At 73.5% G+C, this 57,671-nt stretch carries 47 protein-coding genes and 1 tRNA gene (1 of these 48 running past the window's edge); 24 read left to right on the top strand and 24 right to left on the bottom strand.

Features of this window, described 5'->3' with window-relative positions:
• The 4 genes in view from ABT160_RS11360 to ABT160_RS11345 are tightly spaced (at most 2 nt apart) and all read right to left on the bottom strand, a layout consistent with a single transcriptional unit that may run on beyond the window.
• A protein-coding gene (locus ABT160_RS11360) for an NAD(P)H-dependent flavin oxidoreductase (RefSeq protein ID WP_351646373.1) crosses the window boundary here: on the bottom strand, positions 1-243 show its 5' portion. Its footprint begins 807 nt before the window's first position; 243 of the gene's 1,050 nt are visible here — the first part of the coding sequence; its start codon is at positions 241-243; the stop codon falls past the left edge of the window.
• Positions 243-965, bottom strand: a complete 723-nt coding sequence (locus ABT160_RS11355) for a CoA-transferase subunit beta (RefSeq protein WP_351646371.1) — start codon at positions 963-965, stop codon at positions 243-245. The genes ABT160_RS11360 and ABT160_RS11355 overlap by 1 nt, the downstream gene beginning before the upstream one ends.
• Positions 962-1,804 (bottom strand): CoA transferase subunit A, encoded by an 843-nt coding sequence (locus ABT160_RS11350; RefSeq protein WP_351646369.1) that lies wholly within the window; start codon positions 1,802-1,804, stop codon positions 962-964. The genes ABT160_RS11355 and ABT160_RS11350 overlap by 4 nt, the downstream gene beginning before the upstream one ends.
• Before the next feature lie 2 nt (positions 1,805-1,806).
• Positions 1,807-2,550: an enoyl-CoA hydratase family protein gene (locus ABT160_RS11345; RefSeq protein ID WP_351646367.1), complete on the bottom strand. Its 744-nt coding sequence runs from the start codon at positions 2,548-2,550 to the stop codon at positions 1,807-1,809.
• 64 nt (positions 2,551-2,614) lie between these two features.
• On the opposite strand from ABT160_RS11345, the gene ABT160_RS11340 reads away from it, so the two are divergent.
• From ABT160_RS11340 to ABT160_RS11320, 5 genes are all read left to right on the top strand, one after another.
• The gene (locus tag ABT160_RS11340) at positions 2,615-3,391 is read left to right on the top strand and encodes an SDR family oxidoreductase (protein WP_351646365.1); all 777 of its coding nucleotides are present in this window, start codon (positions 2,615-2,617) and stop codon (positions 3,389-3,391) included.
• Positions 3,388-4,266 carry an SDR family oxidoreductase gene (locus ABT160_RS11335; protein ID WP_351646363.1) on the top strand — a complete coding sequence of 293 codons (879 nt, stop codon included), beginning with the start codon at positions 3,388-3,390 and terminating at the stop codon, positions 4,264-4,266. Before ABT160_RS11340 ends, ABT160_RS11335 begins: the two co-directional genes overlap by 4 nt.
• 72 nt (positions 4,267-4,338) lie before the next feature.
• On the top strand, positions 4,339-7,023 hold the full coding sequence (locus ABT160_RS11330) for an AAA family ATPase (protein ID WP_351646362.1): 2,685 nt from the start codon (positions 4,339-4,341) through the stop codon (positions 7,021-7,023).
• A gap of 101 nt (positions 7,024-7,124) precedes the next feature.
• Positions 7,125-8,117 carry a 2Fe-2S iron-sulfur cluster-binding protein gene (locus ABT160_RS11325; RefSeq protein ID WP_351646360.1) on the top strand — a complete coding sequence of 331 codons (993 nt, stop codon included), beginning with the start codon at positions 7,125-7,127 and terminating at the stop codon, positions 8,115-8,117.
• Positions 8,118-8,346: 229 nt separating this feature from the next.
• Positions 8,347-8,763, top strand: a complete 417-nt coding sequence (locus tag ABT160_RS11320) for a guanyl-specific ribonuclease (protein WP_351646358.1) — start codon at positions 8,347-8,349, stop codon at positions 8,761-8,763.
• 28 nt (positions 8,764-8,791) lie between these two features.
• Here the strand turns inward: ABT160_RS11320 and ABT160_RS11315 are convergent, their stop codons facing one another.
• Together ABT160_RS11315 and ABT160_RS11310 are read right to left on the bottom strand one after the other, a co-directional pair.
• Positions 8,792-10,330 (bottom strand): ankyrin repeat domain-containing protein, encoded by a 1,539-nt coding sequence (locus ABT160_RS11315; RefSeq protein WP_351646356.1) that lies wholly within the window; start codon positions 10,328-10,330, stop codon positions 8,792-8,794.
• Between the two features lie 78 nt (positions 10,331-10,408).
• Positions 10,409-11,302, bottom strand: a complete 894-nt coding sequence (locus tag ABT160_RS11310; protein ID WP_351646355.1) for a hypothetical protein — start codon at positions 11,300-11,302, stop codon at positions 10,409-10,411.
• 281 nt (positions 11,303-11,583) lie between these two features.
• Between ABT160_RS11310 and ABT160_RS11305 the strand changes: the two genes are divergently transcribed.
• Complete coding sequence (locus ABT160_RS11305; protein WP_351646353.1) at positions 11,584-12,366, top strand: S1 family peptidase; 783 nt, start codon at positions 11,584-11,586, stop codon at positions 12,364-12,366.
• A 188-nt stretch (positions 12,367-12,554) separates the two neighbouring features.
• Positions 12,555-15,605 (top strand): endo-alpha-N-acetylgalactosaminidase family protein, encoded by a 3,051-nt coding sequence (locus ABT160_RS11300; RefSeq protein WP_351646352.1) that lies wholly within the window; start codon positions 12,555-12,557, stop codon positions 15,603-15,605.
• A 69-nt stretch (positions 15,606-15,674) separates the two neighbouring features.
• On the opposite strand, the gene ABT160_RS11295 is transcribed toward ABT160_RS11300, so the two are convergent.
• Both ABT160_RS11295 and ABT160_RS11290 read right to left on the bottom strand, forming a co-directional pair.
• Positions 15,675-15,989 (bottom strand): chorismate mutase, encoded by a 315-nt coding sequence (locus ABT160_RS11295; RefSeq protein WP_351646350.1) that lies wholly within the window; start codon positions 15,987-15,989, stop codon positions 15,675-15,677.
• An 11-nt stretch (positions 15,990-16,000) separates the two neighbouring features.
• Positions 16,001-16,888, bottom strand: a complete 888-nt coding sequence (locus tag ABT160_RS11290; protein ID WP_351646348.1) for a helix-turn-helix domain-containing protein — start codon at positions 16,886-16,888, stop codon at positions 16,001-16,003.
• A gap of 138 nt (positions 16,889-17,026) precedes the next feature.
• On the opposite strand from ABT160_RS11290, the gene ABT160_RS11285 reads away from it, so the two are divergent.
• The 3 genes from ABT160_RS11285 (at position 17,027) to ABT160_RS11275 (ending at position 22,933) form a co-directional block, all read left to right on the top strand.
• Positions 17,027-18,742 carry a glycoside hydrolase family 35 protein gene (locus ABT160_RS11285; protein WP_351646347.1) on the top strand — a complete coding sequence of 572 codons (1,716 nt, stop codon included), beginning with the start codon at positions 17,027-17,029 and terminating at the stop codon, positions 18,740-18,742.
• 128 nt (positions 18,743-18,870) lie between these two features.
• On the top strand, positions 18,871-21,363 hold the full coding sequence (gene pepN / locus ABT160_RS11280) for an aminopeptidase N (protein ID WP_351646346.1): 2,493 nt from the start codon (positions 18,871-18,873) through the stop codon (positions 21,361-21,363).
• A gap of 157 nt (positions 21,364-21,520) precedes the next feature.
• A complete protein-coding gene (locus ABT160_RS11275) occupies positions 21,521-22,933 on the top strand; it encodes a lysine N(6)-hydroxylase/L-ornithine N(5)-oxygenase family protein (RefSeq protein ID WP_351646344.1) in 1,413 nt (470 codons plus the stop codon).
• A 55-nt stretch (positions 22,934-22,988) separates the two neighbouring features.
• On the opposite strand, the gene ABT160_RS11270 is transcribed toward ABT160_RS11275, so the two are convergent.
• Positions 22,989-24,794: a bifunctional metallophosphatase/5'-nucleotidase gene (locus ABT160_RS11270; RefSeq protein WP_351646342.1), complete on the bottom strand. Its 1,806-nt coding sequence runs from the start codon at positions 24,792-24,794 to the stop codon at positions 22,989-22,991.
• 206 nt (positions 24,795-25,000) lie between these two features.
• On the opposite strand from ABT160_RS11270, the gene ABT160_RS11265 reads away from it, so the two are divergent.
• On the top strand, positions 25,001-25,714 hold the full coding sequence (locus ABT160_RS11265; RefSeq protein ID WP_351646340.1) for an SIMPL domain-containing protein: 714 nt from the start codon (positions 25,001-25,003) through the stop codon (positions 25,712-25,714).
• 178 nt (positions 25,715-25,892) lie between these two features.
• The gene (gene pyk, locus ABT160_RS11260; protein ID WP_351646338.1) at positions 25,893-27,326 is read left to right on the top strand and encodes a pyruvate kinase; all 1,434 of its coding nucleotides are present in this window, start codon (positions 25,893-25,895) and stop codon (positions 27,324-27,326) included.
• On the opposite strand, the gene ABT160_RS11255 is transcribed toward pyk, so the two are convergent.
• Together ABT160_RS11255 and ABT160_RS11250 are read right to left on the bottom strand one after the other, a co-directional pair.
• Entirely contained in the window at positions 27,327-28,109 is a 783-nt protein-coding gene (locus ABT160_RS11255; RefSeq protein WP_351646336.1) for a transcriptional regulator, read from the bottom strand.
• A gap of 110 nt (positions 28,110-28,219) precedes the next feature.
• Positions 28,220-28,294 (bottom strand) — tRNA-Leu (locus ABT160_RS11250).
• Between the two features lie 97 nt (positions 28,295-28,391).
• On the opposite strand from ABT160_RS11250, the gene ABT160_RS11245 reads away from it, so the two are divergent.
• The gene (locus tag ABT160_RS11245) at positions 28,392-29,063 is read left to right on the top strand and encodes an ANTAR domain-containing response regulator (RefSeq protein ID WP_351646335.1); all 672 of its coding nucleotides are present in this window, start codon (positions 28,392-28,394) and stop codon (positions 29,061-29,063) included.
• Positions 29,064-29,184: 121 nt separating this feature from the next.
• On the opposite strand, the gene ABT160_RS11240 is transcribed toward ABT160_RS11245, so the two are convergent.
• From ABT160_RS11240 to ABT160_RS11200, 9 genes are all read right to left on the bottom strand, one after another.
• Positions 29,185-29,901 (bottom strand): ABC transporter ATP-binding protein, encoded by a 717-nt coding sequence (locus ABT160_RS11240; RefSeq protein ID WP_351646333.1) that lies wholly within the window; start codon positions 29,899-29,901, stop codon positions 29,185-29,187.
• Entirely contained in the window at positions 29,898-30,770 is an 873-nt protein-coding gene (locus tag ABT160_RS11235) for an ABC transporter ATP-binding protein (protein ID WP_351646511.1), read from the bottom strand. Before ABT160_RS11235 ends, ABT160_RS11240 begins: the two co-directional genes overlap by 4 nt.
• A 5-nt stretch (positions 30,771-30,775) precedes the next feature.
• Complete coding sequence (locus ABT160_RS11230; RefSeq protein ID WP_351646509.1) at positions 30,776-32,509, bottom strand: branched-chain amino acid ABC transporter permease; 1,734 nt, start codon at positions 32,507-32,509, stop codon at positions 30,776-30,778.
• 5 nt (positions 32,510-32,514) lie between these two features.
• The gene (locus ABT160_RS11225; RefSeq protein WP_351646331.1) at positions 32,515-33,447 is read right to left on the bottom strand and encodes a branched-chain amino acid ABC transporter permease; all 933 of its coding nucleotides are present in this window, start codon (positions 33,445-33,447) and stop codon (positions 32,515-32,517) included.
• 101 nt (positions 33,448-33,548) lie between these two features.
• The gene (locus ABT160_RS11220) at positions 33,549-34,784 is read right to left on the bottom strand and encodes a branched-chain amino acid ABC transporter substrate-binding protein (RefSeq protein WP_351646330.1); all 1,236 of its coding nucleotides are present in this window, start codon (positions 34,782-34,784) and stop codon (positions 33,549-33,551) included.
• 316 nt (positions 34,785-35,100) lie between these two features.
• The gene (locus ABT160_RS11215; RefSeq protein ID WP_351646328.1) at positions 35,101-35,682 is read right to left on the bottom strand and encodes a hypothetical protein; all 582 of its coding nucleotides are present in this window, start codon (positions 35,680-35,682) and stop codon (positions 35,101-35,103) included.
• Positions 35,679-36,236, bottom strand: a complete 558-nt coding sequence (locus ABT160_RS11210; protein WP_351646326.1) for a hypothetical protein — start codon at positions 36,234-36,236, stop codon at positions 35,679-35,681. The genes ABT160_RS11215 and ABT160_RS11210 overlap by 4 nt, the downstream gene beginning before the upstream one ends.
• Positions 36,237-36,375: 139 nt before the next feature.
• Positions 36,376-36,843, bottom strand: a complete 468-nt coding sequence (locus tag ABT160_RS11205; RefSeq protein ID WP_351646324.1) for a PaaI family thioesterase — start codon at positions 36,841-36,843, stop codon at positions 36,376-36,378.
• A gap of 105 nt (positions 36,844-36,948) precedes the next feature.
• A complete protein-coding gene (locus ABT160_RS11200; RefSeq protein WP_351646322.1) occupies positions 36,949-39,228 on the bottom strand; it encodes an FdhF/YdeP family oxidoreductase in 2,280 nt (759 codons plus the stop codon).
• A 157-nt stretch (positions 39,229-39,385) separates the two neighbouring features.
• Here ABT160_RS11200 and polA point away from each other — a divergent pair, with 157 nt between their 5' ends.
• The 5 genes from polA (at position 39,386) to pgfA (ending at position 46,766) form a co-directional block, all read left to right on the top strand.
• A complete protein-coding gene (polA, locus tag ABT160_RS11195) occupies positions 39,386-42,106 on the top strand; it encodes a DNA polymerase I (RefSeq protein ID WP_351646321.1) in 2,721 nt (906 codons plus the stop codon).
• Positions 42,107-42,346: 240 nt separating this feature from the next.
• Positions 42,347-43,417: a serine hydrolase gene (locus tag ABT160_RS11190; protein ID WP_351646319.1), complete on the top strand. Its 1,071-nt coding sequence runs from the start codon at positions 42,347-42,349 to the stop codon at positions 43,415-43,417.
• Positions 43,418-43,697: 280 nt separating this feature from the next.
• The gene (locus tag ABT160_RS11185; RefSeq protein ID WP_351646317.1) at positions 43,698-45,449 is read left to right on the top strand and encodes a lytic transglycosylase domain-containing protein; all 1,752 of its coding nucleotides are present in this window, start codon (positions 43,698-43,700) and stop codon (positions 45,447-45,449) included.
• Between the two features lie 143 nt (positions 45,450-45,592).
• Entirely contained in the window at positions 45,593-45,736 is a 144-nt protein-coding gene (locus ABT160_RS11180; RefSeq protein ID WP_351646315.1) for an SPW_0924 family protein, read from the top strand.
• A 34-nt stretch (positions 45,737-45,770) separates the two neighbouring features.
• Positions 45,771-46,766 carry a cell envelope lipid trafficking protein PgfA gene (gene pgfA / locus ABT160_RS11175; RefSeq protein ID WP_351646313.1) on the top strand — a complete coding sequence of 332 codons (996 nt, stop codon included), beginning with the start codon at positions 45,771-45,773 and terminating at the stop codon, positions 46,764-46,766.
• Positions 46,767-46,956: 190 nt separating this feature from the next.
• On the opposite strand, the gene hrpB is transcribed toward pgfA, so the two are convergent.
• A complete protein-coding gene (hrpB, locus tag ABT160_RS11170) occupies positions 46,957-49,455 on the bottom strand; it encodes an ATP-dependent helicase HrpB (protein ID WP_502984201.1) in 2,499 nt (832 codons plus the stop codon).
• Between the two features lie 49 nt (positions 49,456-49,504).
• On the bottom strand, positions 49,505-50,350 hold the full coding sequence (locus ABT160_RS11165) for a class I SAM-dependent methyltransferase (RefSeq protein ID WP_351646311.1): 846 nt from the start codon (positions 50,348-50,350) through the stop codon (positions 49,505-49,507).
• A gap of 353 nt (positions 50,351-50,703) precedes the next feature.
• Here ABT160_RS11165 and rpsA point away from each other — a divergent pair, with 353 nt between their 5' ends.
• The gene (rpsA, locus tag ABT160_RS11160; RefSeq protein WP_351646310.1) at positions 50,704-52,206 is read left to right on the top strand and encodes a 30S ribosomal protein S1; all 1,503 of its coding nucleotides are present in this window, start codon (positions 50,704-50,706) and stop codon (positions 52,204-52,206) included.
• A gap of 103 nt (positions 52,207-52,309) precedes the next feature.
• Here rpsA and ABT160_RS11155 read toward each other — a convergent pair whose 3' ends face one another.
• Positions 52,310-53,266, bottom strand: coding sequence for a right-handed parallel beta-helix repeat-containing protein (locus ABT160_RS11155; protein ID WP_351646505.1), 957 nt, complete (start codon positions 53,264-53,266; stop codon positions 52,310-52,312).
• Between the two features lie 368 nt (positions 53,267-53,634).
• Between ABT160_RS11155 and ABT160_RS11150 the strand changes: the two genes are divergently transcribed.
• From ABT160_RS11150 to ABT160_RS11140, 3 genes are all read left to right on the top strand, one after another.
• Positions 53,635-54,573, top strand: a complete 939-nt coding sequence (locus ABT160_RS11150; RefSeq protein WP_351646308.1) for a PAC2 family protein — start codon at positions 53,635-53,637, stop codon at positions 54,571-54,573.
• A gap of 45 nt (positions 54,574-54,618) precedes the next feature.
• Complete coding sequence (gene coaE / locus ABT160_RS11145; RefSeq protein WP_351646306.1) at positions 54,619-55,221, top strand: dephospho-CoA kinase; 603 nt, start codon at positions 54,619-54,621, stop codon at positions 55,219-55,221.
• Positions 55,222-55,421: 200 nt separating this feature from the next.
• Positions 55,422-55,790 (top strand): tetratricopeptide repeat protein, encoded by a 369-nt coding sequence (locus tag ABT160_RS11140; protein WP_351646304.1) that lies wholly within the window; start codon positions 55,422-55,424, stop codon positions 55,788-55,790.
• Here the strand turns inward: ABT160_RS11140 and ABT160_RS11135 are convergent.
• Positions 55,720-56,106 (bottom strand): DUF6343 family protein, encoded by a 387-nt coding sequence (locus tag ABT160_RS11135; RefSeq protein ID WP_502984200.1) that lies wholly within the window; start codon positions 56,104-56,106, stop codon positions 55,720-55,722. The two genes, ABT160_RS11140 and ABT160_RS11135, sit on opposite strands and share 71 nt — an antisense overlap.
• Positions 56,107-56,264: 158 nt before the next feature.
• On the opposite strand from ABT160_RS11135, the gene ABT160_RS11130 reads away from it, so the two are divergent.
• Both ABT160_RS11130 and ABT160_RS11125 read left to right on the top strand, forming a co-directional pair.
• Complete coding sequence (locus tag ABT160_RS11130; RefSeq protein ID WP_351646300.1) at positions 56,265-56,960, top strand: class I SAM-dependent methyltransferase; 696 nt, start codon at positions 56,265-56,267, stop codon at positions 56,958-56,960.
• A gap of 139 nt (positions 56,961-57,099) precedes the next feature.
• Entirely contained in the window at positions 57,100-57,534 is a 435-nt protein-coding gene (locus ABT160_RS11125) for a DoxX family protein (protein WP_351646298.1), read from the top strand.
• Positions 57,535-57,671 lie beyond the last annotated feature (137 nt).

Raw genomic sequence — 57,671 nt, 5'->3', positions numbered from 1 at the left:
CACCCGCTCGCGCGCGTCGGAGGCGTCCGCCCGCAGGTTCACCCCGAACGGCTCGGCCGTACGGGACCTCACCTCGCGCACCGCCGAGCGCAGCTGTTCCGCCGTCATCGTCGCCGAGGCCAGGATCCCCAGCGCGCCCGCGTTCGCCGCGGCCGACACCAGGCGGGGCCCGGCCACCCAGCCCATCCCGGTCTGCACGATCGGATGGCGGACGCCGACCAGCTTGGTCAGGGCCGTCTCCATCAGGCCGCCACCTCGCGCTCGCGCTGCCCGCGCGGGTCGATCTCCTCGCGGATCAGGCGCAGTTCCTCGGCCGTGGGCTCCCGGGTGTGCGGCACGTCGTCGCCGACGACCAGGTCGAACCCGGTCGCGGCGGCGACCCGCTCCACGCTCACGCCCGGGTGCAGCGACACCAGCCGCATCCGGTGGTCGGGGGTGTCGAAGTCGAAGACGCCGAGGTCGGAGACGACGCGCGGCAGCCGGTGGTAGCGGGCGCCGTCGGCCCGGTCGTACCCCACCCCGCACACCATGTCGACCTTCTCCACGAACACCCGGGGCGAGTGCTTCGGGACCCAGTAACTGACCGGGTTGTTCAGGGTGTTCACCGGGGCGCCGCGCACCCCCAGGAGCTGGCGCCGGGGCCGCTCCCAGTCGCCGACGCAGGAGATGTTCTGGTTGCCGTAGCGGTCGATCTGGCTGGCGCCCATCATCACGTGCCGCTTCCCGCTCGTGACCAGCGTCAGGTGGCGCCGGTAGGGCAGCCAGCCCTCCACGCCCCCGTCGGGGGCCAGCAGCAGCGCCTCGCCGTCGGTGAGCAGCAGGTCGGGGGAGAAGGTGCGCCGGGCCAGCCGGGCCCCGATGGACGGGATCAGGCCCATCGGGCTGGCCAGCACCTCGCCGTCGCCGCGCCACGCCTCCGCGCACGCGATCACGCAGTACTCGGCCCTCGTCGCCGTGGTGGTCACTGACTCTCCTCGTGCCAGGCCTGGACGGCCGCCTGGTAGTCGTGCTCGCTCTTGCCGGACAGGAAGCGCGCGGCGAAGTCCTCCCAGGGGGTGCTCGCGTACAGCTTCTGGAAGGGCTCGTCGCGCGCGTAGTCGGGCACGCACGAGGTGAAGTGCGCGCCGTTGGGTGTCTCCACCACACCGGTGACGCTGTGCCTGCTGACCAGCAGGGTGTGGTGCGCCTCGGTGCCGAAGCCGTCGACCAGCTGCTCGCAGGAGACGTAGGCCTCGTCGGCCGCCTCGCAGAACAGGTCGTCGAAGTACGGGTCGGGGCCCAGGAACTGGCCGTTGCCCAGCCGGTCGGCCCGGTTGAGGTGCACCAGCGCCGCGTCCATCCGCAGCGCGGGCACCGCCACGAACGTCTCCCCGTCCGGGTAGGGCGAGGTGACCGTGCGCAGCTCCGGGTTGACCCGCATCACGTCCGAGCCCAGGCCGGCCCGCACCGGCAGGAACGGCAGCCGGTTGGCCGCCGCGTGCAGGCCCCACATGAACATGGCCTCGTCGTACTCGGTCAGCTCCAGGGTGCCGTTCTCCCGCGCGGCCCGGAAGTGCGGCTCCAGCGGGATGGAGTCCAGGGTGGCGAACGGGGCGACGAGCCGGCGGATCCGGCCCGCCGCGGCCAGCAGGCCCACGTCGGGCCCGCCGTAGGAGATCACCGTCAGGTCCCGTACGTCGGACCGCAGCACCGCTCTGACCAGGGCCATCGGCTTGCGCCGCGACCCCCAGCCGCCGATGCCCAGGGTCATCCCGCTGCGCAGCCGGGAGGCGACCTCCTCGGGGGTCATCGTCTTGTCGGCCATGCTCAGCCCTCCTTGCCGAAGGTGTCGCGGACCCGGTCGGCCACCCCGCTGAGGTTCGCCTCGAAGGTGAAGCCCTGCTCGAAGCGGTAGCTGCGGCGCACGTCGACCGGGTCGATGCCGTTGATCGCGGCCTTGGCCAGCCGGATCAGGTAGCCGTCCTTGCGCGCGATCTCCCGGGCCAGCTCCAGGGCGGCGTCCAGGAGCCCGTCGCGGGGCACCACCCGCCACACCGAGCCGTGCGCGTGCAGCTCGGCGGCGGTGGCGGTGCGCGAGGTGTAGTACAGGGCGCGCATCAGGTGCTGGGGGACCAGCCGGGCCAGGTGGGTGGCGGCGCCCAGCGCCCCCCGGTCCAGCTCCGGCAGGCCGAAGACGGCGTCCTCGGCGGCGACGATCACGTCCGCGTTGCCGACCAGTCCGATGCCGCCGCCCAGGCAGAAGCCGCCCACCGCGGCGACGACCGGCACCTCGCACTCGTACACCGCCGAGAAGGCCTCGTAGCAGCCCCGGTTGGCGCCCACCAGGGCGTCGTGGCCGGGGTCGCGCTGCATCTCCTTGATGTCGACGCCCGCGTTGAAGCCGCGTCCCTCGGCGGCGAGGACCACGCAGCGGTTCGCCGGGTCGCGCCCGGCCGCGCGCACCGCGTCGGCCAGCTCGTACCAACCGCGCACCGGAAGGGCGTTGACGGGCGGGAAGTCGACGGTGACGAGGGCGACGCCCTTGTCCGGTCCCGTGGTGGAGACACCCATGAGCGGATCAGCTACCTTTCCACCAAACATTTGTTAGGTGCTTGGTCGAGGAAGGTAGCAGCAGATGGAGCTGGACGGGAGGGTCGCCGTCGTCACCGGCGGCACGCGCGGCGTCGGCGCCGGCATCGCGCGGGCGTTCCTCGCGGCGGGGGCCGAGGTCGTCGTCTGCGCCCGCAGACCACCGGACGCACCGGTCGAACACCAGGGCCGCAAGGCCGAGTTCATGGCCGTCGACCTGCGCGAGAGCGGCGCCGTGCAGGAGTTCTTCCACAGCGTCGCCGCCGCCTACGGACGGCTGGACACCCTGGTCAACAACGCGGGCGGCAGCCCCTACCGCCCCCTCGACGAGGGCGGCCCCGAACGCCACGCCCGGGTCGTCGAGCTCAACCTCCTCGCCCCGCTCACCGCCAGCCTCGCCGCCCGCCCCCGGCTGCGCGCCGCCCACGGCTCGATCGTCATGATCGGCAGCGTCAGCGCCACCCGCCCCTCCCCGGGCACCGCCGCCTACGGCGCCGCCAAGGCCGGCCTGGAGGGCCTGGCCCGCTCCATGGCCGTCGAATGGGCCCCCGAAGTCCGCGTCAACACCCTCCAGCTGGGCATGGTCCGCACCGAACTCAGCCACCTCCACTACGGCGACGCCGACGGCCTCGCCGCCGTCGCCCGCACCGTCCCGCTCGGCCGCCTCGCCGAGCCCTCCGACGTCGGCGAGGCGGCCGTCTTCCTCGCCTCGCCGCGCGCCGCGTACGTCTCCGGGGCGACCCTGCTCGTCCACGGCGGCGGGGAACGCCCCGCCTTCCTCGACGCCGCCACCGCCAACCACCCCGAAGGGAACCGGACATGACCGGAATCTGCGAGGGCCGGGTCGCCGTCGTCACCGGCGCCGGACGCGGCCTCGGCCGGGCCCACGCCCTGGCGTTCGCCGCCGAGGGCGCCCGCGTCGTCGTCAACGACCTCGGCGTCGGCCTCGACGGCAGCCCGGGGACCGAGAGCCCCGCCGCCCGGGTGGTGGCCGAGATCAGGGCCGCCGGGGGAGAGGCCGTCGCGCACGGCGGCGACATCGCCACCACCGAGGGCGCCGCCTCCCTGGTCACCGCCGCGCTCGACGCCTTCGGCCGGCTCGACACCCTGGTCAACAACGCGGGCTTCCTGCGCGACCGGATGCTCGTCAACCTCGACGAGGACGACTGGGACGCCGTCGTACGCGTCCACCTCAAGGGCCACTTCCTGCCCCTGAAGCACGCCGCCGCGCACTGGCGCGCCGAGGCGAAGGCGGGCCGCGCCGTGGACGCCCGGATCGTCAACACCACCTCCGGGGCGGGCCTGCTGGGCAGCGTCGGCCAGGGCAACTACGCGGCGGCCAAGGCGGGCGCGATCGGCCTCACCCTCGTCGCCTCCGCCGAACTCGCCCGCTACGGCGTACGGGTCAACGCGATCGCCCCGGCCGCCCGCACCCGGATGACCGAGCAGGCGTTCGCCGCCCTGGAGGGCACCGCCGAGGACGTGTCGCCCCTGGTGGTGTGGCTCGGCTCGGCCCTCAGCGGCGCCGTCACCGGCCGGGTCTTCGAGGCCGAGGGCGGCCGCATCACCGTCATGGAGGGCTGGCGCCCCGGCCCGTCCGCCACCCGCCCCGGGCGCTGGACCCCCGGGGAGGCGGGCGAGACCGCCCTGAAGCTCCTGTCGCGCGCCGAGCCGCCGGGCGCGGTGTACGGGGCCTGAACCCGCCCCGCACCGGCCCGTGCCCGGCGCACGACGATTGCCACGCCACGCCCCCCGGGGCACCCTGGGTGCGTGGCGATCCCCTTCGTGGGCCGGGGCCACGCCCTGGCGGCCCTGGAGCACACCTGGGCCCGGACCCGGGAGCACGCGCCCCAGCGCGTCCTCGTCGAGGGCCCCGCGGGCATCGGCAAGTCCGCGCTCGTGCGCCGCTTCCTCACGGGCGTCCCGCACGTGCGCTACGCCGAGGGCGAGGAGGCGGAGGAGGGCGACGGCGCCGCGCCCCCCTACGGCGTGGTCCAGCAGTGGCTGGGCCGCACCGGGCGCTGGGCCGACCCCGCCGACGCGGGCGGCGCGCTCCTGGAGGCCCTGGAGGAGCCCGGGGTCCTCGTCCTCGACGACGCCCAGTGGGCCGACCGGCCGTCGCTCGCGGCCCTCGCCTTCGCCGTCCGCCGGCTCCGCGCCGACCGGGTGCTCGCCCTCGCCGTCGTGCGGGACGCCGACGACCCGCGACTGCCCGCCGGGCTGCGCAGGCTGTTCACCGCCGACACCGCCGTGCGCATCCGCCTCGACGGCCTCGCCGCGGACGAACTGCGCGAACTGGCCGCCACGGCCGGGCTGCCCCCGCTGACCGCCCGGGCCGCCACCCGGCTGCGCACCCACACCGGCGGCAGCCCGCTGCACGCCCTGGCCCTGCTGGAACAGGAGGGCCAGGCCCTGGTCCGGGCGCTGGAGCAGCCCGACGTGGCACCGCCCGCCCCCCGGTCGTTCACCGCCCTGGTGCTGGCCAGGCTCGCCCGCTGCACCGCCCCCGCCGAGGCCCTGGTCTGCGCCGCCGCCGTGCTCGGCGCCCACGCCCCGCTGGAGCGGGCCGCCGCGCTCGCCGGGCTCGCCGACCCGCTCGACGCCCTGGAGGAGGCCGTGTACGCGGGGCTGCTGACCGAACGCCCCGGCGAGCCGCACGTCCGCTTCCCGCACCCCCTCACCCACGCCGCCGTCTACCACCGCCTCGGCCCGTCCCGCCGCTCCGCCCTGCACCGCGCCGCCGCCGCGCTCGCCCCCGACACCGACACCGCGCTGCGCCACCGGGCGCTCGCCGCGACCGGGCCCGACCCCGGCCTCGCCGCGGAACTGGCCGCCTTGGCCCGCGAACTGGCCGCCGACGGCCGCTGGGAGGCCGCCGCCGCCCGGTTCGCCGCCGCAGCCCGGCTCAGCGGCACCCGCACCCTCGCCGAACGCCGGTGCCTGGAGGCCGTGGAGTGCCAGGTCCTCGCCGGGGACGTGCCCGACACCGCCGAGGCCGCCGCCCGGGTCGCCGGCTTCGCCGAGAGCGGCTGGCGCAGCTACCTCCTCGGCCGGCTCTGCCTCTTCGACGCGCCCCGCGCCGAGGCCCTGCTCACCGATGCCTGGCGGCGCTGCGACCCGGCGACCGAACCCGTCCTCGGGGCGCGCGTGGCCGGACAGTTCGCCGCGCTGTACGGGAGCACCGCGCGCGGCGGCGAGATGGCCGAATGGGCCGGGCGCGCCCTGGAACTCGCGCCCGCCGACACCGCCACCGACATGATCCACTACCTGGCGCTGGCCGGACGGGCCATGGAGGGCCGGGCCGCCGAGGCGCTCGCCGGGCTCGGACCGCTGCCCGACCCGGCCGTCGCCGCGCCCGACGACCTCGAACGCCTCCTCGGCCGCGGCTCGCTGCGCGAGTACACCGGCGACCTGGCAGGAGCCGTACGGGACCTGACCGGCGTCCACGCCCACTGCCGGGGCCGCGCCGCCTCCTTCCGGGTGCTCGCGGGCAACGCGCTGGCCTCCGCCGAGTACCGGGCCGGCCACTGGGACGACGCCGTCGTCCACGCCGAACAGGCCCTGTCGCTGGCCGCCGACACCGACCAGCCGCACATCGGCCTGTACTGCCGCGCCCTGGCCTGCCTCGCCCACAGCGCGCGCGGCGCCTTCGCCCGCGCCCAGGCCCACGCCCACGTGGTGCGGCAGTTCGCCGGCCGGGGGCACGTCCAGCCCGAGTACTGGGCCGCCCTCGCCGAGGGCCACCTGGCGCGCGCCCGGGGCCGCCCCGAGGAGGTCGTCCTCGCCCTGGAGCCGCTGCTCGCCCTGCGCCCCCGCGGCACCTTCGAGCGGCCCGGCGCGCTGCCCTGGGCCGACCTGCTCGCCGACGCCTGGTCGGCCCTGGAGGAACCGGTGCGGGCCGAGGAGGCCCTCGGGCCCTACGAGCGGGCCGCCCGCGAGGCCCGCCACCCCGGCGCCCGGCTCGCCGCGGGACGGGCCCGGGGCACCCTGGAGGCGGCCCTGGGCGAACCCGACCGCGCCGAGCGGGCGTTCCGGGACGCCCTGGGCCACGCCCCGCGGGTGGCCGCCCCGTTCGACCGGGCGCTGCTGCACCTCGCGTACGGGCGGTTCCTGCGCCGCGCGGGGCGCCGGGCCCGCGCGGGCGAGGAGCTGACGGCCGCCCGCGCCCTGCTCGTACGCCTCGGTGCCCGGCCCGACCTGGAGCGCTGCGAACGCGAACTGGCCGCCTGCGGACTGCACCCCGGGGCCGCCCACGAGCGCGGCACCGCCCGGCTCACCCCGCAGGAGCTCGCGGTGGCCCGGCTGGTCGGCGCGGGCCTGACCAACCGGCAGGCGGCGCGGGAGCTGGTGATCAGCGTCAAGACCGTCGAGTACCACCTGGGCCGGATCTTCACCAAGCTCGGCGTGGACAGCCGCACCCGCCTCGCCGCCCTCCTCGCGGACCCCGCGGCCTGACCTTCCCACCCGGGCGCTCCACCGGTCCTGGTGCCCCGCTCCAGCCGGGTGCGAGAGCCTCGGCGCGGTCCAGCAGCTGCGTACGAAACTGGAGGAGACCGGTGTCCGCTAGCAGCACGGTGCGCGTCGACGAGGTGGTGCGGGAGACCGCGGACGCCGTCTCCCTCGTCCTGTCCGCCGCCTTCCCCTACCAGCCCGGCCAGTTCCTGACCCTGCGGGTGCCCGGCGGGGCCGCCCGCTGCTACTCGCTGTCCAGCTCCCCGCACACCGGCGAGGCCCCGCGGATCACCGTCAAGAAGGTGCCGGGCGGGATCGGCTCCGGCTGGGTGTGCGAGGGCGTCGCCGCGGGCGACGAACTCGAAGTGCTGCCCCCCGCGGGCACCTTCGGGCCGCGCGACCTGGACCGGGACGTCCTGCTCGTCGCGGGCGGCAGCGGCATCACCCCGGTGCTCTCCATCGTCACCTCGGTGCTGGCCGCCGGCACCGGCCGGGTCGCCCTCTTCTACGCCAACCGCGACGAGAAGTCGGTCATCTTCCGGGACCGGCTCGCCGGCCTGGCCGAGGAGCACGGCGACCGGTTCACCCTGGTGCACTGGCTGGAGTCGCTGCGCGGCCTGCCGACCGCCGCCGCGATCGGCGACGCGCTCGCCCCCCACGCGTCGCGCGACGCCTACCTGTGCGGGCCGTCCGCGCTGATGGACGTGGCCGAGGAGGGCCTGCGGGCCGCCGGGGCCCGCACCGTCGTGCGCGAGCGCTACTTCTCCCTGGCCGACGACGTGTTCGCCGCCCCCGCGCCCGCCCCCGCCGCCCCCGTACCGGGCGGCTACACCGCCGAGGTCCACCTGGACGGCCGCGTCCACACGGTCACCGGCGCCGCCGGCACCCCGCTGCTCGACGCGATGCTGGCCGCCGGGGTGGACGCCCCGTACTCCTGCCGCGCCGGCCTGTGCGGGGCCTGCGCCTGCAGGGTCTCCGGCGGCGAGGTGAAGCTGCTGAAGAACGAGGTCCTGGACGACGCCGAACTCGCCGACGGCCACGCCCTCGCCTGCCAGGCGGCCGTCCTCGCCGAGCGGGTCGAGGTCACCTACGACTGACCCGCGCACCTCTGACCCGGGCATGACCGGCGGCCGTACGACCGGACACGTGTGATGGCGTGCGGAGACGTGTGACGGCGTGCGGAGACGTGCGCCCCGGGCCGGGACGTGTGCGGGCCGCACACGTCCCGCACACAACTGCGGACGGTACGCGGAGGAAGTTAACGTCCGCCGAATTGAAGCCAGTTGGCCTTGAGCCGCCTTTTCTACGCGCGTCATCATCGTGCCCATGCGAATCCCCCCACGCCTCGCCCTCGCAGGCGGCGCCGCCGCCCTGCTCTCCGCCCTGCTGACCGGCGCCCCGGCCACCGCCGCCGCGCCCGCCGCCCCCACCCCCGTCTCCGCGCCGGCCGTCGCGTCGGTCGGCGACATCTGCTACTCCGCGCTGCCCTCCCAGGCCCACGACACGCTGCGCCTGATCGACCGGGGCGGCCCGTTCCCGTACGACCAGGACGGCGTCGTCTTCCAGAACCGCGAGGGCGTCCTGCCACAGCGGACCAGCGGCTACTACCACGAGTACACCGTCGTCACGCCGGGCTCGCCGACCCGAGGCGCCCGCCGCATCGTCACCGGCGACGGCACCGCCGAGGACTACTACACCGCCGACCACTACGCCACGTTCGACCTCGTCGACCACGGCTGCTGACCCACCCCCCCCGGCACCCCGGGGCGCCTCAGCGGCGGCGCGGCAGCGTCCACTCCAGGCGGCGCCTGGCCGCCGCGTCCCGGACGTGGGGCAGCGCCGCGAGCGCCGTCCCCCGCACCGGGTCGCCCGGCTCCCGCTCCCGCAGGAGCCGGGCCAGCACCTCCACGGCGCGCGGGTCCTGACGGACCGCCAGGCCCCGCGCCGCCTCGGCCGCCGTGGCCGCGTCCGGGTCGTCCAGGCGCTCGGCGAGCGCCTGCCGTATCGCGTCCTGGCGCTCCGCGTCCGGCGCCGGGCCGGGACGCAGCCCGGCCAGGCCCGCCGTCGCGGCCCGGCGCACCCGCTCCCGCGCGTCCCGGGCGAGCACGGCGAGCGCCGCCGTGCCCGCCCCGTCCGCGGGCCCGGTCAGCCGCGCCAGCGCCTCCGCCACCGCCTCCCGCACCACCGGATCGGGGTGTCCCGCGTGCCGCAGCACCCCGGGCAGCGCCCGCCCCTGGCCCTGGTGGCCCAGCGCCCGCACGGCCGCGAGCACGAGCGCGGACCCCCGCGCGTCCCGGGCCAGTTCGCACAGCAGCGGCACCGCGCGCGGCGCGAACGGCCGCCACGCGCCCGGCCCCAGGCCCAGGCCCGCCAGCACGTCCGCCGCGAACGCCTGCCGCGCCTCGTCCCCGCTCGCGCACCAGGCGGCCGCCGCCTGGAACGTCTCCTCGTCCCCGCGCGCCCGCAGCACCGCCACCGACTGCGCCCAGTCCGCGTGTTCGGGCCGCCCGGCGCCCAGCGCCCGGTCCGCCAGCTCCGCGTACGCCGTGCGCCGCCCCAGCTCCGCCTCCAGGAGCGTGGCGACGGCCGCGTGCGAGGTGCCCCGCTCCGCCCCGGCCACCGGGCGCCCCTCGCGCAGCAGCTCCACCACGACCGTGACGCCCTCGTCCTCCTCCACCCGGTGGCACACCACCCGGTCGCCCGGCCCGCGGGACCGCGGCAGGTCGCGCCGCAGCTCCGCCTCGGCGTCCGTGCCCAGCAGGGCGCGGGCCTCGGCGAGCGCGGCCTCGCGCGCCCCCGCGCCGCCGCGCAGCAGCGCCCGCACCACCGGGGCCGAGCCCCGCGCCGCCGCCGCGACCAGCGCCGGACGCCCGTGCGGGCCCGGCAGACCGGGGTCGGCGCCCGCGCCGAGCAGCAGCTCCACGGCCGTCGTGTGCCCCTGCTGGACCGCCCAGGCCAGTGCGGTGAAGCCCATCGCCTCGCGCTGGTCGACCGGGGCGCCCGCGGCGAGCAGGGCCCGCGCCACCTCGGTGTGCCCGCCGCACGCGGCGCCGCACAGCGGCAGTTCACCGCCCCCGGCCAGCAGCGCGGGCGCGCCGCTGGGGCGCGCCGGGTCGGCCCCGGCCGCGAGCAGCAGCCGCACCGCCACCGGCCGGTCGCTCACCGCGGCCACGTACAGCGCGCTGTGCCCGCCGGGGTCGGTGGCCTCCGCGGGCACGCCCGCGCGCAGCAGCCGTACGACGGCGTCGTCGTCGCCGCCGTGCAGCGCGGCGAACAGCTCCCGGGCGTCCGCTTCCGGCTCGTTCGTCATCCTTCGACCCTACGGAAGGCGGCCGCGGGGTGGCCGTGAGATGTCCCACGCCCCGGACGGGCCTCCGGGAGGCACGGCCTACGTGTCGCACTCCAGGACCGTGCGGCACAGCCCGCAGCGGGCCCGCACCCGGCCGCGCACCGGGACCCGGATGCGCTGGTGGCAGGTGGGGCAGTCGAAGGAGACCCGCAGTCCGGACCGGCCGCCCTCGAAGGCGTACGGGCTGCCGTCGGGCGCGGTGGTGCCCGGCTGCTCCTGGGCGTGCCTGCGGTCCTTGGCGTAGCGGTGCCGGCCGGTCCAGCCCGCGGCGGTCAGCGGCGGCTGCTGCTCGTCGCGCAGCGCCCGCGCCCGCCCGGAGGCGTACGCTTCGTACGCCTGCGGGCTGGTGAACCAGGGCGAGGGGTCCTCGCCGAACAGCAGCGAGCGCTTGGCGAGGACGTAGCCGAACTCCTCGGGCGTGAGGTAGCCCAGCTTCTGGCTGGAGACGCCGTCCTGGCGGAAGGCGTCCAGCAGCAGCCAGCCCGCGCCCAGGTAGGTGGTGACGGTGTCGGTCAGGATCTCGTTGTCGCGGGTGCCGGGGAAGCCGAGCCCGAGCCGGTGCAGTAGGACGTGGGTGATCTCGTGCGCGAGGGCCGCGCCGATGTCGCGCCGGTGGTCGCGGAAGCGGTCGTTGAGCTCGATGAAGTACTCGGGTCCCGCGGCCAGTTCGACGCCGGCCGCGTGCTCCATGCCCCGGAAGGAGACGATCATCCGGGCCTCGGGCAGCCGCAGGTGCTGCACCAGCGCGCGGGCCACCCGCTGGGTGCCCAGGTGCAGGTCGTCCTGGTCGCCGAAGGCGACGTCGGCCGGGACGACGCTGGTCGCGTACGCCGACAGGCCGTCGAAGGAGAGCCGCTTGTAGAGCGCGGTGATCGCCCGCCGCGCGGTGTCCAGGTGCGGAAAGCCGTGCACGACCTCGTTGCCGATCCCCACGTCCGTAACCCCCACGTCCGCAAAGCCCGCCCCGGACCGGTGCCGGGCCCCGGCCCAACTGTACGGGCGGGCGCCCCGGGTGGGGCCGCGCGGGCCGTCCGGGGCGGCTGATCCGAACGGATCGCCGGTGGCCGAAAAGTGCTCCTTGTGACACGTGCGAGGGCCTCCGGATAATCACGATCACGCCTTGACGGGCCCATGTCACCGCACTGCCAGGGGCCGGGCCCGCCCTCGCGCGCACGACGCCACCCCCCACCCAACCCCCCACGAAAGGCAGACAGTTGACCAAGATAACGAGCGCCCTCAAGAGATGTGCCGCCGTCGCCACGGTCGGCCTCGCCGCCCTCAGCCTCCAGGTCGGCGCGACCGGGGCCGCGACCGCCGCCCCCCAGCCGGTCGTCGGCGGCTCCAACGCCGCCCAGGGCGAGTTCCCCTTCATGGTCCGCCTGTCCATGGGCTGCGGCGGCTCCCTGCTGACCCAGCAGATCGTGCTCACCGCCGCGCACTGCGTCAACGGCTCCGGCAACAACACCAGCATCACCGCCACCGGCGGCGTGGTTGACCTGCAGAGCTCCAGCGCGATCAAGGTGAAGTCCACCAAGGTGCTCCAGGCCCCCGGCTACAACGGCAAGGGCAAGGACTGGGCGCTGATCAAGCTCGCCAAGCCGATCAACCAGCCCACCCTGAAGATCGCCAACACCAAGGCGTACGACAACGGCACCTTCACCATCGCCGGCTGGGGCGCCACCAGCGAGGGCGGCGGCCAGCAGCGCTACCTGAAGAAGGCCACCGTCCCGTTCGTCACCGACGCCTCCTGCAAGGCGTCCTACGGCAACGACCTGGTGCCCGCCGAGGAGATCTGCGCCGGCCTCGCCCAGGGCGGCGTCGACACCTGCCAGGGCGACTCCGGCGGCCCGATGTTCCGCCGCGACAACGCCGGCGCCTGGATCCAGGTCGGCATCGTCAGCTGGGGCCAGGGCTGCGCACGGCCCAACTACCCCGGCGTCTACACCGAGGTGTCCACCTTCGCCACCGCGATCACCAACGCCGCGGCCACCCTGTGACGACGGCGAGCTGACGAGCGCCCCGTAGGGGGCGAGCGTTCCGTGGGGGACGAGCGTCCCCCAGCGGCGGACGAAGGCGGGGCGGGTGCGTTAGTCCAACACCTGCCCCGCCTTTGTCCATGGGCCCCGGTGCACCGCCCGCACCATCGTGACCTCCAGGAACAGCCGTCACGAGTCAGGAGCGAGCGTTGCGCCAGCCGCGAACCCAGGGCCCCAGCCGCAGGACCGTCGTCACCACCGCGGCACTCGCCGCCGGAGCCGCCGCCGTCGCACGGCCGGCCGCCGCGAGCGCCGCCCCCGCCACCGCGACCCTGCGCTCCGCCGACCTCGACGTCGTCGTCGACACCGCCTTCCCGCGCGTGCTCGGCTACACCCACCGCGCCAGCGGCCAGCTGCTGCACGGCCAGCCCCAGCCGGTCACCACCCTCCAGATCGACGGCGCCGACCACACCCCCCGGGTCACCGTCCGCACCCGCCGCGACCGTGCCGCGTACACCCTCACCCTCGACGGCGCCGCCCTCGACGTCGAGATCAGGGTCACCGGCATGCGCGTGGACTGGCGCGTCACCGCGGTCCGCGACAGCGCCGCCCTGCGCGTGGGCACCCTGCGCGTGCCCGGCCTGTCCCTGCTCGCCGTCCGCTCCGACCAGCCCGGCGCCACGCTCCTCGCCGCCCGCATCCAGCTCGACAAGGCCAAGAGCGGCGACACCCTGGTCACCCCGGCCCCGGACACCCCCGCCGAACCGGCCGCCACCGGCTGCGCCTACGCCGTCCTCGCCCACGACGGCCTCGGCGGCGCGATCGAGACCAACACCGTGTGGGACCGGCCCGACGCGGCCACCTCCTGGGAGAACGGCCGGCTCTTCCGCCGCACCGTCCGCGACGGCGAGCACGCCCTGGCCACCCTCACCCCCGGCCAGTGGACCCACCGCGCCGCCACCGCCCCCGCCGACGCCACCGAACCCCTGCCGTACGCGACCGTCGTCCTCACCCGGGACCGGGGCGGTGACGGACGCGTCGACTGGCAGGACGCCGCCATCGCCTTCCGCGACGTCATGGTCAGCCCGCTCGGCGCCGACACCCAGCACCTGAGGGTCGTCCCGCACATCCCGTTCAACTTCGCCAGCCAGGCCACCAACCCCTTCCTGGCCACCCTCGACCACGTCAAGCGGATCAGCCTGGCCACCGACGGGCTGCGCCAGTACACCCTCCTCAAGGGCTACCAGTCCGAGGGCCACGACTCCGCCCACCCCGACTACGCGGGCAACCACAACCAGCGCGCCGGCGGCCTGGCCGACCTCAACACCCTGCTGCGCGAAGGACGGCGCTGGGGCAGCGACTTCGGCGTCCACGTCAACGCCACCGAGTCCTACCCGGTCGCCCACGCCTTCTCCGAGACCCTCGTCGACAAGACCGACGAGCAGTGGGACTGGCTCGACCAGTCCTACCGCATCGACCAGCGCCGCGACCTGGTCTCCGGCGACATCGTGGAGCGCTTCGCCGCCCTGCGCCGCGAGACCGACCCCGCCCTCAACACCCTCTACATCGACGTCTTCCGCGAGTCCGGCTGGACCTCCGACCGCCTCCAGCGCGCCCTGCGCGACCAGGGCTGGATGGTCACCACCGAATGGGGCCACGGCCTGGAGCGCTCCTCCCTCTGGTCGCACTGGGCCACCGAGACCGACTACGGGCCCGACACCTCACGCGGCGTCAACTCCCGTCTGGTGCGCTTCATCCGCAACCACCAGAAGGACGTCTTCGCCGACAAGTGGCCCACCCTGCTCGGCGCCCCGCGCACCGGCAACTTCGAGGGCTGGGTCGGCAAGACCGACTGGACGGCCTTCTACGCCCTCATCTGGACCGACTCGCTGCCCGCCAAGTACCTCCAGGCGCACCCGATCAAGCGCTGGACCGAGCACGAGATCACCTTCTTCGGCCCCACCTCCGTCAGCGACGCCGACGGCACGCGCCGCATCACCACCGACGGCCGGCTCGTCTACGACGGCGGCACCTACCTGCTGCCCTGGGAGCCGCGCCGCGCCACCGACCCCGACCGGCTCTACCACTACAACCCGGCGGGCGGCCGCACCACCTGGCGGCTGCCGCGCGGCTGGGCGGGCCTGCGCAGCGTCTGGGCGTACCGCCTCACCGACCAGGGCCGCGTCCTGTCCGCCGAGGTCCCGGTGCGCTCCGGCGCCGTCACCCTGGACGCCGCACCCGGACAGCCGTACGTCGTCCACCGCCGCCCGGCCGCCGCCCCCGCCGACCCCGGCTGGGGCCAGGGCACCGCCGTGCACGACCCCGGCTTCCACTCCGGCACCCTCGACGGCTGGCGCGTCAGCGGCCCCGCCCGGGTGGTGACCAGCGCCCTGGGCGACCACGAGCTCGTCATCGGCGCGGGCGGCGCCGCGGCCGCGGGCCAGCGCCTGACCCGGCTGCGCCCCGGCAGGTACGCGGCGTCCGTGCAGGTCGAGGTGGGGGAGACGGCGGGGGAGCGGCGCCGGGCCGCCCTTGAGGTGCGCACCGCCGACGGGGTGCGGGCGGGCAACCACACCGACGTGTCCACGGCCGTGAACCAGGTGGCCGCCGACCGCAAGCACGGCACCCGCTTCCAGCGCATGTTCACGTACTTCACCGTCCCCCAGGGCGGCGGACCGGTCGAGCTGACCCTCCGGGCGGACGCGGGCGGCGCCCGGGTGCGCTTCGACAACGTCCGCGTCGTCGCCACCACCGCACCGCCCGCCGGCCCCGGGTACCTGGCCCGCGAGGACTTCGAGCACGTCCCCCAGGGCTGGGGCCCCTTCGTCAAGGGCGACGCGGGCGGCGCCACCGACCCGCGCACCCACATCGCCCAGCGGCACGCCCCGTACACCCAGCGCGGCTGGAACGGGAAGGCGGTCGACGACGTCGTCGACGGGACCCAGTCGCTGAAGTCGCGCGGCGAGAACGAGGGACTGGTCTACCGGACGGTCCAGCACACCGTCCGCTTCGAGCCCGGCCGCCGCTACCGGGTGTCCTTCCGGTACGAGAACGAGAAGGCCGGGCAGTACGCCTGGGTCACCGGCGTCGACGACCGCGACCTGAGCGCCGACGCGCTGCCCGTGGCGACCTCCCCGCGGGTGCACGCGTACGAGTTCACCGCGCCCGCCGAGGGGGAGGCCTGGGTGGGGCTGCGCAAGACCGGCGACGACGGCACCGCCGAGTTCGTCCTGGACGCCTTCGAGGCGCGCGAGGCCTGAGCGCATCGGACGGCCCCGGACCCGTCACGGGTCCGGGGCCGTCCGCCGCGCCGGTGCCGGGTCCCGTCGTCAGTGCCGGGTCTCGTCCGCGATCGTCTCGTGGTGGCGGATGACCTCGGCGATGATGAAGTTCAGCAGCTTCTCCGCGAACGCCGGATCCAGCTTCGCGCTCTCCGCCAGCTGCCGCAGCCGGGCGATCTGACGGGCCTCGCGGGCCGGGTCGGCCGGCGGCAGCTGGTGCTCGGCCTTGAGGTGCCCGACCTGCTGCGTGCACTTGAAGCGCTCCGCGAGCATGTGCACGACAGCCGCGTCGATGTTGTCGATGCTCTCGCGCAGCCGCGTCAGCTCGGCCTGCACGGACGCGTTGATCTCGCTGGTGGTCATGGTCAGCGAGCTTACGTGGACGGCGACGCGATCGTCGGAGGGTGTTCGGGATCCGGAACGCGATGGCTCCATCCGCCCGGTACGGTACGCCCCTGCCGCTCCCGGAACCGCACCGGCGCCAGCCCCACCCGCCGCGTGAACAGGCGCGAGAAGTACGCCGGGTCCTCGTACCCCACCCGCCGCGCCACCGCCGCCACCGGCAGCTCCGTCGCCGCCAGCAGCTCCTTCGCCCGCCCCAGCCGGATCCCCAGCAGGTAGTCCTTCGGACTGCACCCCGCCCCCCGGCGCACCGCCGCCCGCAGCGCCGCCGCCGTCATCCCGTGCCGCGCCGCGTGCTCCGCCACCGACAACGGCTGGAACGCGTCGCGCGCCAGCGCCCGCAGCACCGGATCGCCCTGCGCCGTCGTGTCCGCCCGCGCCCGGCGCAGCACCACCAGCAGCTCGTGCACCGCCGCGGCCGTCTCCACCTCAAGGAGCGGGTTCCCGCGCCGCGCCGCCCGCGCGATCCGCCCGACCGCCGCCCGCGCCCCCGCCGCGTCCGCCAGCGGCACCACCGGACGCTCCGGCTCGATGTACCCCAGCTCCGTGTACGTCGCCGTCGCCGGACCCGTGAAGTCCACGAAGCTCTCGTCCCAGCCCGTCCCCGGATCCGCCGCGTAGTGGTGCTCCACCCCCGGCACCAGCCAGATCAGCGCCGGAGCCGCCACCCGCACCCGCCGCCCGTCCGGCCCCCGGTACCAGCCGCCGCCCGCGCTCACCACCACCGCCACGTGGTGGTCCAGCGTCCGCGGCCCCACCGCGGGCAGCGCCCCGTGCTGCAGCCCCACGCCCAGGCACACCAGGCCCAGCCGGTGGTGGACCGGGCTCGGCGTGAAGTAGCGCATCCAGGTGTGGTACATCGCCCCGCCCCTCCGCGGCCCGCACGCCCGGCCCGCACGTCCCGTCCGGACAGCCGTCCGGCCGGCCATCCGTCCGTCCAACCAGCGCTGATCTTTGTCCATGGACCGCCGGGCCGCCAGGGGGCGAGGGTGAGCCCCATGAACGAGTTCACGGTGGGCGACACGGACTTCCTCCTCGACGGCCGCCCCGTCCGCCTCCTGTCCGGCGCGCTGCACTACTTCCGCGTCCACGAGGACCAGTGGCCGCACCGCATCGCCATGCTCGCCGCCATGGGCCTCAACTGCGTGGAGACGTACGTCCCCTGGAACCTCCACGAACCCCGCCCCGGCGACTACCGCGACCCCGGCGCCCTCGGCCGCTTCCTCGACGCCGTGCACGCCGCCGGGCTGTACGCCCTCGTCCGCCCCGGCCCGTACATCTGCGCCGAATGGGAGAACGGCGGACTGCCGCACTGGCTCACCGGCGAACTCGGCCGCCGCGCCCGCACCGGCGACCCCGCCCACCTCGCCCACGTCACACGCTGGTTCCGCGTCCTGCTCCCGCAGGTCGCCGCCCGCCAGATCGACCGCGGCGGCCCCGTCCTCATGGTCCAGGTCGAGAACGAGTACGGCTCCTACGGCTCCGACACCGGCTACCTGCGCCACCTCGCCGCCCTGCTGCGCGACCTCGGCATCACCGTCCCGCTCTTCACCTCCGACGGGCCCGAGGACCACATGCTCACCGGCGGCTCCCTGCCCGGCGTCCTGGCCACCGCCAACTTCGGCTCCGGCGCCCGCGAGGCCTTCGCCACCCTGCGCCGCCACCAGCCCCGCGGACCCCTGATGTGCATGGAGTTCTGGTGCGGCTGGTTCGACCACTGGGGCGAGGAGCACACCGATCGCGACCCCGCCGACGCCGCCGAAGCCCTGCGCGAGATCCTCGACGAGGGCGCCTCCGTCAACCTCTACATGGCCCACGGCGGCACCAACTTCGCCGGCTGGGCCGGGGCCAACCGCGGCGGCCCCCGCCACGACGGCCCCCTCCAGCCCACCGTCACCTCCTACGACTACGACGCGCCCGTCGACGAGGAGGGCCGCCCCACCGAGAAGTACCACCTCTTCCGCAAGGTCCTCGCCGAGCACACCACCCGCCCGCTCCCCGAGATCCCCCCGCCCCCGCCACGCCTCGCCGCCCCCGCCACCGCCCGCCCCGACGGCCACGCCCCGCTGACCGACGTCCTCGACGCCCTCGGCGACGACGAGGTCACCGCACCCGTACCACCCACCTTCGAGGAACTCGGCGTCGACCGCGGCCTGGTCCGCTACCGCCTCGACGTCCCCGGCCCCCGGCAGCCCTACCCGCTCGACGCCACCGGCGTCGCCGACCTCGCCCGGCTGTACGTCGACGGCGCGCCCGCCCCGCTCGGCACGCCCGTCCCCGGACCCGCGGCCGTCGAACTCTGGGTCGAGTCCCTCGGCCGCGTCAACTACGGCCCCCGCACCGGCGAACCCAAGGGCATCACCGGCGGCGTCCTGCACGAACGCCAGTACCTGCACGGCGTCCGCGCCCGCGCCCTGCGCCTGGACGCCCTCACCCCGCCCGCCGTCGCCGGACTCGCCCTGCGCACCCCCGACGGCGCCGCTCCCGGCCTCTACCGCGCCACCACCGAGGTCACCGGCCCCGGCGACGCCCGCCTCGCCCTGCCCGGCTGGACCCGCGGCTTCGCCTGGATCAACGGCTTCTGCCTCGGCCGCTACTGGAACCGGGGCCCCCAGCACACCCTCTACGTCCCCGGCCCCGTCCTCACCCCCGGCACCAACGAGATCTGGATCCTCGAACTGGAAGCGGCCGGAGACGAACTCCACCTCGCGTGACCCGCGCCACCCGCCCGCCCCGGACCACGCCGGCCCCGCCCGCCCCGGAGCGTGACCGCCCCGCCACCCGCGGCCAGGGCGGGGACACCCCCGTGTCCCCGCCCGCCGCATCGGGCAGCATGGGGCCCATGTCCGTACTGACGCGCGACGAAGCGCAGACCCGAGCACAGCTCCTCGACGTCCATCGCTACACGATCGACCTCGACCTCACCGGCGGCGACGAGACCTTCGCCTCACGCTCCGCCGTCCACTTCACCGCCCGCGCGTCCGCGGACACCTTCGTCGAGCTCAAGCCCGAGACCCTGCGCTCCGCCACCCTCGACGGACAGCCCCTCGACCCCGAGACCCTCGACGGCAACCGGCTCCCCCTCACCCTCACCGAGGGCGAACACCACCTCGTCGTCGAAGCCGACATGCGCTACAGCCGCACCGGCGAGGGCATGCACCGCTTCACCGACCCCACCGACGGCGAGACCTACACCTACACCCAGCTCTTCATGGAGGACGTCCAGCGCGTCTTCGCCGCCTTCGACCAGCCCGACCTCAAGGCCGTCTTCGCCCTCACCGTCACCGCCCCCGACGGCTGGAAGGTCCTCGCCAACGGCGTCACCACCCAGGCCGACGACGGCCGCTGGCACGCCGCCCCCACCCCCCTGCTCTCCACCTACTTCGTCGCCGTCGCCGCGGGCCCCTGGCACTCCGTCACCACCGAACACGCCGGACTGCCCTTCGGCCTCCACTGCCGCCGCTCCCTCGCCCCCCACCTCGACGCCGACGCCGACGAGATCCTCGACGTCACCCGCGCCTGCTACGACCGCTACCACGAGAAGTTCGACGAGCCCTACCCCTTCGACTCCTACGACCAGGCGTTCGTCCCCGAGTTCAACGCCGGCGCCATGGAGAACCCCGGACTCGTCACCTTCCGCGACGAGTTCGTCTTCCGCTCCGCCGTCACCGACACCGAACGCCAGACCCGCGCCATGGTCATCGCCCACGAAATGGCCCACATGTGGTTCGGCGACCTCGTCACCCTCAGGTGGTGGGACGACATCTGGCTCAACGAGTCCTTCGCCGAGTACATGGGCTACCAGACCGTCAACGAAGCCACCGACCGCTTCAGCGACACCTGGATCGACTTCGGCATCGTCCGCAAGTCCTGGGGCTACGACGCCGACCAGCGCCCCTCCACCCACGCCGTCGCCCCCGACCCCGAAGCCGTCCCCGACACCGCCTCCGCCCTGCTCAACTTCGACGGCATCTCCTACGCCAAGGGCGCCAGCGCCCTGCGCCAACTCGTCGCCTGGACGGGCGAGAAGGACTTCCTGGCCGGCATCAACACCCACTTCGCCCGCCACAAGTTCGGCAACGCCACCCTCGCCGACTTCATCGACTCCCTCGCCTCCGCCACCGACCGCGACGTCCACGCCTGGGCCGCCCGCTGGCTGCGCACCACCGGCGTCGACACCCTGCGCCCCACCGTCACCGCGGGCGACACCGGCTGGACCCTCACCGTCGGCCACGAAGGCGAACGCCCCCACCGCGTCGCCGTCGGCGTCTACGACCGCGACCTCGTCGACGGCCGCCGCCTCGTCCTGCGCGAACGCCTCGACCTCGACGTCCCCCAGGACGCGCCCCTGGACCGCCCCGGCCCCCGCCCCGCCCTCGTCGTCCTCAACGACGGCGACCTCACCTACGCCAAGGTCCGCCTCGACGAGGCCTCCCTGGAAACCGCGCTGCGCGGCCTCTCCGGCATCCCCGACGCCCTCACCCGCGCCGTCGTCTGGAACACCCTGCGCGACATGGTCCGCGACGGCGAACTCCCGCCCGAGACCTACCTGGAGACCGCCGTCGCCCACCTCCCCCAGGAGGACGACCTCGCCGTCGTCCAGGGCGTCCTCGACTTCGCCCGCCAGTACATCGCCGACCGGTACGTCCCCGACGACGCCCGCCCCGCCGCCCTCTCCCGCATCACCACCGTCGCCCGCGACCTGCTGCGCCGCACCGAGGACGGCGACCACCCCGGACTGCGCCTCACCGCCGTGCGCACCCTCGTCTCCAGCGCCACCCAGCCCGACACCCTCGCCGGCTGGCTCGACGAAGGCACCGTCCCCGGCGGCCCCGAACTCGACCCCGAACTGCGCTGGCGCATCCTCGCCCGCCTCGCCGTCCTCGGCGCCACCGACGAGGACGCCATCGCCGCCGAACTCGCCCGCGACCCCAGCGCCACCGGCCAGGAAGGCGCCGCCCGCTGCCGCGCCGCCCTGCCCGACCCCGCCGCCAAGGCCGCCGCCTGGCAGCGCATGTTCACCGAGGACACCCTCTCCAACTACCTTTTCACCGCCACCGCCCAGGGCTTCTGGCAACCCGAACAGGCCCACCTCGTACGCGAGTACGTCCCCCGCTACTACCCCGAAGCCGCCGCCCTCGCCGACCGCCGCGGCCCCGCCATGGCCGAAGCCGCCGGACGCCACGCCTTCCCCCAGCACGCCGTCGACGCCGAAGCACTCGCCCTCGGCCGGCAGGCCCTGGAACGCGACGACCTCACCCCCGCCCTGCGCCGCAAGCTCGTCGACCAGCTCGACGACCTCAGGCGCGCCCTCGCCGTCGTCGACGCCCGCTGACCCGGCCCCACCCGCGGGCCCGCCGGCCCCGCCGACACCCGCACCGGGGAGCGCCCGACCGCACGCGCGGGCGCTCCCCGGCGCACACGTCCCCCTTTCGGGTAGCACTCACCGGCCTCGCCGGACACCTCCCCGCAACCCCCGACAAGCTGGACCGATGACCGGCAACACCCCCCAGCCCCCCGACGACCGCCCCCACGACCTCGTCGGCATCGGCATCGGCCCCTTCAACCTCTCCCTCGCCGCCCTCGCCCACGGCGTCCCCGGCGGCGTCGCCGCCGCCTTCTACGAGCAGAACCCCGCCTTCCACTGGCACCCCGGCCTCCTCATCGAAGGCGCCACCCTCCAGGTCCCCTTCCTCGCCGACCTCGTCACCCTCGCCGACCCCGCCAGCCCCTGGACCTTCCTCAACTACCTCAAGAGCCGCGACCGGCTCTACCCCTTCTACTTCGCCGAGCGCTTCCACATCCAGCGCGCCGAGTACGACGCCTACTGCCGCTGGGTCAGCGACCACCTCCCCACCCTCCACTTCTCCCACCAGGTCGACGCCGTCCGCTGGAACCCCGAGAAGAACCTCTTCGAAGTCGACTACACCCAGCTCGACCCCGACGGCGAAGCCGAAGCCCTCGGCCGCGCCCACACCCGCAACATCGTCCTCGGCGTCGGCACCGAACCGTACGTACCCGAACCCCTCAAGCCCCTCGTCGAAGCCCCCGGCGTCCCCGTCCTGCACGCCGCCGACTACCTCACCCACCGCGACGCCCTGCTGACCGCCGAACACGTCACCGTCATCGGCTCCGGACAGTCCGGCGCCGAGGTCTTCCTCGACCTGCTGCGCCACCGCCCCCACGGCGCCGAACGACTCCACTGGCTCGCCCGCACCGAGGCGTTCGCCCCCATGGAGTACTCCAAGCTCGGCCTCGAACACTTCACCCCCGACTACACCCGCTACTTCCACGCCCTCCCGGAGAACGTCCGCAACGACCTCGTCCCCCGCCAGGGGCAGCTCCACAAGGGCATCGACGCCGACACCGTCGCCGCCATCCACGACGAGCTCTACCGCCGCACCCTGCACGGCGGCTGGCCCGACGCCGTCCTCACCCCCGGCGTCCGCGTCCGCACCGCCGGACGCGTCGCCGCCACCAAGGTCGAACTCCACCTCGAACACACCCAGCAGGGCTCCCGCTCCCGCCTCACCACCGACGCCGTCGTCCTCGCCACCGGCTACCGCGAACGCCCCCTCACCCGCATGCTCGCCGGCCTCGACCCCTACATGCGCCACGACGCCTCCGAACGCCCCCGCATCGACGCCGAGTACCGCCTCGTCCTCGACGACTCCGTCACCGGCTCCGTCTACGTGCAGAACGCCGAGACCCACACCCACGGCGTCGGCGCCCCCGACCTCGGACTCGCCGCCTGGCGCAGCGCCACCATCCTCAACTCCCTCACCGGCAAGGAGCCCTACCCACTGCCCCGGCGCACCGCCTTCACCAGCTTCGGCCTCGACCGCAAGGAAGCCCCCCGCATCCCCGCCCAGACACCCCCGCTCACCCCCCTCGCCCAGACCTGACGACGACGGCCGCCGCCCCCACCGGGGGAGCGACGGCCGTCACGCGCACCGGTTCCTAGAACACCGGCACGCCCTCCCGGGTCAGCTTCCAGTCCACCGACCCGAACTGACCCGGATCGATCGTCCCCTTCGCCCTCACCCAGCCGATGATCGTGTTGCGGATCTCGTCCGAGTTCGCCCACAGCTGCTGCGCCGTCGCCACGTGCGGGAACGCGCCACCGCCGTTCGCCCGGTAGTTGTTCACCGCCAGCACGAACTTCGCCGCCGGATCCAGCGGCTTCCCCTCGAACGACAGCTTCGCGATCCGCTGCCCCACCGGCTGCGCCACGTCGATCTCGTACGTCAGACCCGACACCGCGTCGTAGTTGTAGTCCGGCGTGCCGTCCGCGTTCGTCAGCTTCGACGTGTCCACCGGACCACCCGCCGGCGTCCGCACGTAGTACCGCGCCGAGAACTCCAGGTAGTCCTTCAGCTGCGCACCCGTCAGCAGCCGCGCCTCCAGCGTGTTCTCGAACGGGTACAGGCCCGCCGCGTCCTTGATCGTGATCGTCCCCGCCGGGATCGCCGCCGTCCGCGAGAAGCACGACGCCTGCGACAGCACCGGCAGCGACGCGTACGCCCCGCCCGCCAGCGCCGCCCGCACCGTCTCCGTCTGCACCTGGTTGATCAGGTCGATGATCGGCTCGTCCTTCCACGGAGCCTCCTGCGTCGACATCGCCGCCGTCGACGAACCGATCACCTGGTTCACGTACGCCACGACCTTCGCGTGCTCATCGCCCAGCAGCCGGGTGATCCGCGGATCCTCCGCCACCGCGTTCGAGTTCAGCACCCGCGCCCCGGCCCGCTCCACCGACCAGCGCCCGCGCTCCCACACCAGGTCGAAGTCGAACAGCGTCAGCCGCTGCCCCCACTTCAACGGCTCCGACAGGACCACGTCCTTGCCGGTCGCCTCGTTCCGCACCCGGTACTCGGGCACCTCCAAGTGGGCGTGCCCCACCAGGATCGCGTCGATCCCCGGCACCTTCTGCGCCACCAGACCCGCCGCGTTCTCCACGTACGGCAACTGGTCGCCCCACGACGACGTCCCGCTCGCACCCGAGTGCGCCGACACGACCACCACGTCCGCACCCATCGACCGCAGCTTCGGCACCCACTTCGCCGCCTGCTCCTCAAGGCCCGGGAACACCATCTTCCCGCTCACGTTCGCCTTGTCCCAGATCGCGATCCCCGGGTTCGTCAGCCCCAGCACCGCCACCCGCACATCACGCCCGTGCGGCGTCCGCAACCGGTGGAAGCTGTACGGACGGAACGCCGGCCGCAGCGTCTTCGCGTCCAGCGCGTTCGCCCCGAGCAGCGGGAAGTCGCACTGCTCCTCGAACTTGCGCAGCACCGGGATGCCGTAGTTGAACTCGTGGTTGCCCAGCGCCGCCGCGTCGTAGCCGATCGCGTTCATCGCCTGCGCCATCGGGTGCACCGGACCGCGCTTCGCGGTGATCGGGTCCACCTTGGCGTAGTAGTACGACAACTGCGTGCCCTGGATCGTGTCACCCGCGTCGATCAGCAGCGTGTTGCGCCGCCCCTTCTCCGCGCGCACCTGGTCCACCAGCGTCGAGATCTTCGCCAGGCCCACGTCGTTGTGCGCCTTGTCGTCGAACTCCTTGTCCGTGAAGTAGTCCCAGTTGAAGACGTTGCCGTGCAGGTCCGTCGTCCCCATCACCGTGAACGAGTAGCGCCGCGGCGGACGCGGCCGCCCGTGCCCGCCCCCGTGCGCCTCGGCGGTACCCGACGCACCCGAAACCAGCGCCACCCCGGCCCCGGCGGCGGCCGACCGCCCCAGGAACGTCCGACGGTTCAACGGCATTGAGGTTCTCCCTTGCCTCGCACCACGCGCCCGCGGAACCACGGGCACGACGCGCGTAGATTCTGGCCCACGCACCCCGCCCCGCAACACCCCCGCCGGGTTGCGATCCGATGACCGGACCGATGACCACCGGGTGACCACCGGGAAACCCGACCCGCCGCGACCGGGACGTTCCGATCCGGCCCCGCCCGGGGGACAGTGGACGCATGACCGACACCCCACCCCCCGCCCCGCACGCCCCCTACGGCACCCCCGACACCCCCCGCCTCGCCGTCCGCGGCGAAGCCACCCTCGAAGTCGACCCCGAGATCGCCCGCATCGGCATCACCGTCAGCGCCCGCGGCACCGACCGCGCCACCGCCCTCGACGACCTCACCCGCCGCAACGCCGCCGCCCTCGACCTCGTCAAGTCCTACGGCGACGCCGTCGAGAAACTGGAGACCGGCACCTTCTCCATCAGCCCCGAACTCACCCGCCACGGCCGCGGCGAGAAGATCCGCAGCTACCACGGCCGCGTCCACCTCACCGCCGAACTCGGCGACTTCACCGCCCTCGGCGAACTCGCCACCCGCCTCGCCGACCTCGAACTCACCCAGGTCGACGGCCCCTGGTGGGCCCTGCGCCCCGACTCCCCGGCCCACGCCGAAGCCCGCCGCCAGGCCGTCCGCGAAGCCGTCCAGCGCGCCCGCGAGTACGCCGCCGCCCTCGACACCGGCCTCGCCGCCCTCGTCGAACTCGCCGACCTCGGCGCCGAGCACGAAACCCCCTACGGCGGCGGCCCCGGCAGCCTGCGCATGGCCTACGCGCCCGCCATGGACGCCGAAGGCGCGGGCGCCCCCGTCCTCGACCTCGAACCCCAGCGCCAGACCGTCCGCGCCGAGGTCAACGCCCGCTTCACCATGACCCCGCCCCGGCTCTGACCCCACCCCGCCAGGGGTCCGCCCGGGTCTCGGCCGGGACCCGCGCCGGGGCGGCGAGATGCTCATCGGAGCGCCCCGGCGCACACTTCAACAGTTGTCAATAACCTTTCACGCAAAGGTTGTTGAGTAGTCATGCACGGCCAATTCTCTACCCGCCGGTAAGCCCTAGGCTCGAAGCATGCGCCGAGCAAAGATCGTTTGTACCCTGGGCCCCGCCACCGACTCGTACGACCAGATCAAGGCACTGGTCGCCGCCGGAATGGACGTCGCCCGCTTCAACCTCAGCCACGGCACCTACGCCGAGCACGAGGAGCGCTACCACCGCGTGCGCAAGGCCGCCGAAGAAGCCGGCCGCAGCGTCGGCGTCCTCGCCGACCTTCAAGGCCCGAAGATCCGCCTCGGCCGCTTCGCCGAAGGCCCCGTACTCCTTGAACGCGGTGACGAGTTCACCATCACCGTCGAACCCCACCAGGGCGACCGCACCACCTGCGGCACCACCTACGGCGGACTCGCCGACGACGTCACCCCCGGCGAGCGCATCCTCGTCGACGACGGCCGCGTCGCCCTCGAAGTCACCGCCGTCGACGGCCCCCGCGTCCACACCCTCGTCATCGAGGGCGGCATGGTCTCCGACCACAAGGGCCTCAACCTCCCCGGCGTCGCCGTCTCCGTCCCCGCCCTCTCCGAGAAGGACGTCGAAGACCTCCGCTGGGCCCTGCGCACCGGCGCCGACGTCATCGCCCTCTCCTTCGTCCGCAGCGGACGCGACATCGAGGACGTCCACCGCGTCATGGACGAGGAAGGCCGCCGCCTCCCCGTCATCGCCAAGGTCGAGAAGCCCCAGGCCGTCGACAGCATCGAGGACATCGTCGCCGCCTTCGACGGCATCATGGTCGCCCGCGGCGACCTCGGCGTCGAGATGCCCCTCGAACAGGTCCCCATCGTCCAGAAGCGCGCCATCAAGCTCGCCAAGCGCAACGCCAAGCCGGTCATCGTCGCCACCCAGATGCTCGACTCGATGATCGACAACTCCCGCCCCACCCGCGCCGAGGCCTCCGACGTCGCCAACGCCGTCATCGACGGCACCGACGCCGTGATGCTCTCCGGCGAGACCAGCGTCGGCAAGTACCCCGTCGAGACCGTCAAGACCATGTCCCGCATCGTCGAAGCCGCCGAAGAGGACATCCTCGCCAAGGGCCTGCCCCCGCTCACCGAACGCAACAAGCCCCGCACCCAGGGCGGAGCCGTCGCCCGCGCCGCCGCCGAGATGGGCGACTTCCTCGGCGCCAAGTTCCTCGTCGCCTTCACCCAGTCCGGCGACACCGTCAAGCGCCTCTCCCGCTACCGCTCCCCGATCCCCCTCCTCGCCTTCACCCCCGACGAGGCCACCCGCTCCCAGCTCAACCTCACCTGGGGCGTCGAGACCTTCCTGGGTCCGCACGTGGACTCCACGGACGCGATGGTCGCCCAGGTCGACGAGCAGCTGCTGCGGATCGGCCGCTGCCGGAAGGGCGACATCGTGGTCATCACGGCAGGCTCCCCGCCCGGCGTCCCCGGCTCGACGAACCTGGTACGGGTGCACCACATCGGCGAGGACGACAGCCCGAAGTAGTCAGTGCTTCGGTCCGATGTGACGGTCCATGAGGGCGACGGAACCCTTGCGGGCCACGGAGATGTTGAACGGGCGCCCGCCCCGGGTGCAGGGCGCCCACTCGACCCCGAGCGCGTCCAGGGTGTCGGTGCAGAGCCGTCTGATGTCCTCGGAGACGTTGGTGAAGAAGTAGCGCGGGTACTCGTACCGCTTGGTCCGCCCGGCGACGGTCCTGGTCGTCCAGTTGGTGATCCGGCACCCGTCGGAGTGGATGAGCCCCCGGACGAACTCCCAGGGGTGCGCGTCGACGATCCGCTGCTGCCAGTCCTCCAGTGCGATGCGCCGCTCGTGCTTGCGCCCGGGGCCGTGCTGGGGGAAGAGGCACTTCCAGTGGCGTCCGTAGCTGGTGACCGCGACGCACCCCTGCTTCTGGAGCCGCCAGACGCGGCACATCGGGAGGACCGCCACGATGGCCTCCTCGCAGGCCGTGATCAGCCCCGGCCAGTCGTCCGCGCACGCGATGCGGAGGTGGTGCGCTCCTCGCGGATGGTCACTGATGCAGCCGTCGCCCAGATAGAGGCCGAGCAGGTAGGCGTACGCGGCGGTGTCCTCGGGCAGTCCGGGGTCGGCCCGGCACCGTACGCACGGTTCGAAGTGCTTGCCGGGGCGGGGGAGCGGTTCGAGGCGCTCCCGCCAGGCACGTATCACGGACCGGGAGACGCCGGTCTCCTTGCTGACGGAGTTGAGGCTGCGGCCGTCGCTGAGGAGGGAGAGGACGCGCTTGCGCGTTCTGAGGTCGTACATGTGCGCGAGCCTGGGCCCGGATGTGCGGATGCGCGCATATTCGGCGAATTGTTCAGGCTGACGAGTGAAGATCGCCGCTTCTTGTTGCGACCTTGGAATTGAAGGAAAAGTGCCCCAGGTGGGATTCGAACCCACACTGTCCGCTGTTTGAGAGCGGCCTCTCTAACCAGTTGGAGTACTGGGGCCTTAGAAAGTGCGGACCCAGAAGGCCCTGCGCGTCACTACCTTACAGGAGCTAGGTAGGCTCAGGGGAGCTGTACCGCCCTGTATCGAGGAGCCCCCGTGACCGCCCCCGAGTCGCCCCAGCCCGTCGCCGACGACGACAACGCACAGGCGCACGTCCCGCCCATGACCACCCGTGTCGTCATCGCCGAGGACGAGGCCCTCATCCGCCTCGACCTCAAGGAGATGCTCGAAGAAGAGGGCTACGCGGTCGTCGGTGAGGCCGGTGACGGTGCCAAGGCCGTCGAGCTCGCCCGCGAGCACCGCCCCGACCTGGTGATCCTGGACGTGAAGATGCCCGTCCTCGACGGCATCTCCGCCGCCGAGAAGATCGCCGGCGAGTCCATCGCCCCGGTCCTGATGCTCACCGCCTTCTCGCAGCGCGAGCTGGTGGAGCGGGCGCGGGACGCCGGCGCGATGGCGTACCTGGTGAAGCCGTTCAGCAAGAGCGACGTCGTCCCGGCCATCGAGATGGCCGTGTCGCGCTTCGCCGAGCTGCGCGCCCTGGAGCAGGAGGTCGCGGACCTCGCGCAGCGCCTGGAGACGCGCAAGCTGGTGGACCGGGCGAAGTCGGTGCTGCAGACGCAGTACGGGCTGACGGAGCCGGCCGCGTTCCGCTGGATCCAGAAGACGTCGATGGACCGCCGGATGTCGATGCAGCAGGTGGCGGAGGCGGTCATCGAGGACGGCGAGGAGAAGAAGGCCGCGAAGCAGCAGCAGGCGGGGCAGTAGTCCCTGGCGTACGCGCGCGTACGCGTACGTACGAACACGGGAAGGGCCCGCACCGCGCGTCGATCGCGTGGTGCGGGCCCTTCCCGCATCCGTACCGCTGGTTCCGTACCGCCGGTGCGGCTCAGTCCTCGCCGAGGTACGTCTTGCGGACGTTCTCGTCGTGCAGGAGGTCCGCTCCGGTGCCTTCGAGCTTGATCTCGCCGACCTCCATCACGTACGCCTTGTCGGCGAGGGAGAGGGCGGCCTGGGCGTTCTGCTCGACGAGCAGGATGGTGGTGCCCTGTGCCTTGAGCGCGGCGATGGTCTCCATGATCTTCTGCATCATGATCGGGGAGAGGCCCATGGAGGGTTCGTCGAGCATGAGCAGCTTGGGCTGGGACATCAGGGCGCGGCCCATGGCGAGCATCTGCTGTTCGCCTCCGGAGAGGGTTCCGGCGGCCTGCTTGCGGCGTTCTCCCAGGATGGGGAAGAGGTCGTAGGCGCGCTGGATGTCCTTCTCGACGCCTTCCTTGTCCTTGCGGAGGAAGGCGCCGAGGCGGAGGTTCTCGGTGATGCTGAGCCGGGGGAAGATGTGCCGGCCTTCGGGGGAGTGGGCGAGTCCGAGCGCGACGATCTTGTGCGCGGGGACGGTGCCGAGTTCCTTGCCGTCGAAGGTGACGCGTCCGGCGGAGGGCTTGAGGAGCCCGGAGAGGGTGCGCAGGGTGGTGGTCTTGCCGGCGCCGTTGGTGCCGATGAGGGTGACGACCTGGCCCTGTTCGACGGTGAAGGAGATGCCCTTGACGGCTTCGATCTTGCCGTAGGCGACCCTGAGGTCCTGGACGTCCAGGAGTGCGGTCACTTGTCGTCTCCTTGCGTGCTGTCGGCGGCGCTGTGTGCCTCCGCCGCTTCGACTTCCGCGGCTTCGTCCTGGCCGGGGGCGCCTTCGAAGGGGGTGCCGAGGTAGGCGGCGACGACGCGTTCGTCGCCCTGCACGACGGCGGGGGGTCCTTCGATGAGCTTCTCGCCCTGGACGAGGCAGGCGACGCGGTCGCAGAGGTTGAAGATGAACCGCATGTCGTGCTCGATGACGAGGACGGCGATGCCCTGGTCGCGGATGGCGAAGATGAGTTCTTCGGCGGCGCGGGTCTCCTGCGGGTTCATGCCGGCGGTGGGCTCGTCGAGGAGGAGGAGTCCGGGGTCGCTGGCGAGGGCGCGGGCGATCTCGAGCTTGCGCTGTTCGCCGTAGGGGAGGTTGCGGGAGAGGTGGTCGGCCTTGTGGGCGAGGCCGGTGAACTCGAGGAGTTCCATGGCCCGTTCGTGGGAGGCGGCTTCGGCCTTCTTGAAGCCGGGGCCGCGCAGGAGGGCGGACCAGAGGCCTTCCTTGGTGCGGGTGTGGCGGCCGACGAGCACGTTCTCCAGGACGGTCATGTTGGAGAAGAGCCGGATGTTCTGGAAGGTGCGGGCGATGCCGGCGCTGGTGACGAGGTGGGGCTTGGGGGGCAGGACGGTGCCCTTGTAGCTGACCTTGCCCTCGGTGGGGACGTAGAGGCCGGTGAGGCAGTTGAAGAAGGTGGTCTTGCCGGCGCCGTTGGGGCCGATGAGGCCGACGATCTCGCCCTCGTTGACGGTGAGGTCGACGGAGCGCACGGCGGTGAGGCCGCCGAAGCGCATGGTGACGCCGCTGGCGTCGAGGACGGTGGCGCCGGTGGTCGTGGTGGTGGTCGTCATGTGGTTCACGCCCCCGCCTTCGCGGTGCTGACGCCGGGCTGGTCGTCGATGCGCTGTTGCGGCACGTCGAGCTGGCCGGTCTCGTGGAATTCCAGCTGGGCCCGGCGGTTGGGGATGAGGCCTTCGGGGCGGAAGCGCATCAGGAGGATGAGTGCGATGCCGAAGCCGAGGAGCTGGTAGTCCTTGAGGAACTCCAGCTTGGCCGGGATGAGGTAGAGCAGGGCGGCGCCGAGCAGGGGTCCGCTGACGGTGCCCATGCCGCCCAGGATGACGGCCGCGAGGAGGAACGCGGAGTTGGGCGGTACGGGTCCGGCGAACTGGTACATCTCGGGGACCGTGGTGGTCTGGACGTGGGCCTGGACGGTGCCGGCGAGGCCGGCCAGGGTGGCGCCGAGCGCGAAGGCGATGAGCTTGACGCGGAAGCCGTTGATGCCCATGGCGGTGGCGGCGGTCTCGTCCTCGCGGATGGCGACCCAGGCGCGGCCGATGCGGCTGTTCTGGGCGCGGCTGAAGACCAGGACCACGACGATCATGGCGAGGAGCATCAGCAGGTAGTAGTTGGCGTAGCTGCCGAGTTCGATGCCCAGGACGTTGTGCGGCTGGCTGAAGTCCCACCCGAAGAAGTTCAGGTGCGGGATGTTGGGGATGCCGTTGGGCCCGTTGGTGATCTTCGGTCCGGAGTCGCCGTCGAGGTTGAGCATGACGATGCGGAAGATCTCGCCGAAGCCGAGGGTGACGATGGCGAGGTAGTCGCCGCGCAGCCGCAGGGTGGGGGCGCCGATGACGACGCCGAAGATCAGCGAGACGGCGGCGCCGGTGAGGACGGCGGCCCAGAAGGGGAACCGCACGTCGAAGGCGGAGGCCGTGGACCCGGAGACGATGGCCGCGGTGTAGGCGCCGACGCCGAGGAAGGCGACGTAGCCGAGGTCGAGGAGTCCGGCGAGGCCGACGACGACGTTGAGGCCGAGGGCGACGGTGGCGAAGACCAGGATGTTGACCGCGATCAGGGTGTACTGGTCGGTGCTCTGGGTGAAGGGGAACGCGGCGGCGGCGATGAAGCCCGCGGTGACCGCGATGGAGCGGTACGTGCGGGTGATCGCGGAGAGCCGGGCGAACAGGCCCGAGAGGAACAGGCCGCGGGCGGCGAAGCCGACGGTGATCAGGTAGCCGATGAAGAGTTCGGGGTACTCGGTGTCGATGCCGTACGTGATGACGTACAGGCCGACGGCGAACGCGGCGACGATGATCAGGATCTCGGCCCAGGAGGGCAGTTCCTTCGCCTTGGCGGCGGTGCGGGTGTCGTCGGGCAGCAGGAACGCGGCGAGCGGGACCAGGCTGGCGACGGCCGCGACGTAGCCGCCGGGCTCCAGGTTGACGATGCCGCCGAGTTCGAAGGCGATGGCGAGGACCGTGTACCAGGTGGTGCCGAACGCGCCGAGGGCGAGGGCCTTGAGGGCCTTGGTGGAGCCGGCCGGGGCGAGCCAGCCGAGTCCCTTGACGCCGAGGGCGCCGAGGGCGAAGAGCACCAGCAGGGCGCCGGCGACCAGGGTGAGGAGCTGGAGGCCGCCGGGGTAGCCGGTGACGGTGAGGTCGCCGGGGAACTCCGAGGTCCAGGTCCAGGCGAGGAAGGTGCTGCCCAGGGTGGCGGCGCCGCCGGCGGCGACGGCCCAGAGCAGGGCCGGCCCGCGGGTGGCTGCCGGTGCCGGGGCGGGCGTGCTGGTCTTGGTGTCGGTGGTCATGTCGCTCACGCCCTGTCCGCGACGCGCTCGCCGAGCAGGCCCTGTGGCCGGAACAGCAGCACGAGGATGAGGAGGGAGAAGGCCCACACGTCCTTCCAGGCGCCGCCGCCGAACTGCTCCATGCCGGGGATGTCCTGCACGTAGGCGATGGAGAGGGTCTCCGCGACACCGAGGACGAGGCCGCCGACCATGGCGCCGTAGATGTTGCCGATGCCGCCGAGGACGGCCGCGGTGAACGCCTTGAGGCCGAGGATGAAGCCCATCTCGAAGCGGATCTGGCCCTTGTCGAGGCCTTCGGCGACCGCGGCGACCGCGGCGAAGGCGGCACCGATGGCGAACGCCATCACGATGATGCGGTCGGTGTTGATGCCCATCAGCTTGGCGGTGTCCGGGTCCTGCGCGGTGGCCTGCATGGCGCGGCCGCTGCGGCTCTTGGAGACGAAGACGCCGAGGGCGAGCATGCACACGGGGGCGGCGATGAGGACGAACGCGTCGGAGCGGGAGATGGCCAGGTTGTCCAGGATCTGGAAGGACTCGCCCTTGAACTCGGGGAAGCTGACCGGGGCCTTGGCGCCCGGGTAGAACCGCCAGACCAGCTGCTGGAGCGTGATGGACAGGCCGATCGCGGTGATCAGCGGTGCGAGGCGTGGCGCGCCGCGCAGGGGCCGGTAGGCGAAGCGTTCCGCGGCGGTCGCGATGGCCACGGAGACGACCGCGCCGCCTATGAGCATGAGGGGGAGCGCCACGACGAGGGATGTTCCGTCGGGCAGGATCGTGTACGTGGTGAGGGCGCCGAATCCCCCGACCATGAAGATCTCGCCGTGGGCGAAGTTGATGAGCTGGACGATGCCGTAGACCATGGTGTACCCGATGGCGATCAGACCGTAGAGGGCGCCGAGGGTAAGGCCGTTGGCCAGCTGTTGCGGCAGTTCGTTCACCGCAGGGCCTCCGATGAGCGTGTCGGATGTGACACCGCGCGAGGGCGCTGTTTGCGCCCTCGCGCGGCTGGGTTCTTTCGGTGCGGGGCTGTGCCGGGGGGTCAGTCCTTGAAGGTGTCGGACTTCACGTCGGTCCAGGCGCCGTTCTTGACCTGGTAGACGGTGAGCTGCTTGTTGGTGGTGTCGCCGAACTCGTCGAAGGCGACGTCACCGGTCACGCCCTTGAAGGACACCTTGCTCATGGCCTCGACGACCTTCTTGCGGGCGTCGTCCGGGACCTTGCCGTCGTTGGCGGCGACGACGGTCTTGACGGCCTGGATGATGGCCCAGGCGGCGTCGTAGGAGTAGCCGCCGTAGGCCGCGTACGGGTCCTTGTAGCCGCCGGCCTTGTAGTCCGCGATGAACTTCTTGGCGGTGTCGAGCTTCTCGACGGGGTAGCCGACGGAGGTGGCGAGGTCGCCGTCGTTGGCCTCACCGGAGGCCTTGATGAACTGCGGGTCGTAGATGCCGTCGCCGCCCATGGTGGGGATCTTGGCGCCGGCCTTCTTGACCTGGTCGGAGAGGAGGCCGCCCTCGGGGTACTGGCCGCCGAAGTAGACGGAGTCGGCGCCGGAGGACTTGACCTTGTCGGCGGTGGAGGAGAAGTCGGTCTCCTTCACGGTGACGTGGTCGGTGCCGACGACCTTGCCGCCCAGCTTGGTGAACTCGGCGGAGAAGATGGAGGCGAGGCCCGCGCCGTAGGTCTGCTTGTCGTCGACGACGTAGACCTTCTTCTTGCCCGCGGTGGTGAACAGGTAGTTCGCGGCGAACTTGCCCTGGATCACGTCGGTGGTGGCGGTGCGGAAGTAGGTCGGGAAGGGACGCTTCTTCTCGCCGGAGCCCCACTTGTCGCCCTGGGTGAGCGAGGGGTTGGTGTTGGCGGGCGAGACCTGGGTGAGGTTCGCCTGGGCGAAGACGCCCTGCATCGACTGGGAGACGCCGGAGTTGAGCGGGCCGACGACGCCGAGGACGTCCTTCATGCCGACGAGCTTGGTGGCGTTCTGCTGACCGGAGGCGGGGACGGCCTGGTCGTCGGTCGCCTCGATCTTGAAGGTGACCCCGGGGACCTCGTTGCTCTTGTTGGCGACGTTCACCGCCAGGTCCACGGAGTTCTTGATGCCCTGGCCGAGTGCGGACAGCGAACCGGTGAGCGGCGCGTCGACGCCGATGATGACGGTCGTCTTCTTGCCGTCGTCGCCCGAGCCGCCCTTGTTGTCGTCGCGCGACCCGCAGGCGGTGAGGGTGAGTGCCCCCGTGGTGACCACGGCGGTGAGGATGAGCAAGGAACGGTGTCGCACGATGAATCCTTTCCCTGGCGCGGCGTCCCCCAGACGGGGGGCCGTTTGGTCGCCGGGCCGTACTGGGTTGGTACAGGGCCGTGCAGCAGACGCGCCCGGCGGCGCGGTGACTGGCCGTGACTCTAAGCGCAGGTGGCGGAGTGGGGGAGCGGTGAGGGTAAGGATGTGACTGTCTTGTTATGCCGAGGGGGAGGGACGGTGGGTAAGGGGTGGGCAGATGGGTATTTTCCGACCGTAGGCGCGCTGTTCACATAGTGAGAACGCCCAGTTCCGCTAAGGGGCTTGACCTGATCTTGGTGCTGACAGGGGTGCGCCGTCACGGCGTCGGGCAGAGCGCGCGCACGGCGCGGGAGAGGTCGGCGTCGTAGCGGTCGCCGAGGGAGTACGCCTGGATCAACATTGCGCCTTTGTTACGCAGTGTTACGTCCAGGGAAGCCTGTTCGAATCGCTTGGGCAGGTCGGAGCAGGTGCGTATGCGGACAGTGAGTACCGCTGAGCGGTGCCGGTGGGCGCGGACAGTGAACGGCGTGCCCGGCCGGACGCCCGTTTCGAGGGCGCGGTGGGGCTGGGCGATGGACTCCAGGGTGACCGGCGGGCCCGCGTCGACGGTGATCGTGATCCGCAGGGCGAAGGTGCGCGCCGCCGGGTCGGGCGGGCCGTCCGGGCCGTCGTAGACGAGGTGGGTCAGCGGGCCGGGGTAGGGCGGCGGATCGGGGTCCGGCAGCAAGTCGTACAGCAGGAGCGGGCCCAGGACAAGGGCCGCGGCGACGGCCGCGACGCCCAGGGGCTCGCGCCAACGCCCGTGGCGGCCGCGCCGGTTGGGGCCGCTGACCTCGACGGTCGTGCCCTCCCGAGCGCCCGGCGGGCCCCGGTGCGGCTCGACGGGGCCGATGCTCATGACGCGACGGGCTCGGGCGTGCCGCCGGGGGAGGTGGCGGGGCCGTGCGTGGTGCCCGGGGACGTGGCGGGTGCGGGCGTGCCGCCGGGTGCGGGCGTGCTGCCCGGGGACGTGGCGGGTCCGGTGTCGTTCGGCCGGGGGCTCGGCGGCTTCCAGTTGTCGGTGCTCCAGGTGGCGCCGTTCTGATCCCGGCACGCCCGCCGGGTCTCGCGGTCGATCAGCTTCAGCGCGGCGTCCCTGCCGTGCGCCTTCTCCTCGGCCCGGGCGGCGGCGAGGACCCGGTCGTGGATGACCAGCTGGCCGTTGGACAGGCCCTTCTGCTCCCAGTCGATCCCGGCCCACTTCCCGCCGGTGAGCGCCTCCCTCGCCCAGTACGAGACCAGGCTGGTGCAGATGTCGGCCGGGGTGGAGGCGCGCGGCGACGCGGACGCCCCGCCGCCCTCGGCCGCGCCGCCGGAGCACCCGGTGAGTGCGGCGGCCAGGCAGGCCAGGGCGGCGGCCGCCGCGGCGGTGCGCGGTGTCGTACGGGCACGGTGGCGCGGCACTTCCCCCATGCCGCCACGCTAGGTCGCCCCCCGGGCGCCGGGCAACAGCCGTGCGGACCCCGGGAGTTCGGTGCCGCGCCGGGGCCGGGCACGGGCGCGCCCCCGGCCACGTGGTGCGGGCGGGGGCGCGGGGCGTGCCGGGGCCGGGTCAGCCGTCGAGGCCGGCGGCCTCGCGCAGCAGGCAGGTCAGCCGGGCGGTGCAGACCCGCTTGTCCTGTTCGTCGGTGATGACGATCTCGTAGGTGGCGGTGGAGCGCCCGCGGTGCACGGGGGTGGCCACGCCGGTCACCAGGCCGCTGCGGGCGCTGCGGTGGTGGGTGCAGTTCAGGTCCACGCCGACGGCGAGCTTGCCGGCGCCGCCGTGCAGCATGGAGCCCACCGAGCCGAGGGTCTCGGCGAGGACCGCGGAGGCGCCGCCGTGCAGCAGTCCGTACGGCTGGGTGTTGCCCTCGACCGGCATGGTGCCCACCACGCGCTCGGCCGAGGCCTCCACGATCTGCACGCCCATGCGGTCGCCGAGGTGCCCGGCGGAGAAGAGGGCGGGCAGGTCGACGCCGAGCGCCGCGTACTCGTCGATGACTTCCTGCGGGAACTTCGGCGTGCTCTGCTCGCCCATGGGCCCGGCTCCGTTTCGTTCGTGCGTGTGGTCGCGCCGTGTCGTGCCGCCGGACCGCGGGCGCGCGTCGCCGCCCGTGGTCCGTACCGCTGCCTGAGCGAACGCTTAGGCCGGGCGCGATTGTTCCAGACGCACGATCACGGACTTGCTCGCGGGGGTGTTGCTGGTGTCCGCGGTGGCGTCCAGCGGGACCAGCACGTTGGTCTCCGGGTAGTACGCGGCCGCGCAGCCCCGGGTCGTCGGGTAGTGCACCACCCGGAAGCCCGGCGCGCGCCGCTCCACGCCGTCGCTCCACTCGCCCACCAGGTCCGCGTAGTCGCCGTCCGCGAGACCGAGCGCCGCCGCGTCCGAGGGGTGCACCAGGACCACCCGGCGCCCGCCCTTGATGCCCCGGTAGCGGTCGTCCAGGCCGTAGATCGTGGTGTTGTACTGGTCGTGCGAGCGCAGCGTCTGCAGCAGCAGCCGCCCCTCGGGCACCTCCGGGTACTCCACCGGGGCGGCGGTGAAGTTGGCCTTGCCGGTGGCGGTCGGGAAGCGCCGCTCGTCGCGCGGCGCGTGCGGCAGCCGGAAGCCGCCCGGCTGCGCCACGCGCGCGTTGAAGTCCTCGAAGCCGGGCACCACGCGCGCGATGCGGTCGCGGATCGCGGCGTAGTCCCGCTCGAACTCCTCCCAGGGCGTGGCCGACCCCTCGCCCAGCACCGCGCGCGCCAGCCGGGCCACGATGGCCGGCTCCGACAGCAGGTGCGGGCTCGCGGGCGCCAGGTTGCCGCGCGAGGCGTGCACCATGCCCATGGAGTCCTCGACCGTCACGAACTGCCGGCCCGCGCGCTGCACGTCCTTGTCGGTGCGGCCGAGCGTCGGCAGGATCAGCGCGCGCGTGCCGGTGACCACGTGCGAGCGGTTCAGCTTGGTCGACACGTGCACCGTCAGCCGGGCGCGGCGCATCGCCGCCTCCGTGACGTCGGTGTCGGGCGTCGCGGCGACGAAGTTGCCGCCCATCGCGAAGAACACCTTCGCCTCACCGTCGCGCAGCGCCCGGATGGAGCGCACCACGTCGTAGCCGTGGTGGCGCGGCGGCGCGAAGCCGAACTCCTTCTCCAGGGCGTCCAAGAAGGCCGGCGCGGGCCGCTCGAAGATGCCCATCGTGCGGTCGCCCTGCACGTTGGAGTGCCCGCGCACCGGGCACACGCCCGCGCCCGGGCGCCCGATGTTGCCGCGCAGCAGCAGGAAGTTGACCACCTCGCGGATCGTCGGCACCGCGTGCTTGTGCTGGGTCAGGCCCATCGCCCAGCACACCACCGTGCGCTTCGACGCCAGCACCATGGCCAGCGCCCGCTCTATCTCGGCGCGGCCGAGGCCGGTGGCCCGGAGCGTCTCGTCCCAGTCCGCGGCGCGCGCCGCGGCGGCGAACTCCTCGAAGCCGTGGGTGTGCTCGCGCACGAACTCCTCGTCGACGGCGCCGTCCGCCTCCAGGACCAGCTTGTTCAGCAGCCGGAACAGGGCCTGGTCGCCGCCGATGCGGATCTGCAGGAACAGGTCGTTCAGCGCCGCGCCGCGCAGCATGCCCTTCGCGGTCTGCGGGTTCTTGAACCGCTCCAGGCCCGCCTCGGGCAGCGGGTTCACCGAGATGATCCGCGCCCCTGCGGCCTTGGCCTTCTCCAGCGCCGACAGCATCCGCGGATGGTTGGTGCCCGGGTTCTGCCCGGCCACGATGATCAGGTCCGCCTGGTGCAGGTCCTCCAGCGAGACGCTGCCCTTGCCGATGCCGATGGTCTCCGTCAGCGCCGAGCCGGACGACTCGTGGCACATGTTGGAGCAGTCCGGCAGGTTGTTCGTGCCGTACTCCCGGGCGAACAGCTGCAGCAGGAACGCCGCCTCGTTGCTGGTGCGCCCCGAGGTGTAGAAGAGCGCCTCGTCCGGCGAGTCCAGGGCGCGCAGCTCCCGCGCCATGATCTCGAACGCCCGCTCCCAGGTCACCGGCACGTACCGCTCGGCGCCCTCCTCCAGGTACACCGGCCGGGTGATCCGGCCCTGCTGGCCCAGCCAGTAGCCGCTGCGCCCCGCCAGGTCCGCCACCGGGTGCGCGGCGAAGAACTCCGGGGTCACCCGGCGCAGCGTCGCCTCCTCGGCGACCGCCTTCGCCCCGTTCTCGCAGAACTCCGCCACGTGCCGCTTGTCGCCCTCCGGCCACGCGCAGCCCGGGCAGTCGAACCCGTCCTTCTGGTTGACCTTCAGCAGGGTCCGCGCGGTGCGCACCGCGCCCATCTGCTCCGTCGCCACCTTCAGGGTGTGGGCGACGGCCGGCAGGCCCGCGGCGGCGTGCTGGACCGCCCCCACCTGCGGCGCGTCCTGGACCGGGTCCCCACTGGGCGGCTTCGTGGCCATCGCGCTCTCCCTTGAGCGACCGTCCGTGCGCTGGACGCGGGCGGGTACGTATATCAGTACGTACGATCCTGTCACGCGTCACCGACAACGGCCCAGAGGGGCCCGGCCGCGCCCGGTGTGGACGGCGATGTCAGTGGGCCGTGGCAGGATCGTCCCCGTGGCCGAGACAGCATCGAAGAAGACCCAGAAGACCCAAGAGAACCGTCCGCGCCTGCTCCTCATGGACGGGCACTCCCTGGCGTACCGGGCGTTCTTCGCGCTGCCCGCGGAGAACTTCACCACCGCGACCGGCCAGCCGACCAACGCCGTGTACGGCTTCGCGTCGATGCTGGCGAACACGCTGCGCGACGAGGCGCCCACGCACCTCGCGGTGGCGTTCGACGTCTCGCGCAAGACCTGGCGCTCCGGCGAGTTCCCGGAGTACAAGGCGAACCGCTCCAAGACCCCCGACGAGTTCAAGGGGCAGGTCGAGCTGATCGGCGAGCTGCTCGACGCGATGAGCGTCGACCGCTTCGCCGTCGACGGCTTCGAGGCCGACGACGTCATCGCCACCCTGGCCACCCAGGCCGAGGCGGCGGGCTTCGAGGTCCTCATCGTCACCGGCGACCGCGACTCCTTCCAGCTGGTCACCGAGCACACCACCGTGCTGTACCCGACCAAGGGCGTCTCGGAGCTCACCCGCTTCACGCCCGAGAAGGTCGAGGAGAAGTACGGGCTCTCCCCGCAGCAGTACCCCGACTTCGCCGCGCTGCGCGGCGACCCGTCCGACAACCTGCCGGGCATCCCGGGCGTCGGCGAGAAGACCGCCGCGAAGTGGATCAACCAGTTCGGTTCGTTCGCCGAGCTGGTCGAGCGTGCCGAGGAGGTCAAGGGCAAGGCCGGGCAGAACTTCCGGGACCACCTGGAGGCCGTCAAGCTCAACCGCCGCCTGACCGAGATGGTCCGCGACGTGGAGCTGGCCAAGGGCGTGGAGCAGCTGGAGCGCGCGCCGTACGACCGCCAGGCCGTCGCCCTGGTCCTGGACACCCTGGAGATCCGCAACCCGTCGCTGCGCGAGCGGCTGCTCGCCGTGGACCCGGGCGCCGCCGAGGAGGAGGCCGCCGCCCCCGCCGCGGGCGTCGAGGTCGACGGCACGGTCCTCGGCTCCGGCGAGCTGGCCCCCTGGCTGGCCGAGCACGGCGGCGCGCCGCTGGGCGTGGCCACCGTCGACAGCTGGGCGCTGGGCACGGGCACCGTCAGCGAGGTCGCCCTGGCCGCCGCCGACGGCGCCGCCGCCTGGTTCGACCCCACCCGGCTCGACGAGGCGGACGAGCAGGCCTTCGCCGCCTGGATCGCCGACCCGGCCCGCCCCAAGGTCCTGCACAACGCCAAGGGCGCCATGCGGGTCTTCCCCGAGCACGGCTGGAGCGTCGACGGCGTCACCATGGACACCGCGCTCGCCGCCTACCTGGTCAAGCCCGGCCGCCGCTCCTTCGCGCTGGACGCGCTGTCCGTGGAGTACCTGGGCCGCGAGCTCGCCCCGGCCGCCCAGGCCGACGGCCAGCTCGCCTTCGGCGCCGACGACACCGCCGAGGCCGACGCCCTGATGACGCAGGCCCGCGCCGTGCTGGACCTGGGCGACGCGTTCGCCGAGCGCCTCACCGAGGTCGGCGCCGCCGAGCTGCTGCACGACATGGAGCTGCCCACCTCCGCGCTGCTCGCCCGCATGGAGCGGTTCGGCATCGCCGCCGACCGCGAGCACCTCCAGGGCATGGAGCAGCAGTTCGCCGGCGCCGTCCAGCAGGCGGTGAAGGAGGCCCACGACTCGGTGGGCCACGAGTTCAACCTCGGCTCGCCCAAGCAGCTCCAGGAGGTCTTCTTCGGCGAGCTGGACCTGCCCAAGACCAAGAAGACCAAGACCGGGTACACCACGGACGCCGACGCGCTGGCCTGGCTGGCCGGGCAGACCGACCACGAGCTGCCGGTCATCATGCTGCGCCACCGCGAGCAGGCCAAGCTGCGCGTCACCGTCGAGGGCCTGATCAAGACGGTCGCCTCCGACGGCCGCATCCACACCACCTTCAACCAGACGGTCGCCGCCACCGGCCGGCTCTCCTCCACCGACCCCAACCTGCAGAACATCCCGGTGCGCACCGACGAGGGCCGGGCCATCCGCCGCGGCTTCGTCGTCGGCGAGGGCTTCGACGCGCTGATGACGGCCGACTACAGCCAGATCGAACTGCGCGTGATGGCCCACCTGTCCGAGGACGAGGGCCTCATCGAGGCGTTCACCTCCGGCGAGGACCTGCACACCACCGTCGCCTCGCAGGTCTTCGGCGTGGAGAAGACGGCCGTCGACGCCGAGATGCGGCGCAAGATCAAGGCCATGTCCTACGGCCTGGCGTACGGCCTGTCCGCGTTCGGCCTCTCCCAGCAGCTCGGCATCGAGGCGGGCGAGGCGCGCGCCCTGATGGACACCTACTTCGAGCGCTTCGGCGGAGTGCGCGACTACCTGCGCCGGGTCGTCGACGAGGCCAGGGCCACCGGGTACACGGAGACCATGTTCGGCCGCCGCCGCTACCTGCCCGACCTCAACAGCGACAACCGCCAGCGCCGCGAGATGGCCGAGCGGATGGCGCTCAACGCCCCGATCCAGGGCACCGCCGCCGACATCGTCAAGGTCGCCATGCTGCGGGTCGACAAGGCGCTCACCGAGGAGGGCCTGGCCTCCCGGATGCTGCTCCAGGTGCACGACGAAATCGTCCTGGAGGTCATCGAGGCCGAGCGCGAGCGCGTCGAGGCACTGGTGCGCCGCGAGATGGGCGCGGCGGTCCGGCTGCGCGCCCCGCTGGACGTCTCGGTGGGCACCGGCGCCGACTGGGAGTCCGCCGCCCACTGACGCCCACCCCCGGCCGGGCCCGCACCCCCGGGACCGTACGACAGGAGACGTCGTACGGTCCCGGGGCGCGGACCCGGCCGTACGCGTCCGCACCCAGTACCCCGGCACCGGACGCCGCACGGGCGTGGCGTCCCGCCCCGGCCTTACGGGTCCGCACCCGGCGCCCCGCACCCGGCCGTGCTTGCGCCAGGTGGCCCACGCCTGGGTGCCGCGTGCGCCGCGCTCCCCAGACTGGGACGCATGCCAACGTTCACGCGCAGCCCCCGGCCGCGCGGCTGGGCCGTCTGGGCCACCACCGGAGCCCTGCTCGCCGCCCCCGCCGCCACCGCCCGGGCCGACGACGCGCCCGCCAAGGCCCCCGCCGCGTGCACCGCCAAGGGCGACCCGGCCCTGGCCAAGCGGCTGTCCCAGGAGCTCGCCGCCGCCCTCAGGGGCCGCCGGTCCACGGTCTCCGTCGCCGTCCACGACCCCCGCAGGGGCCTGCGCTGCCGCATCGCCGACGACCGCTACTACGACGCGGCCAGCACCGCCAAGATCCTCATCATGGAAGCGGCGCTGCGGCGCGCCCAGCAGGACCGGCGCGAACCCACCCCGTACGAGAAGAAGCTCCTCAAGGCGATGATCACCCGCTCGGACAACGAGGCGGCCTCCGCGCTGTGGTGGAACATGTCCCGCGACCGCTTCCGCACCGTCCTCAGCCTGGCCGGGGCGAACGACACGATCCTCGGCTACAGCCGCTACTGGGGCCTGACCCGCACCACCGCCCGCGACCAGCTGAAGATCCTCTCCGCCGCGGCCCGCCGCCCGTACGCGATGCGGCTGATGAGCGAGACCCTGCGCGGCCAGTCCTGGGGCGTGTCCGCGGGCGCGCCCCGCGGGGTCACCACGCACCTGAAGAACGGCTGGCTCGCGCGGTCCACGCACGGCTGGCGGGTGCACAGCGTCGGCACGTTCACCGGCGGCCGGTCCCGCTACTCCATGGCGCTGCTCAGCCACGACAACCCGTCCATGAAGTACGGCGTCGACACCCTGGAGCGGATCGCCCGCGCCGTGCACCGGGCCCTGGGCGACAGCCGCGCCACCGGCCGCGACCTCCAGCCCGGCGCCGCCATCGACACGAGCCCCGACGGCAGCGGTCCCTACGAGGACCCGGCGGCCCCCGCCCCCGAGCGCGCCCCGGAACCGGAGACCGAGGGCCTGCCCAGGGACCCCGACTCCCCGGCCCGGGCCCGCACGGCGGCCCCGGAACCGAGCACCACCCTCCAGAACCGGTCATTCCGCGGCGGCGCGGACCGGCCACCGCGCCCCTGACGGCACGTCGCCCCGCGCACCCGCCCCCGCCTGCGGGCCCGCCCCGGGCGCCGGTGCGCGACACCGGCGCCCGGGGCGGCGCGCACCCGGTCCGCACCCCGTCCGCGGCACCGTCCGACCGGTGCGCGGTGTCCGAATGACGGGGCACCGAGAGGTGACGAAAACGTGAAAGCGCGGATATCGGGCAGAGGCCGGTGTCCCGGCGCCGGGCGGTGACGTAGGGTCTCATGAGTCACGCGCGGGGGAGCGCGTTCGCCGCCGACGGGGAGGGACCACACACATGGCAGCGCAATTCGGCCGCCGACTGCGCAGAGGAGCGACGACGGCCACCGTCGCCGCCGCGGCCGTGGCCGCACTCTCCGCCTCCCAGGCACCCGGGGCCACCCCGCCGATACCCGGCGCGGCCGGCGGCAGCGACCAGGCGGCGTCCGACTCCGCCACCCCGCAGCCTGGCTCGGCCACCGGCAACTCCCCGTACTACACGGACCTCCCGCCGCTGAACTCGCCGAACAAGCCCGACCCCACCCCCGCGGCCCCCGTCGTCACCGGCCCCGCCGAAGCCGGCATACCCGCGACCGTCCTCGCCGCCTACCAGCGCGCCGAGGCGACCCAGCGGACCAACGACCCCGGCTGCAACCTCCCCTGGCAGCTCCTCGCGGGCATCGGCAAGGTCGAGTCCGGGCAGGCCAACGGCGGCGCGGTCAGCGCGGACGGCACCACGACCACCCCGATCCTCGGCCCCGTCCTCAACGGCTCGGGCTTCGCCAACATCTCGGACACCGACGGCGGCGCCTACGACGGGGACACCACGCACGACCGGGCCGTCGGCCCGATGCAGTTCATCCCCTCCACCTGGGAGACCTGGGGCCGCGACGCCAACGGCGACGGCCGCCGCGACCCGAACAACATCTACGACGCCGCCCAGGCCGCGGCCGAGTACCTGTGCGCGGGCAACCGCAACCTCAGCGTCCAGTCCGACGTCGACCGCGCCATCCTGAGCTACAACCACTCCGGCGAGTACCTGCGCACGGTCATGCAGTGGTTCGACTACTACCGCCAGGGCACCCACCAGGTCCCGGACGGCAGCGGCGTGCAGCCGGGCGGCCGCAGCGACAACCCGGTGACGCTCCCGACGCCGACCCCGGTGCCCACGCCGACCCCGAAGCCCCCGTCGCCCCGGCCGACGCCGCCGCCCACCAAGCCCCCCACGCCGCCGACCAAGCCCCCCACGCCCAAGCCCACGCCGGCCCAGCAGGTCGACCGGCTCAAGGACGCGGGCCAGAAGCTCACCGCCACCGCGGGCGGCGACTTCGCCGGGCGCGCCAAGGCCGTCGCCCTGGACGCCAAGGGCAAGCCGGTGGCGAAGGTCCAGGTCAAGTTCGAGATCGTCGGCGACACCGACAGCCGCTTCGCCGGCGGCGCGACCAGCGCCACCGTGACCACCGGAGCCGACGGCGCCGCGAGCGCCCCGGCGCTGAAGGCGGGCGAGAAGACCGGCTTCTTCACCGTGCGCGCCTCCGTCGTCGGCAAGGCCGCCGTGCCCGGCCTCGGCGTCACCGCGACCGTCTCGCCGCGCCAGGCCGACCTGCTGGCCCGTACCGACTCCAAGGCCCTGACCGCCGTGGCGAACGCCGAGTTCGCCGACGCCGTCGAGGTCAAGGCCACCCTCAAGGGCGCCGTGGCGTCCGGGGTCGCCGCCACCGCGACCTTCGTCACGGCCGCCGAGGCCAAGGCGGACGGCGCGGCCGGCGCCGACGCGGAGCCGAAGGCCAACGACAAGGGCCCCTACTTCAAGGACGACAAGGGCAACCCGGTCCGCACCCTGGACGGCCTGAAGACGGACGCCAACGGCCTGCTCAAGCTGCCGAAGATCTACGCGGACGGCGAGACCGGCACGTTCCTGCTGCGCCTGACCACCACCGGTGGCGCGGTGCTCACCATCGAGCTGAAGGTGACCGCCCCGGCGGCCACCCCGGGGCCGACCTCCTCCCCGAGCGCGTCCCCGAGCGCCAGCGGCTCCCCGGCCGCCTGAGCCGGCCGAGCACTCCGAAGGCGCCCCTCCGCAGACGCGGAGGGGCGCCTTCGCTTTTCCCGCCGCGGTGTTCTCATCTCGCGCCCGCGTTGCTACGGTGCCCCGACCTGACGCCACATCAGATCCCGTACGGGGAGGCCGACATGCGCGCCCTGATCGCCGCCGCACTGGGGCTCGCCCCGGTCCTGCTGATCATGCTGCTGCTCGCCGTGGTGGACGTGGCGCCCGAGGGCCAGACCTCGCCCAAGCCGCTGCTGACCACCGTGCCCGCGGGCCCCGGCAAGTAGACCCGCGGGCCCGGGGAACCAGAAAGGCCGCGCCGTGCGCCGCAAAGCCAGCCTCGTCCTGCTCGCCTTCGCCGTCTTCTTCGCCGCCATGGCCCCGATGCTGCGCTGGTACGCCTTCCCGCGCCTGGCCAAGGTGCCGCCCAGCCAGTACCAGGACATGGTCCTTGAGGCGAAGCCGGCCACTCTGCTCGACTACAACGACAACATGAAGGTCAAGCAGGTCCCCAAGGTCACCGTCGTGCAGACCCTCAAGGGCAACGTGGAGGAGTCCCGCAGGATCGAGCGCACCGCGGGCCGCGACGTCGTCGTCTGGGACGCCCTCGCCTACATCGTCGACGACAAGGGCCGCATGGTCTCCCGGCTGCCCGAGCGCTACATCTTCGACGCCCACACCCAGGACCCGGTGCACGCCACCGGCGAGATGGTCGACGGCGACCCGGTGCGGCGCGGCGGCATCGAGTTCAAGTGGCCGTTCCTGGTCGAAAAGCGGGACTACCAGTACTTCGACGCCCAGGCCCGCACCACCGCCCCCATCCACTACGAGGGCACCCGCACCTTCCGCGGCCTGGAGGTCTACTACTTCGAGCAGACCATCCCCTGGACCAAGGTCCCGATGCCCAAGACGATGCCCATCCCGGGCGTCACCCCGGACGTCATCGCCAAGAGCGGCATGGAGCGCTGGTACACCACCAAGCGCATGTACTGGGTCGACCCCGTCACCGGGGCGCCGGTCAACGGCGAGGAGATCCACAAGGAGGAGCTGCGCAACGCCTCGAAGATGGGGCTGCCGCAGGACACCATGACGGTCTTCGCCGGGCACGTGAAGATCCGCGAGGACTACCTCCAGCACACCGTCGACCTGGTGAAGTCGCAGCGGCTGCAGGTGCTGCTGATGGTCTCCTACCTGCCGTGGACGTTCGCCGTCCTCGCCGTGCTCCTGCTGGCCCTCGCGCTCTGGCTCGAAGCCCGCTCCCGCCGCCCCCAGGACCCCCCACGCCCGGTCCCGGAACCGACACCGGCCGCGGTGTGACCTTTTGTGATCTTCCTGGTCGACGGCTGATGGCGGTCATCGGTCAGCCGTCATCGGTCATCGGCCCGCCGTCAGCCGTCAGCCGTCAGCCGTCAGCCGTCAGCCGTCATCTGAAATCTGTCAGCTGTCCGGTGTCAGCTGTCAGCTGTCAGCTGTCCGGTGTCGTCTGTCGGGTGTCATCTGAAATCCGTCAGCCCCGCTCCCGCAGCCGCGCATTGGTCAGTCGGGTCGCCTCCGCCCCCACCGGGTCCTCCGGCCACGGGTGCTTCGGATAGCGCCCGCGCAGCTCCGCCCGCACCGCGCGGTAGCCGTCGCGCCAGAACGATGCCAGGTCCGCGGTCACCGCCGCGGGCCGCCCCGCGGGCGACAGCAGGTGCACCAGCACCGGCACTCCCGCCACCCGGGGCGTCTCGGCCAGGCCGAACAGCTCCTGCAACTTCACCGCCAGTACGGGCTGTTCGCCGCCGTAGTCGACGCGCACCCGCGAGCCGCTCGGGACCTGGAGGCGCTCCGGCGCCAGCTCGTCCAGGCGCGCCGCCTCACCCGTCGCCCACGGCAGCAGCCGCCGCAGCGCCTGCCCCGCGTCCAGCCGGCCCAGGTCGCCCCCGCGCCGGGCCCGCGACAGCTCTGGCTCCAGCCAGTCCCCGGCCCGCTCCAGCAGCGCCGCGTCCGACACGTCCGGCCAGGCCCCGCCCACGCGCCGGTGCAGGAAGGCGAGCCGGGCCCGCAGCGCCCGCGCGTCGTCCGACCAGCGCAGCAGCCCGAGCCCCGAGGCCCGCAGTCCGTCCAGCAGGGCCTGTCGTACGAGGGCGGGGTCGGGGTCCTTCAGCGGCCGCACCGTCCACGGCACGGCCCCGAACCGGTCCACCTCGCGGGCGACCACCTCGCCGTCCCAGGCGACCTCCGCCACGGTCCGCCGCAGGTGCGCGGCGGCCACCTTCACGGCGTCCTCGTCCAGCACCGCCGCCAGCCGCACCCGGGCCGACGCGGAGTGCGCCGGACGGTCGGCGACCGCGACGGCCAGCCAGGGCGCGCTCCGCAGCCGCGACTGCCCGCCCAGCTCGGCCCGGGTCCCGGACACCATGAGGTACTGCCCCTCGCCCTGCGCGGCGGCCACCCGTTCGGGGAAGGCCAGCGCCGCCACCAGGCCGGCGGCGGCGTCGTCGCCCCCGCCCGGGGGAGTGGTGGCCGACTTCCGGCCCCCCAGGCCCCGCTCCAGGCGCCGGGCCTCCGCCCGCCAGCGGGCCGCGTAGGCGTCGCCGCCCCGCCGGGCCGTCCGCCAGGCCGCCGCCAGGTCGTCGCCGTACTCGCGCGGCGGCTCCTCGCTCAGCAGCGCCACCACCTCCGCGGCCCGGCCCGCGCCCACCCGGGGCGCCCCGTCGAGCAGCGCCCGGGCCAGCCGCGGGTGCACCCCGAGCCGTGACATCCGTACGCCCCGGTCGGTCGCGCGCCCCCGCTCGTCGACGGCGCCCACCGCGGCGAGGACCTCGCGCGCGGCGGCCATCGCCCCGGCCGGGGGAGCGTCGAGCAGCGCCAGGCCCGCCGCGTCCGGGTCGCCCCAGCAGGCCGCCTGGAGCGCGAACGCCGTCAGGTCGGCCAGCTGGATCTCCGGCGCCGGGAAGCGCGGCAGCCGGGCGTCCTCGGCCTGCTCCCAGCAGCGGTACACCGCGCCGGGGGCCTCGCGCCCGGCCCGGCCCGCGCGCTGGCGGGACGCCGCGCGGGACGCCCGTACGGTCGTCAGGGCGCTCAGGCCCCGGGCGTGGTCCACGCGCGGCTCGCGCGCCAGGCCCGCGTCCACCACCACCCGTACGCCCGGAACGGTCAGCGAGGACTCCGCCACCGCCGTGGCGAGCACCACCCGGCGCCGGGTCCCGGGGGAGAGGACCGCGTCCTGCTGCGCGGCCGGGGCCCGGCCGTGCACCTGGAGCACCTCCACCCCGCCCAGGTCGCCCAGCTGCCCCGCCACGCGCGCGATCTCGCCCACGCCCGGCAGGAAGCACAGCACGTCGCCCTCGCGCTCGGCCAGCGCCCTGCGCACCACCGACGCCACGTGGGTGAGCAGCGCCGGGTCCACCCGCATGCCGTGCGGCGGGCGCACCGGGCGGGCGGGCGGCGCCCACACCACCTCCACCGGGTGCGCCGTCCCGTGCGCCTCGACCACCGGGGCGCCGCCGAGCAGCCGGGCCCAGCCCTCCGCGTCCGTCGTCGCCGACGCGGCCACCAGCTTCAACTCCGGCCGCAGCGCCGCCCGCACGTCGAGCACGAAGGCCGCGACCGTGTCCGCGTCCAGGTGCCGCTCATGGCACTCGTCGAGCACCACCACGTCGGCCCCCGCCAACTCCTGGTCGCGCTGGAGGCGTTGCAGCAGCACCCCGGTGGTGACCACCTCGACCACGGTGTCCGGGCCGACCACGCGCTCGCCACGCACCGTGTAGCCGACCCGGCCGCCGGGTTCCTCGCCCAGCAGCCACGCCATCCGCCGGGCCGCCGCGCGCGCCGCGATCCGGCGCGGCTCGGCCACCACGACCCGGGCGCCGCGCGCGGCGAGGGCCAGCGGCACCAGCGTCGTCTTGCCGGTGCCCGGCGGCGCGCACAGCACGGCCGCGCCGTGCCCGTCCAGCGCCGCCTCCAGGGCGGGCAGCGCCTCGCGCACCGGCAGCGCAAGGCCCTCGGGGCGCACGTCCCTCACCGGGTCACCCTCCGTCCCGTCCGTTCCAGTGGTCCCCGCGCGCGCGTGCTCACGCGCGCTCGCACACGAAGATCGCGGTGCCCGGGATCAGGTTGCCGCGCAGCGGGGACCAGCCGCCCCACTCCTGGGCGTTCCAGGACGGCCACTCCGGCTCCACCAGGTCCACCAGGCGGAAGCCGCCCGCGACGACGTCCCGCACCCGGTCGCCCAGGGTGCGGTGGTGCTCGACGTACACGGCCTCGCCGCTCTCGTCCTGTTCCACGTACGGGGTGCGGTCGAAGTAGGAGGCGGACACGCTGAGCCCCTCCGGGCCCGGCTCGTCGGGGAACGCCCAGCGGATCGGGTGGCTCACCGAGAACACCCACCGCCCGCCGGGCCGCAGCACCCGGCGCACCTCGCGGAACACCTTCACCGGGTCGGCGACGAAGGGCACCGCCCCGTACGCCGAGCACGCCAGGTCGAAGGAGCCGTCGGCGAACGGCAGCGCCCCGGCGTCCGCCTCCACCAGCGCCACCGCCCCCACCTCCTCGCCGATCCGCAGGGCGTGCTGGAGCTGGCGGTGCGAGAGGTCGAGGGCCACCGGGCGGGCGCCCCGCCCGGCCAGCCAGCGCGAGCACTGCGCGGCCCCGGCCCCGATCTCCAGGACGTCCAGGCCCGCCACCTCCCCCAGCAGTCCCGCGTCGGCCTCGTCGAGCCCCTCGGGGCCCCACACGAACCGGTCGTCGCCCAGGAAGGCCCCGTGCTCGTCCTGGTACTCGTCGGCGTTGCCGTCCCACCAGGACCGGCTGGCGCGGCTGCTCTCCGCGTCCCCGGCGTCACGCCGCGTCGCCTCCGGCTCGAAAGCCCCGCCGGGCCCGTCTTCCCCTGCGCCGTACTCTTGGTTGATCTCGCCCATGGATGTAGTTTGCGCTCAGTGACGGCGCGGGCGTGACCGGGGAGTCCTGCGGGGCCATCCCGGCCTTGTCCGACACGAGTTGTGCCGGGTATGAGGCGATCCGCCCCGGGTGTGCGCCTTCGCGCATTGACCGTGTCCGGCCGTCCCCGTATGCTAAAGGTTGCGCTGCGAGCCTGCGCACCTCAGACCGAGCAGGCGCGCGAGCATCTGTTGTATGTCCCCTCGGTTCTCGAGGCGCCACCGGACTCCCCGGATCGGCGCTTCCTTGGCTGTCCGGCTTCTGCAGAGGCGATACGGGCTCACGGCGTAGCAGTACCTACGACTTCAATGTCCGTACCGGAGCCCTTTCCCACATGACGAGCAGCACCGAGACCACCGCCACCACTCCGCAGGTTGCGGTCAACGACATCGGTAACGAGGAAGCCTTCCTCGCCGCGATCGACGAGACGATCAAGTACTTCAACGACGGCGACATCGTCGACGGCGTCATCGTGAAGGTCGACCGGGACGAGGTCCTGCTCGACATCGGTTACAAGACCGAAGGTGTCATCCCGAGCCGCGAGCTCTCGATCAAGCACGACGTCGACCCGAACGAGGTCGTCAAGGTCGGCGACGAGATCGAGGCCCTGGTCCTTCAGAAGGAGGACAAGGAAGGCCGCCTGATCCTCTCGAAGAAGCGCGCCCAGTACGAGCGTGCCTGGGGCACCATCGAGAAGATCAAGGAAGAGGACGGCATCGTCACCGGCACCGTCATCGAGGTTGTCAAGGGTGGTCTCATCCTCGACATCGGCCTCCGTGGCTTCCTGCCGGCCTCCCTCGTCGAGATGCGCCGTGTCCGCGACCTCCAGCCCTACGTGGGCAAGGAGCTCGAGGCGAAGATCATCGAGCTGGACAAGAACCGCAACAACGTGGTCCTGTCCCGCCGCGCCTGGCTCGAGCAGACCCAGTCCGAGGTTCGCCAGACGTTCCTCACCACCCTGCAGAAGGGTCAGGTCCGCTCCGGCGTCGTCTCCTCGATCGTCAACTTCGGTGCCTTCGTGGACCTGGGTGGCGTCGACGGTCTCGTGCACGTCTCCGAGCTGTCCTGGAAGCACATCGACCACCCGTCCGAGGTCGTCGAGGTCGGTCAGGAAGTCACCGTCGAGGTCCTCGACGTGGACATGGACCGCGAGCGCGTCTCCCTGTCGCTGAAGGCGACCCAGGAAGACCCGTGGCAGCAGTTCGCCCGCACGCACCAGATCGGCCAGGTCGTCCCCGGCAAGGTCACGAAGCTGGTTCCGTTCGGTGCGTTCGTCCGCGTGGACGAGGGCATCGAGGGTCTGGTCCACATCTCCGAGCTGGCCGAGCGCCACGTGGAGATCCCGGAGCAGGTCGTCCAGGTCAACGACGAGATCTTCGTCAAGGTCATCGACATCGACCTCGAGCGTCGCCGGATCTCGCTGTCCCTGAAGCAGGCCAACGAGTCCTTCGGTGCCGACCCGGCGTCGGTCGAGTTCGACCCGACCCTGTACGGCATGGCCGCGTCCTACGACGACCAGGGCAACTACATCTACCCCGAGGGCTTCGACCCCGAGACCAACGACTGGCTCGAGGGCTACGAGACCCAGCGCGAGGCGTGGGAGGGTCAGTACGCCGAGGCGCAGTCGCGCTTCGAGCAGCACCAGGCCCAGGTCATCAAGTCCCGCGAGGCCGACGAGGCCGCCGCTGCCGAGGGTGGCACCGCCGCTCCGGCCGGCGCCCCGGCGGGCGTCTCGGGCGGTTCGTACTCCTCGGAGTCGGACGACAACTCCGGCGCCCTGGCGTCGGACGAGGCCCTCGCCGCCCTGCGCGAGAAGCTGGCCGGCGGCCAGAGCTGACGCTCTGACCTCCAGTCGCTGAACGGCTGAGACAAGGCCCGCTCCCCTCGGGGGGAGCGGGCCTTCGTCGTACGCGGTCCGGGCCCCGGGCGGGGCCTGGGTGTCAGGGTGTGACGGGGACGTTGGTCAGGCCCCGGCCGCCGGTGACCGTGTTGGACGCGTAGACCGTGGTGCGGCAACTCGCGCTCTGGTTCGTCACGTTCACCGCCAGCTGCTTGTCCCCGGTCGCGCCGCGCAGGTCGGACTTGTTGGCGCGGAAGACCGTGCCGCAGCCCCAGCCGCTCTGCACGCCGTGCGTCTCGAAGCCGTTGTTCGTGGTGTTCGTGCCGGTGTTGCCCTCCACCAGGACGTCGTTGCCCTTCACGTCCACCCAGGAGTCGTCGAAGTTGGCGCCCGTCAGGCCGCGCCCGTCGAAGGTGTTGCCGACGATCCTGGCGCCGGTGGTGCCCTCCTTGATGTCGACGCTCTCGCCGCCGACGTCCGGGCCGATGGTGTTGTTCAGGACCTGCGCGTTGTCGCTGCGGTCGCTGGTGCCGCCCGCCGAGCCCACGTACACGCCCTCGCCCATGCCCCGGCCGTCGTTCCCCGTGTCGTAGATCCGGGAGTTACGGATGATGCCGTTGCGGCTGGAGTTGCGGAAGTGGACGCCCTCCATGTCCAGGCCGTGCACGGTGACCGAGTCGATCACCACGCCGTCGGCCGCGTCGGTCATGATCCCCTTCTGGCCGCCGGTGACCGTGACGCCCTGGACGGTCCAGTAGGAGGCGCCGTTGAGGTGCAGCCCGTAGCCGCCGCCCGCCGTGAGCACCGCCCGCGCGGAGCCGGTGAGGGTGATCCGGGCGGCGGCGGTGCCGGGGGTGGTCGCCTTGAAGTTCCCGGTGTACGTGCCGTCGGCGAGCCGGATCGTGTCGCCCGGGCGGGCCGTGCCCAGCGCGGACTTCAGCTGGGCGGCCGTGGTCACGTCGATGACCGTGGCGGCCTGTGCGGGAGGGGCGAGGAGCAGCCCGGTGGCGAGGGCGGCGGCCGTGAGCAGGGCGGGCGCGAGCCGGGACGAGCGCATGGGGCGCATGGGAGCGTCCTTCCGTGGGGTCCGGTGGTGCCGAGGGGGCGGTGGTGCCGGGGGCCGTGGTGCCGAGGCGGTCGGTGGCGCTGAGGAGTTCAATTCCCTTACGTGGACAGCGATCGGGTATGTGAACGCACTGCCGAGTGACGGTAGGGAGGCGACGGGGCCGCGTCAAGGTCCGTACCAAAGTCCGTACGCCCGGCGGCGGTTCGCGCGAGCGGCGCGGTCCGGCGGGCGCGAACGCTGAAGTGCGGCTCGAGCCCCCTCTGAGAACCTCCTGAGAAGCCGGTGAGAAGGGCCCGGTACGGGAATGCCCGCGCCCCGACCGGCGTTCTTGCGTACGAACACGAGGAGGAGCGGTAATCGTGCTTGATCCGCAGGGTTTGTACGAATGGGAGCCGAAGGGGCTCGCGGTCGTCGACATGGCGCTCGCACAGGAGTCGGCCGGACTGGTCATGCTCTACCACTTCGACGGATACATCGACGCGGGGGAGGCCGGCGACCAGATCGTCACGAACCTGCTGGAGACGCTGCCGCACCAGGTGGTGGCCCGCTTCGACCACGACCGGCTCGTCGACTACCGGGCCCGCCGCCCGCTGCTGACGTTCCGCCGCGACCGCTGGGCGGGGTACGAGACGCCGGCCCTGGAGGTCCGCCTCGTCCAGGACGCCACCGGCGCGCCGTTCCTGCTGCTGTCCGGACCCGAGCCGGACGTGGAGTGGGAGCGCTTCGCCGCCGCCGTCCGCCAGGTCGTGGAGCGGCTGGGCGTGCGCCTCGCGGTCAACTTCCACGGCATCCCGATGGGCGTCCCGCACACCCGCCCCGTCGGCCTGACCCCGCACGGCAACCGCACCGACCTGATGCCCGGCCACACCAGCCCCTTCGACGAGGCGCAGGTCCCGGGGAGCGCCGAGTCCCTCGTCGAGTACCGCCTGATGGAGGCGGGGCACGACGTGCTGGGCGTCGCCGCGCACGTCCCGCACTACGTGGCCCGCTCCTCCTACCCCGACGCCGCGCTCACCGCGCTGGAGGCGATCACCGCCGCCACCGGCCTGGTCCTGCCGGGCGTCGCCCACGCGCTGCGCACCCAGGCCCAGCGCACCCAGACCGAGATCGAGCGCCAGATCGGCGAGGGCGACGAGGAACTGGTCTCGCTGGTCCAGGGCCTGGAGCACCAGTACGACGCGATGGCCGGGGCGGAGACGCGCCAGAGCCTGGTCGCCGAGCCGGTGGACCTGCCGTCGGCGGACGAGATCGGCCGCGAGTTCGAGCGCTTCCTCGCCGAGCGCGAGGGCGACGCCTGAGGGCCGCCCCGTGCCCGTCCGCGGACAGGCCCTAAGCTTCGGGCCATGCTGAAGGTGGGCCTGACCGGCGGGATCGGCGCCGGCAAGAGTGAGGTGTCACGGCTGCTCGTCTCGTACGGGGCCGTGCTGATCGACTCCGACCGGATCGCGCGCGAGGTGGTCGAGCCCGGTACGCCGGGGCTCGCGGCCGTCGTCGAGGCCTTCGGGCCCGGCGTGCTGACCGGACAGGGCACGCTGGACCGGCCGAAGCTCGGCTCCATCGTGTTCGCCGACCCCGGGCGCCTGGCCGTGCTCAACGGCATCGTCCACCCACTGGTGGGGGCCCGCTCGGCCGAGCTGGAGGCTGCCGCGGGACCGGACGACGTGGTGGTGCACGACGTACCGCTGCTCACCGAGAACGGGCTCGCCCCGGTGTACGACCTGGTGGTCGTGGTGGACGCGTCCCCCGAGACGCAGCTGGACCGGCTGGTGCGGCTGCGCGGCATGAGCGAGTCCGACGCGCGGGCCCGGATGGCGGCCCAGGCCACCCGCGAGCAGCGCCGGGCCGTCGCCGACCTGCTGATCGACAACGACGGGCCGCTGGAGGCCCTGGAGCCGCAGGTGCGCGAGGTCTGGGAGCGGCTGACCGAGCGCGCGGCCCGGGCCTGACGACGCACCGGGCCGGCGCGCGGACCCTCCCCGCGCGCCGGCCCGCTCCGTACTGCCGTCCCGTACCGCCCCTCCGTACTGCCTGCCCCTCCGGGCCGTCCCTCCGTACCGCCCCTTCGTGCTGCCGTCCCGTACCGCCCAGGGAATATCGGGCCGCCGCGCCGGTGTTGAGGCGCGAGAGCAAGGGGAAGGATGCGACCGTGCCCGAGAGCAACCCGGAGACCCACGTCATCGACTTCCGCGCCGCGGAGCAGCTGCTGGCGGCCCGCGACCCGCGCGGCGCGGTCAAGCTCCTCGACTCGGTGATCGCCGCCCACCCCGAGAACACGGCGGCCCGGCTGCTGCGCGCCCGCGCGTTCTTCGCCGCCGCCCAGCTGCGCCCCGCGGAGCTGGAGTTCGAGCTCGTCCTGGAGCGCGAGCCGGACAACGCGTTCGCGCACTTCGCGCTCGCCCGCACCTTCGAGCGGCTCAACCACCCCGAGCGCGCCAAGAAGCACTTCAGGCTCGCGGCGGCCCTGGACCCCAAGCCCGAGTACCTGGCGGCGGCCCGCTTCGAGGACGGCGCCTGACCGGATCCGGCGCGACCGGTTCGTACGGAGGGACGTCACGGCCCGGCTGGTAGTGCGGGCCCCGGCGCACGTGCCGCGCGACCACGCACAGGTCCACGGCCGTCACCACGAGCAGCACCCCGCAGGCCACCGCCCAGCCCGTGCGCCCGGCCAGGGCGAACGCGACCGTGCCCGCGACGGCCCACAGCAGCCCCCACAGGGCCAGCCAGAACCGCAGCCGCAGCGCACTGCGCGCGGTCACGGGCTCACTGCCGGTGCGCACGGCCCTCACCTCCCGCGGCGGGACCCCTCGGGGTCGTCGGCCCCCTCCCTCCATGGTGCACCCGGCCCTCCACGGTGCACCCGGTTCCGCCGGACGCACCCGGCCCGCAACGGTGCGCCCGTCCGGTGCCCCCGCCCGTTGCCCCCGTCCGGCGGGGAACGTTCCGCCGTCCGTCCGCCGTTGGGCGGGGCATGAGCGGACAGAGCGGAAGCATGCGTGAGGGGCACCAGGGGACCGGTCCGGGCGCGATCACCCCGGACGGCTGCGCGGTCGAGCTCTACGAGCGGCTGACCGCGGGCGAGGAGCCCCAGGTGGTGGCGGGCGCCGTACCGGCCGGGGCGCGGCTGCTCGAACTGGGCTGCGGCGCGGGCCGGGTGACCGGGCCGCTGGCCGAACGGGGCTTCGTGGTCACGGCCGTCGACGAGTCGGAGGAGATGCTGGAGAAGGTGCGCGCCCGGGTGCCGGGAGTGCGCACCGTGCGCGGCGCCATCGAGGGGCTCGACCTGGGCGAGCGGTTCGACGCCGTGGTGCTCGGCTCCTTCCTGGTGCACACCGCCGGAGCGGAGCTGAGGGCGGCCCTGCTGGAGACCTGCCGACGCCACGTCACCGACGACGGCTGCGTGCTGATCCAGCGCGAGGGCGCGGACTGGCACACCGCCCTGCCGCGCGTCCGCCACGACCCGGCGGGCTGCACGGTGACGATCGTGTCGGCGCGACCGGTCGGCGACGGGGTCAACTCGGTGCTCGCGCGGTACGAGTTCCCCGACGCCGAGTGGACGCAGACCTTCCTGTCGCGCCCCCTGACGGTCGCCCAGTTCGAGCGGCACCTCGACGAGGCGGGCCTCGCCGTCGACGCGTACCTGACGGACGACGGGACGTGGGTGAGGGCCGTGCCGAAGTGGGTCTGAGCCGGGGCCCGCGCGCGGAACCCGGTCGTGACCGCGCGGAATCCGGTCGTGAACACCGCGCCGGGGGCGATGAGTTCCGTACGCCCCCGCGGTCTACCTCCCTGAAAGCACCGAGGAGCACCGACCCCAGGAGCGCACCGTGACCGCCACCGTCCCCACCGCCGCCCCGTCCACCGCCACCCGCGTCCCCGGCCGCCGCGCGCACCGCGCCGTCTGGGCGCTGCAGATCCTGCTCGCCCTGTTCTTCGCGGTCGCCAGCGCCGGGCCCAAGCTGGTGGGGCACGCGTCGGCCGCGGAGTCCTTCGACAAGATCGGCTTCGGTGACTGGTTCATGTACCTGACGGGCTCCCTGGAGCTGGCCGGGGCGATCGCCCTGGTGGTGCCGGTCCTGTCCGGCGTCTCCGCGCTCGCGCTGATCGGCCTGATGGGCGGCGCGCTGATCACCCAGCTGACCGTCTTCGACGGGGAGAACGCCCTGACCCCGGTCGTCTTCGCGGTGCTGCTCGCCGTCGTCGCCCGGGTCCGCCGCGACCGCACCGCCCAGCTGTTCGCCCTGCTCCGCGGGCGGGTCTGAGCCCGCCGACGCGATGCGGACCTCCCGCACCCGCCCGCCGCGCCCCGCACCCGGGGCGCGGCACCGGCGCGTGGCGCCGCGGGGGAGCGGGGCGGGCGGATGACCCGGACGGCGCGCGGGCGGGTCGGTCCCCTGCG

The organism is Streptomyces sp. NPDC001941, assembly GCF_040296945.1.
GTDB lineage: Bacteria > Actinomycetota > Actinomycetes > Streptomycetales > Streptomycetaceae > Streptomyces.
The sequence above is the reverse complement of the archived record's forward strand: the minus strand, read 5'-3'. Positions and strand labels throughout refer to the sequence as shown.

Excerpts from the sequence above, each read along its gene's own strand:
- pyk (WP_351646338.1), top strand. The coding sequence starts at position 25,893 with ATGCGCCGAGCAAAGATCGTTTGTACCCTGGGCCCCGCCACCGACTCG.
- ABT160_RS11345 (WP_351646367.1), bottom strand. The coding sequence starts at position 2,550 with ATGGGTGTCTCCACCACGGGACCGGACAAGGGCGTCGCCCTCGTCACC.
- ABT160_RS11285 (WP_351646347.1), top strand. The coding sequence starts at position 17,027 with ATGAACGAGTTCACGGTGGGCGACACGGACTTCCTCCTCGACGGCCGC.
- ABT160_RS11230 (WP_351646509.1), bottom strand. The coding sequence starts at position 32,509 with ATGACCACCGACACCAAGACCAGCACGCCCGCCCCGGCACCGGCAGCC.
- ABT160_RS11180 (WP_351646315.1), top strand. The coding sequence starts at position 45,593 with ATGCGCGCCCTGATCGCCGCCGCACTGGGGCTCGCCCCGGTCCTGCTG.
- ABT160_RS11205 (WP_351646324.1), bottom strand. The coding sequence starts at position 36,843 with ATGGGCGAGCAGAGCACGCCGAAGTTCCCGCAGGAAGTCATCGACGAG.
- ABT160_RS11320 (WP_351646358.1), top strand. The coding sequence starts at position 8,347 with ATGCGAATCCCCCCACGCCTCGCCCTCGCAGGCGGCGCCGCCGCCCTG.
- ABT160_RS11270 (WP_351646342.1), bottom strand. The coding sequence starts at position 24,794 with ATGCCGTTGAACCGTCGGACGTTCCTGGGGCGGTCGGCCGCCGCCGGG.
- ABT160_RS11130 (WP_351646300.1), top strand. The coding sequence starts at position 56,265 with ATGCGTGAGGGGCACCAGGGGACCGGTCCGGGCGCGATCACCCCGGAC.
- ABT160_RS11340 (WP_351646365.1), top strand. The coding sequence starts at position 2,615 with ATGGAGCTGGACGGGAGGGTCGCCGTCGTCACCGGCGGCACGCGCGGC.
- ABT160_RS11235 (WP_351646511.1), bottom strand. The coding sequence starts at position 30,770 with ATGACGACCACCACCACGACCACCGGCGCCACCGTCCTCGACGCCAGC.
- ABT160_RS11335 (WP_351646363.1), top strand. The coding sequence starts at position 3,388 with ATGACCGGAATCTGCGAGGGCCGGGTCGCCGTCGTCACCGGCGCCGGA.
- ABT160_RS11165 (WP_351646311.1), bottom strand. The coding sequence starts at position 50,350 with ATGGGCGAGATCAACCAAGAGTACGGCGCAGGGGAAGACGGGCCCGGC.
- ABT160_RS11350 (WP_351646369.1), bottom strand. The coding sequence starts at position 1,804 with ATGGCCGACAAGACGATGACCCCCGAGGAGGTCGCCTCCCGGCTGCGC.
- coaE (WP_351646306.1), top strand. The coding sequence starts at position 54,619 with ATGCTGAAGGTGGGCCTGACCGGCGGGATCGGCGCCGGCAAGAGTGAG.
- ABT160_RS11265 (WP_351646340.1), top strand. The coding sequence starts at position 25,001 with ATGACCGACACCCCACCCCCCGCCCCGCACGCCCCCTACGGCACCCCC.
- ABT160_RS11190 (WP_351646319.1), top strand. The coding sequence starts at position 42,347 with ATGCCAACGTTCACGCGCAGCCCCCGGCCGCGCGGCTGGGCCGTCTGG.
- ABT160_RS11135 (WP_502984200.1), bottom strand. The coding sequence starts at position 56,106 with ATGGAGGGAGGGGGCCGACGACCCCGAGGGGTCCCGCCGCGGGAGGTG.
- ABT160_RS11200 (WP_351646322.1), bottom strand. The coding sequence starts at position 39,228 with ATGGCCACGAAGCCGCCCAGTGGGGACCCGGTCCAGGACGCGCCGCAG.
- rpsA (WP_351646310.1), top strand. The coding sequence starts at position 50,704 with ATGACGAGCAGCACCGAGACCACCGCCACCACTCCGCAGGTTGCGGTC.
- ABT160_RS11275 (WP_351646344.1), top strand. The coding sequence starts at position 21,521 with ATGACCGGCAACACCCCCCAGCCCCCCGACGACCGCCCCCACGACCTC.
- ABT160_RS11185 (WP_351646317.1), top strand. The coding sequence starts at position 43,698 with ATGGCAGCGCAATTCGGCCGCCGACTGCGCAGAGGAGCGACGACGGCC.
- ABT160_RS11155 (WP_351646505.1), bottom strand. The coding sequence starts at position 53,266 with ATGCGCTCGTCCCGGCTCGCGCCCGCCCTGCTCACGGCCGCCGCCCTC.
- ABT160_RS11315 (WP_351646356.1), bottom strand. The coding sequence starts at position 10,330 with ATGACGAACGAGCCGGAAGCGGACGCCCGGGAGCTGTTCGCCGCGCTG.
- pepN (WP_351646346.1), top strand. The coding sequence starts at position 18,871 with ATGTCCGTACTGACGCGCGACGAAGCGCAGACCCGAGCACAGCTCCTC.
- ABT160_RS11295 (WP_351646350.1), bottom strand. The coding sequence starts at position 15,989 with ATGACCACCAGCGAGATCAACGCGTCCGTGCAGGCCGAGCTGACGCGG.
- ABT160_RS11290 (WP_351646348.1), bottom strand. The coding sequence starts at position 16,888 with ATGTACCACACCTGGATGCGCTACTTCACGCCGAGCCCGGTCCACCAC.
- ABT160_RS11215 (WP_351646328.1), bottom strand. The coding sequence starts at position 35,682 with ATGAGCATCGGCCCCGTCGAGCCGCACCGGGGCCCGCCGGGCGCTCGG.
- ABT160_RS11255 (WP_351646336.1), bottom strand. The coding sequence starts at position 28,109 with ATGTACGACCTCAGAACGCGCAAGCGCGTCCTCTCCCTCCTCAGCGAC.
- ABT160_RS11210 (WP_351646326.1), bottom strand. The coding sequence starts at position 36,236 with ATGGGGGAAGTGCCGCGCCACCGTGCCCGTACGACACCGCGCACCGCC.